This is a genomic window from Dyella sp. 01L423 (genome assembly GCF_056399945.1).
The window spans coordinates 113,978-171,648 of the sequence record NZ_JBFTSI010000008.1 but is presented as its reverse complement, the minus strand read 5'-3'; the positions used below and the strand labels follow the sequence as shown (position 1 = coordinate 171,648).

Annotated in this window: 48 protein-coding genes (2 of these 48 running past the window's edge); 28 read left to right on the top strand and 20 right to left on the bottom strand. The window is 64.9% G+C overall.

Annotated elements, in window-relative coordinates; all coding sequences use genetic code 11:
* Positions 1–36 carry the 5' end (the start) of a zinc-finger domain-containing protein gene (locus AC1DMY_RS19060; protein ID WP_046970205.1) on the bottom strand. The gene continues 171 nt to the left of window position 1, outside the view, so 36 of the gene's 207 nt are visible here — the first part of the coding sequence; its start codon is at positions 34–36; its stop codon lies beyond the left edge, outside the window.
* 222 nt (positions 37–258) lie between these two features.
* Here AC1DMY_RS19060 and AC1DMY_RS19055 point away from each other — a divergent pair, with 222 nt between their 5' ends.
* Complete coding sequence (locus AC1DMY_RS19055; RefSeq protein ID WP_477166435.1) at positions 259–1,398, top strand: Yip1 family protein; 1,140 nt, start codon at positions 259–261, stop codon at positions 1,396–1,398.
* Between the two features lie 59 nt (positions 1,399–1,457).
* On the opposite strand, the gene AC1DMY_RS19050 is transcribed toward AC1DMY_RS19055, so the two are convergent.
* Positions 1,458–2,051, bottom strand: a complete 594-nt coding sequence (locus AC1DMY_RS19050) for a YceI family protein (RefSeq protein WP_477166434.1) — start codon at positions 2,049–2,051, stop codon at positions 1,458–1,460.
* A gap of 52 nt (positions 2,052–2,103) precedes the next feature.
* Positions 2,104–2,697 carry a malonic semialdehyde reductase gene (locus AC1DMY_RS19045; protein WP_477166433.1) on the bottom strand — a complete coding sequence of 198 codons (594 nt, stop codon included), beginning with the start codon at positions 2,695–2,697 and terminating at the stop codon, positions 2,104–2,106.
* Positions 2,698–2,828: 131 nt separating this feature from the next.
* Between AC1DMY_RS19045 and AC1DMY_RS19040 the strand changes: the two genes are divergently transcribed.
* Positions 2,829–3,809 (top strand): mitochondrial fission ELM1 family protein, encoded by a 981-nt coding sequence (locus AC1DMY_RS19040; RefSeq protein ID WP_477166432.1) that lies wholly within the window; start codon positions 2,829–2,831, stop codon positions 3,807–3,809.
* A gap of 6 nt (positions 3,810–3,815) precedes the next feature.
* On the opposite strand, the gene glnE is transcribed toward AC1DMY_RS19040, so the two are convergent.
* A complete protein-coding gene (gene glnE / locus AC1DMY_RS19035; protein WP_477166431.1) occupies positions 3,816–6,668 on the bottom strand; it encodes a bifunctional [glutamate--ammonia ligase]-adenylyl-L-tyrosine phosphorylase/[glutamate--ammonia-ligase] adenylyltransferase in 2,853 nt (950 codons plus the stop codon).
* A gap of 240 nt (positions 6,669–6,908) precedes the next feature.
* Between glnE and AC1DMY_RS19030 the strand changes: the two genes are divergently transcribed.
* Both AC1DMY_RS19030 and AC1DMY_RS19025 read left to right on the top strand, forming a co-directional pair.
* Positions 6,909–8,810, top strand: coding sequence for an LTA synthase family protein (locus AC1DMY_RS19030; RefSeq protein WP_477166430.1), 1,902 nt, complete (start codon positions 6,909–6,911; stop codon positions 8,808–8,810).
* A gap of 243 nt (positions 8,811–9,053) precedes the next feature.
* Positions 9,054–9,347: a hypothetical protein gene (locus tag AC1DMY_RS19025; RefSeq protein WP_477166429.1), complete on the top strand. Its 294-nt coding sequence runs from the start codon at positions 9,054–9,056 to the stop codon at positions 9,345–9,347.
* Positions 9,348–9,412: 65 nt separating this feature from the next.
* Here the strand turns inward: AC1DMY_RS19025 and AC1DMY_RS19020 are convergent, their stop codons facing one another.
* From AC1DMY_RS19020 to groES, 6 genes are all read right to left on the bottom strand, one after another.
* Positions 9,413–11,800 (bottom strand): TonB-dependent siderophore receptor, encoded by a 2,388-nt coding sequence (locus AC1DMY_RS19020; RefSeq protein ID WP_477166428.1) that lies wholly within the window; start codon positions 11,798–11,800, stop codon positions 9,413–9,415.
* Between the two features lie 118 nt (positions 11,801–11,918).
* Entirely contained in the window at positions 11,919–12,911 is a 993-nt protein-coding gene (locus AC1DMY_RS19015; RefSeq protein WP_477166427.1) for a FecR family protein, read from the bottom strand.
* Complete coding sequence (locus AC1DMY_RS19010) at positions 12,908–13,402, bottom strand: RNA polymerase sigma factor (protein WP_477166473.1); 495 nt, start codon at positions 13,400–13,402, stop codon at positions 12,908–12,910. Before AC1DMY_RS19010 ends, AC1DMY_RS19015 begins: the two co-directional genes overlap by 4 nt.
* A gap of 59 nt (positions 13,403–13,461) precedes the next feature.
* On the bottom strand, positions 13,462–14,595 hold the full coding sequence (locus AC1DMY_RS19005; protein WP_477166426.1) for a VirK/YbjX family protein: 1,134 nt from the start codon (positions 14,593–14,595) through the stop codon (positions 13,462–13,464).
* Positions 14,596–14,754: 159 nt separating this feature from the next.
* Entirely contained in the window at positions 14,755–16,398 is a 1,644-nt protein-coding gene (gene groL, locus AC1DMY_RS19000) for a chaperonin GroEL (protein ID WP_477166425.1), read from the bottom strand.
* 54 nt (positions 16,399–16,452) lie between these two features.
* Positions 16,453–16,746: a co-chaperone GroES gene (groES, locus tag AC1DMY_RS18995; RefSeq protein ID WP_199042823.1), complete on the bottom strand. Its 294-nt coding sequence runs from the start codon at positions 16,744–16,746 to the stop codon at positions 16,453–16,455.
* A 280-nt stretch (positions 16,747–17,026) separates the two neighbouring features.
* Between groES and AC1DMY_RS18990 the strand changes: the two genes are divergently transcribed.
* The 5 genes from AC1DMY_RS18990 to AC1DMY_RS18970 all read left to right on the top strand — a co-directional run bounded on the left by AC1DMY_RS18990 (position 17,027) and on the right by AC1DMY_RS18970 (position 21,335).
* Positions 17,027–17,674: a class II aldolase/adducin family protein gene (locus AC1DMY_RS18990; RefSeq protein ID WP_477166424.1), complete on the top strand. Its 648-nt coding sequence runs from the start codon at positions 17,027–17,029 to the stop codon at positions 17,672–17,674.
* The gene (gene cutA / locus AC1DMY_RS18985; RefSeq protein WP_477166423.1) at positions 17,674–17,991 is read left to right on the top strand and encodes a divalent-cation tolerance protein CutA; all 318 of its coding nucleotides are present in this window, start codon (positions 17,674–17,676) and stop codon (positions 17,989–17,991) included. The genes AC1DMY_RS18990 and cutA overlap by 1 nt, the downstream gene beginning before the upstream one ends.
* A 131-nt stretch (positions 17,992–18,122) precedes the next feature.
* A complete protein-coding gene (locus tag AC1DMY_RS18980) occupies positions 18,123–18,821 on the top strand; it encodes an HAD family hydrolase (RefSeq protein WP_477166422.1) in 699 nt (232 codons plus the stop codon).
* A 7-nt stretch (positions 18,822–18,828) separates the two neighbouring features.
* Positions 18,829–20,154, top strand: a complete 1,326-nt coding sequence (locus AC1DMY_RS18975) for a DUF5690 family protein (protein WP_477166421.1) — start codon at positions 18,829–18,831, stop codon at positions 20,152–20,154.
* The gene (locus tag AC1DMY_RS18970; RefSeq protein WP_477166420.1) at positions 20,151–21,335 is read left to right on the top strand and encodes a TIGR03364 family FAD-dependent oxidoreductase; all 1,185 of its coding nucleotides are present in this window, start codon (positions 20,151–20,153) and stop codon (positions 21,333–21,335) included. Before AC1DMY_RS18975 ends, AC1DMY_RS18970 begins: the two co-directional genes overlap by 4 nt.
* 3 nt (positions 21,336–21,338) lie before the next feature.
* On the opposite strand, the gene phnF is transcribed toward AC1DMY_RS18970, so the two are convergent.
* A complete protein-coding gene (gene phnF / locus AC1DMY_RS18965) occupies positions 21,339–22,046 on the bottom strand; it encodes a phosphonate metabolism transcriptional regulator PhnF (RefSeq protein ID WP_477166419.1) in 708 nt (235 codons plus the stop codon).
* Between the two features lie 122 nt (positions 22,047–22,168).
* On the opposite strand from phnF, the gene AC1DMY_RS18960 reads away from it, so the two are divergent.
* The 3 genes from AC1DMY_RS18960 (at position 22,169) to AC1DMY_RS18950 (ending at position 28,291) form a co-directional block, all read left to right on the top strand.
* Complete coding sequence (locus tag AC1DMY_RS18960; protein ID WP_477166418.1) at positions 22,169–23,326, top strand: alpha-D-ribose 1-methylphosphonate 5-triphosphate diphosphatase; 1,158 nt, start codon at positions 22,169–22,171, stop codon at positions 23,324–23,326.
* A 188-nt stretch (positions 23,327–23,514) separates the two neighbouring features.
* Positions 23,515–26,199: a TonB-dependent receptor gene (locus AC1DMY_RS18955; protein ID WP_477166417.1), complete on the top strand. Its 2,685-nt coding sequence runs from the start codon at positions 23,515–23,517 to the stop codon at positions 26,197–26,199.
* Between the two features lie 73 nt (positions 26,200–26,272).
* A complete protein-coding gene (locus AC1DMY_RS18950) occupies positions 26,273–28,291 on the top strand; it encodes a tetratricopeptide repeat-containing sulfotransferase family protein (RefSeq protein ID WP_477166416.1) in 2,019 nt (672 codons plus the stop codon).
* Here the strand turns inward: AC1DMY_RS18950 and AC1DMY_RS18945 are convergent, their stop codons facing one another.
* The 3 genes from AC1DMY_RS18945 to pdxR all read right to left on the bottom strand — a co-directional run bounded on the left by AC1DMY_RS18945 (position 28,292) and on the right by pdxR (position 31,216).
* Positions 28,292–28,666 carry a cupin domain-containing protein gene (locus tag AC1DMY_RS18945; protein ID WP_477166415.1) on the bottom strand — a complete coding sequence of 125 codons (375 nt, stop codon included), beginning with the start codon at positions 28,664–28,666 and terminating at the stop codon, positions 28,292–28,294. It abuts the gene before it with no gap.
* 2 nt (positions 28,667–28,668) lie between these two features.
* A complete protein-coding gene (locus AC1DMY_RS18940; RefSeq protein ID WP_477166414.1) occupies positions 28,669–29,676 on the bottom strand; it encodes a TlpA family protein disulfide reductase in 1,008 nt (335 codons plus the stop codon).
* A gap of 91 nt (positions 29,677–29,767) precedes the next feature.
* Positions 29,768–31,216 (bottom strand): MocR-like pyridoxine biosynthesis transcription factor PdxR, encoded by a 1,449-nt coding sequence (pdxR, locus tag AC1DMY_RS18935; protein ID WP_477166413.1) that lies wholly within the window; start codon positions 31,214–31,216, stop codon positions 29,768–29,770.
* 109 nt (positions 31,217–31,325) lie between these two features.
* On the opposite strand from pdxR, the gene AC1DMY_RS18930 reads away from it, so the two are divergent.
* The 12 genes from AC1DMY_RS18930 (at position 31,326) to purH (ending at position 43,278) form a co-directional block, all read left to right on the top strand.
* The gene (locus AC1DMY_RS18930) at positions 31,326–32,024 is read left to right on the top strand and encodes a glutathione binding-like protein (protein WP_477166412.1); all 699 of its coding nucleotides are present in this window, start codon (positions 31,326–31,328) and stop codon (positions 32,022–32,024) included.
* Between the two features lie 172 nt (positions 32,025–32,196).
* Positions 32,197–33,114 carry a DMT family transporter gene (locus AC1DMY_RS18925; protein ID WP_477166411.1) on the top strand — a complete coding sequence of 306 codons (918 nt, stop codon included), beginning with the start codon at positions 32,197–32,199 and terminating at the stop codon, positions 33,112–33,114.
* A gap of 93 nt (positions 33,115–33,207) precedes the next feature.
* Positions 33,208–35,412 carry a protein-disulfide reductase DsbD family protein gene (locus AC1DMY_RS18920; protein WP_477166410.1) on the top strand — a complete coding sequence of 735 codons (2,205 nt, stop codon included), beginning with the start codon at positions 33,208–33,210 and terminating at the stop codon, positions 35,410–35,412.
* Positions 35,409–35,951 carry a TlpA disulfide reductase family protein gene (locus AC1DMY_RS18915; protein ID WP_477166409.1) on the top strand — a complete coding sequence of 181 codons (543 nt, stop codon included), beginning with the start codon at positions 35,409–35,411 and terminating at the stop codon, positions 35,949–35,951. The genes AC1DMY_RS18920 and AC1DMY_RS18915 overlap by 4 nt, the downstream gene beginning before the upstream one ends.
* Before the next feature lie 150 nt (positions 35,952–36,101).
* Positions 36,102–36,560, top strand: a complete 459-nt coding sequence (gene aroQ / locus AC1DMY_RS18910; protein ID WP_477166408.1) for a type II 3-dehydroquinate dehydratase — start codon at positions 36,102–36,104, stop codon at positions 36,558–36,560.
* 72 nt (positions 36,561–36,632) lie between these two features.
* Positions 36,633–37,085, top strand: a complete 453-nt coding sequence (gene accB / locus AC1DMY_RS18905) for an acetyl-CoA carboxylase biotin carboxyl carrier protein (RefSeq protein ID WP_477166407.1) — start codon at positions 36,633–36,635, stop codon at positions 37,083–37,085.
* Between the two features lie 21 nt (positions 37,086–37,106).
* On the top strand, positions 37,107–38,474 hold the full coding sequence (gene accC, locus AC1DMY_RS18900) for an acetyl-CoA carboxylase biotin carboxylase subunit (protein WP_477166406.1): 1,368 nt from the start codon (positions 37,107–37,109) through the stop codon (positions 38,472–38,474).
* 49 nt (positions 38,475–38,523) lie between these two features.
* Positions 38,524–38,880 carry a DUF7716 domain-containing protein gene (locus AC1DMY_RS18895; RefSeq protein WP_477166405.1) on the top strand — a complete coding sequence of 119 codons (357 nt, stop codon included), beginning with the start codon at positions 38,524–38,526 and terminating at the stop codon, positions 38,878–38,880.
* A 238-nt stretch (positions 38,881–39,118) separates the two neighbouring features.
* Positions 39,119–40,024 carry a 50S ribosomal protein L11 methyltransferase gene (gene prmA, locus AC1DMY_RS18890; protein WP_477166404.1) on the top strand — a complete coding sequence of 302 codons (906 nt, stop codon included), beginning with the start codon at positions 39,119–39,121 and terminating at the stop codon, positions 40,022–40,024.
* Between the two features lie 142 nt (positions 40,025–40,166).
* Complete coding sequence (locus AC1DMY_RS18885; RefSeq protein ID WP_477166403.1) at positions 40,167–40,952, top strand: zinc-ribbon and DUF3426 domain-containing protein; 786 nt, start codon at positions 40,167–40,169, stop codon at positions 40,950–40,952.
* A 292-nt stretch (positions 40,953–41,244) separates the two neighbouring features.
* Entirely contained in the window at positions 41,245–41,532 is a 288-nt protein-coding gene (locus AC1DMY_RS18880) for a helix-turn-helix domain-containing protein (protein ID WP_046970233.1), read from the top strand.
* A 135-nt stretch (positions 41,533–41,667) separates the two neighbouring features.
* Complete coding sequence (gene purH, locus AC1DMY_RS18875; protein WP_477166402.1) at positions 41,668–43,278, top strand: bifunctional phosphoribosylaminoimidazolecarboxamide formyltransferase/IMP cyclohydrolase; 1,611 nt, start codon at positions 41,668–41,670, stop codon at positions 43,276–43,278.
* Between the two features lie 830 nt (positions 43,279–44,108).
* Here the strand turns inward: purH and AC1DMY_RS18870 are convergent.
* The gene (locus tag AC1DMY_RS18870) at positions 44,109–45,116 is read right to left on the bottom strand and encodes a bile acid:sodium symporter family protein (protein ID WP_477166401.1); all 1,008 of its coding nucleotides are present in this window, start codon (positions 45,114–45,116) and stop codon (positions 44,109–44,111) included.
* A 95-nt stretch (positions 45,117–45,211) separates the two neighbouring features.
* Here AC1DMY_RS18870 and AC1DMY_RS18865 point away from each other — a divergent pair, with 95 nt between their 5' ends.
* Both AC1DMY_RS18865 and AC1DMY_RS18860 read left to right on the top strand, forming a co-directional pair.
* Positions 45,212–46,093: a LysR family transcriptional regulator gene (locus AC1DMY_RS18865; RefSeq protein WP_477166400.1), complete on the top strand. Its 882-nt coding sequence runs from the start codon at positions 45,212–45,214 to the stop codon at positions 46,091–46,093.
* 205 nt (positions 46,094–46,298) lie between these two features.
* The gene (locus AC1DMY_RS18860) at positions 46,299–47,009 is read left to right on the top strand and encodes a glutathione S-transferase (RefSeq protein ID WP_477166399.1); all 711 of its coding nucleotides are present in this window, start codon (positions 46,299–46,301) and stop codon (positions 47,007–47,009) included.
* On the opposite strand, the gene AC1DMY_RS18855 is transcribed toward AC1DMY_RS18860, so the two are convergent.
* The gene (locus AC1DMY_RS18855) at positions 47,006–47,437 is read right to left on the bottom strand and encodes an EamA family transporter (protein WP_204636712.1); all 432 of its coding nucleotides are present in this window, start codon (positions 47,435–47,437) and stop codon (positions 47,006–47,008) included. The genes AC1DMY_RS18860 and AC1DMY_RS18855 overlap by 4 nt on opposite strands.
* A gap of 30 nt (positions 47,438–47,467) precedes the next feature.
* Positions 47,468–48,001 (bottom strand): DUF2782 domain-containing protein, encoded by a 534-nt coding sequence (locus tag AC1DMY_RS18850; protein WP_477166398.1) that lies wholly within the window; start codon positions 47,999–48,001, stop codon positions 47,468–47,470.
* A gap of 142 nt (positions 48,002–48,143) precedes the next feature.
* On the opposite strand from AC1DMY_RS18850, the gene polA reads away from it, so the two are divergent.
* Both polA and AC1DMY_RS18840 read left to right on the top strand, forming a co-directional pair.
* Positions 48,144–50,927: a DNA polymerase I gene (gene polA, locus AC1DMY_RS18845; RefSeq protein WP_477166397.1), complete on the top strand. Its 2,784-nt coding sequence runs from the start codon at positions 48,144–48,146 to the stop codon at positions 50,925–50,927.
* 456 nt (positions 50,928–51,383) lie between these two features.
* Entirely contained in the window at positions 51,384–52,409 is a 1,026-nt protein-coding gene (locus tag AC1DMY_RS18840; RefSeq protein ID WP_477166472.1) for a LacI family DNA-binding transcriptional regulator, read from the top strand.
* Positions 52,410–52,500: 91 nt separating this feature from the next.
* Here the strand turns inward: AC1DMY_RS18840 and AC1DMY_RS18835 are convergent, their stop codons facing one another.
* The 3 genes from AC1DMY_RS18835 to AC1DMY_RS18825 all read right to left on the bottom strand — a co-directional run.
* Positions 52,501–53,988, bottom strand: coding sequence for an MFS transporter (locus AC1DMY_RS18835; RefSeq protein WP_477166396.1), 1,488 nt, complete (start codon positions 53,986–53,988; stop codon positions 52,501–52,503).
* A complete protein-coding gene (locus AC1DMY_RS18830) occupies positions 53,985–56,075 on the bottom strand; it encodes an alpha-L-rhamnosidase-related protein (RefSeq protein ID WP_477166471.1) in 2,091 nt (696 codons plus the stop codon). Before AC1DMY_RS18830 ends, AC1DMY_RS18835 begins: the two co-directional genes overlap by 4 nt.
* Positions 56,076–56,185: 110 nt before the next feature.
* Positions 56,186–57,671, bottom strand: the 3' portion of a protein-coding gene (locus AC1DMY_RS18825; protein WP_477166395.1) for a glycoside hydrolase family 31 protein. It continues 872 nt past the right edge of the window; 1,486 of the gene's 2,358 nt are visible here — the last part of the coding sequence; its start codon lies off the right edge, out of view; it ends in the stop codon at positions 56,186–56,188.

The window sequence follows — 57,671 nt, the reverse complement described above, 5'->3', positions numbered from 1 at the left end:
CGGGATCAGCGGGGCAGCCGCAGGGGAACGCGACATGGGGTCAAACTCCATCAGGACACCAGACCCACCATGTTAGCAGGCCAATCCCACATCGCGACGCGGCGGGCGGCGGACTGCGACCTAGGGCATAGTGCGGGCGACCAATGTCGGGGGCTTCCCCGGCGGCCGAGAATGCCCGTCGCGCATGGGGAACGAACGGTCCGCGATCCGACAGCCGGTGGATGGCGGAAACTGGCACATCCTGAAGCAGGAGCCGTCATGGACTTCGGAAAGATCTTCAGTCGCATCAAGGCCATCCTCAGTTCGCCACTGACCGAGTGGCCGGTGATCGCCGCCGAGCCCGCTACCGTCGGCGGCCTGTTCCGCAACTACATCTGCATCGTCGCCGCCCTACCGGTGATCGCCTACTTCATTCGCGGCAGCCTGATCGGCCACGGCGGCTGGGGCATGCACCTGCATACGCCGCTGGGCCTGGGCTTGCTCGGCCTGGTCCTGCACTACCTGCTGACCCTGGTGGTGGTCTATCTGGTCGCACTGATCGTCAATGCGTTTGCGCCGAGTTTTGGCGGCAGCAAGGATTCCGTGCAGGCGCTCAAGACGGTGGCCTATGCCTGGACGGCCGGCTGGGTCGCCGGCATCGCCATCATCATTCCGTGGCTCGGCTGGCTGGTGGCGATCGCCGGCGTGATCTACGGCATCTACCTGCTCTATCTCGGACTGCCGCATACGATGCGCTGCCCACCCGAACGGGCCGGTGGCTACACCGCGGTCATCGTCATCATCGGCATTGTGCTGAGCTGGATCGTGGGCTTGATCATGACCGGCATCATCGGGACCGCGGCGCTCACCGGCGCGTCGATGGCCGGCATACATGCAACCCGTAGCGATGGCAGCACGGCGACCGTCGATGCGGACAACCCGCTCGGCAAAACGGTGGCCGTGTCGCTGTCACCCGAGACTTTGCGCGGCTTCCTGCCCGAAGAGCTCGATGGCATGAAACGGAGCGACTTCAACGCGCAACGCTCCGGCGCGGTGGGCATGCAGATCTCGACCGCGTACGCCAACTACAGCGACGGCAAAGACCGCAACATCAAGATCGAGCTGGCCGACACCGGCAATATGCGCGGCATGATGGCCATGGCCAGCGCGGTGGCTCATTCGACCGAGCAACAGAGCGACCACGGTTACGAGAAGACCTATACCGAGCACGAGCGGCTAGTCCACGAAGCGTGGGACTCGCAGGCCAAGACGGGCGAATTCGGCGTGATCGTCGCCAACCGTTTCTCGGTCAAGGCGAGCGGCAGCGGCGCCAGCATGGACGACTTGAAGCGGGCCGTGAACGATATGGACCTGGACAAGCTGTCGGCGCTGAAAGACGAAGGCGTCAGCAATCGCTGAGCCTAAAAAAGAACAGGCCCGCGCCGTAAGCGCGGGCCTGCTCATGCCCAGCGTTGGGCTTACTTGGCGGCGTCGGCCTTCGGCACCGAAGCCTCGGTCGTGATGCGCACCTTGATCTCGTCGCTGACGTTCGGCACGTAAGCACCCACGCCGAAATCAGAACGCTTCAGCGTGGCAGTGGCGTCGAAGCCCACCGTCGCCGTCTTCATCATCGGATGCTCGCCGCTCTTGTTGAGCGTGGCGTCCAGCGTCACCGGCTTGGTCACGCCGTGCACGGTCAGGTCACCCGTGACCTTGTACTTGTTGCCGCCAGCGGCCTGCACCTTGGTGCTCTTGAAGGTGACGGTCGGGTACTTGTCGGCGTCGAAGAAATCCGGCTTCTTCAGGTGCTCGTCGAGCGCGCTCACATGCGTGTCGAGGTTGGCCAGCGGCAGGGTGACGTTGACGGACGACTTGGAGGCGTCCTTGTCGTCGAACACGATGGTGCCGTCGCCCAGGCCGAGGTTGGCCGTGGGGTTGGAGAAACCGAAGTGGTTCCAGCTGAACAGGACCATGGTGTGGCCCGGATCCATCTTGTAGGTCACCGGGGCGGCCTGGACGGACACGGCAGCGCTGATCAGGCCAGCAAGAACGAGGTAACGAAGTGCACGCATGGGTTGAATCTCCATTGGGTTGGGGGTTGTCGGACCGGTGCCGGTGAAGGCGTCAGGCGATCCGGCAAGCTTCTTCGAACGAGAGGCGCGGGCTGCGCGGGAACAGGTCGCGGCTGGCATCGCCATAGCCGATGTTGACCAGGAAGTTGGACTTCACCGTGGTGCCCGCAAAGAAGGCGCTATCCACGCCGGCATTGTCGAAGCCGGACATGGGGCCGCAATCCAGGCCTACCGCGCGCGCGGCAAGCATCAGGTAGGCGCCCTGCAGCGAACCGTTGCGGAAGGCGGTGATATCGATCAGCGGCTGATTGCCGGCAAACCAGCTGCGCGCATCGGCGTGCGGAAACAGGTGGGGCAGCTTTTCGTAGAACTCGTGGTCGGTGCCGACGATGGCGGTGACCGGCGCGGCCAAAGTCTTGGCGCGATTGCCGTCAGACAGGAACGGCGCGAGCTTGTCCTTGGCCTCTTTGGATTTCACGAAGACCACACGCATCGGCGAGGAATTGGCGCTGGTCGGGCCGAACTTGGCCAGTTCGTAGATCGCGTGCAACTGCTCGTCGGTCACTTCCTTCGGCAGCCACGCGTTATACGTGCGCGCCGTGCGAAACAATTGGTCGAAGGTCGCCTCGGAAAGCTTCTCGCTCATGGGTATCCTGTGTGCATGGCGCGCCGGCAGCGGCGCAACGACCCCCAGTGTAAGCGGGGTCGCAGTCAAACAGGACCCAGGCCAATGGAACGAACTGTACCGTCCAGGGAAACAATCCGGCGGCCAGGACCATGCTGAAGCCGCGCGGCGACTGCTGGGTCATCACGGATGGCGCGGCCGGCAACCAGCGCCAGGCGCTGGCGCTGGCCGAGTTGCTGGAGATGCCCGTGCGGCACCTGCAGCTCGCGCCCGCGGCGCCCTGGTCGTGGCTGGCGCCTCATCTCACCCTTGGCGCCCGGCTGGCGCTCGATCCCATCCAGCGCCAGCAGTTCGCGCCACCGTGGCCAGCCGTGGCTATCGGCTGCGGACGATCCGCCGCGCTTTACACCCGCTTGCTGCGCTCGCTCAGCGGTGGCGCCTGCTACACCGTGCAGATCCTTGATCCGCGGATCGATCCTGCGCACTGGGACACGGTGATCGCGCCCCAGCACGACCAACTGACCGGCCGCAACGTGATCCGCCCACTCGGTTCGCTCAATCCTGTGGACGAGGCCTGGCTGCAAGATGGCCGCGAGGCCGATCCTGCCTTCGCAGCACTGCCGCGGCCGCGGATAGGCGTCCTGTTGGGCGGACCGCGCAAGGGTGTGACGTTCAACGAGGCTTATATCGACCAGTTGATCAGCGGCCTGCACGCGCGACGCCGCCAGGACGGCGGCAGCCTGTTGGTGCTGGCCTCGCGGCGCACGCCAGCAGACTTGGTGGAGCGCATGCGCCAGGGCCTGGGCGATGTGCCCGGGCTTGTATGGGCCGGCAATGACGACGGCGGCAATCCCTATCCTGGCGTGCTGGGCTGGGCCGACCGCCTGGTGGTCACGCCCGACTCGGTCAATATGCTGTCCGAAGCCTGCGCTGTGGGTTGCCCGGTGCATACCTTCGTGATGGGCTCGCTGCCCGACAAACTCGAGCGCTTTCACCGCGCCCTGCGCGACGCCGGGCTGCTGCATTCGCTGGATGCCGGCGATACGCCCCCGGTGCCACCGCTGCGCATCACCGGCACCATTGCCGCCACGCTGCGCGAGCTGATCGTGCTCAGGCAGAACGAGGCGGCCTGAGCTTCATCAGAAGCGGAATCCCAGCTCCGTCGTCACTTCTTGCACGCTGCTGCTGAGGCGATCCAGTTCGCCATCGCGAGGTGCGATGCGCGAGCGCAGGTCGAGCGTACAGGCCAGTGCGCGATGCAATAGCTCTGCATGCGCTTCGGCGAACACGCCGGCCTGTCGGCCATCGAGCAGGCCGGCGTTACGGCAGGCTTCAATCAAGCCGGCGTTGGCGGTGATATTGAGCAAGGCGGGACGTTCCGACGCATGCGCCAGCACCAGGCCCTGCAGCGCGAACTCGATGTCGAGCAGGCCGCCATGACCTTGCTTGAGATCGAATAGCTGCGCATCGGAGCGATCGCGTTCCGCCCGCCAGCGCTGGCGCATGCTGCTGACTTCCTGCAAGACGGAGGCGCGTTCGCGCGGCACCGCCAGCACGTCGCGGCGCACCGTGGCGAGATCGGCGTGCAGTGCGGCGTCGCCCGCGATCGGACGAGCACGCAGCAGCGCCTGGTGTTCCCAGGTCCAGGCGCGGCTCTTCTGGTAGGCCTCGAATGCATCGAGGCTGCTCACCAGCAAGCCTTTGGAGCCGTCGGGCCGCAGGCGCGTATCCACTTCATACAGGCGGCCTGCGCGGGTGAGCACGGTCAGCCAGTTCATCACGCGCTGCGCGAGGCGCTGATACCAGCGCGAACCTTCCAGCGGACGCGCACCATCGCTCATCGCGTGCGCGCGCTTGCTGTCGTAGACGAAGACCAGGTCCAAGTCGGATGCAAAACCAAGCTCCTCGCCGCCCAGGCTGCCGTATCCGAGCACTGCAAAGCCGATGCCGTCGCCGGGCAGGCGACCATGTTGGGCAGCAAGTTCGCGCTCGGCCAACGCGGTGACCGCCAGCACGATGGATTCGGCCAGCACCGCCAGGCGTCGCGCCGTGGCGACGGCATCGGCGCGACCATCACTAAAAGCCAGACCCAGGCGAAACGCCACGCTTGCCTTGAATTCGTTGAGGCGTTCGAGCTCCGCCTCGGCCTCGCGTTCGTCCAGTGTCGCCAGCACGCGGGTGATTTCCGCGCTGATGTCGGCGCGTTTAAGTGGAAGCTGATCGATGCGAGGGTCGAGCACGTCGTCCAGCAGCAAGGGCTGCGCAATCACGCGCTCGGCAAGGAAGGCGTTTTCGGCAAACAAACGCGCCAGGCGCAGACGCGCCGCAGGCTGCTCTTCGAGCAAGGCAAGATAGGACGAACGCCGCGCCACCGCCTGCACCAGCCGACACAGACGAAGCAGGCAGGCCACGGGTGCCACGCTGTTGCGCGCCACGGCCAGCAGCTGCGGCATGAGACGGTCGAGCTGCTCGCGCGAACGCTGTGACATGGCTCGCACAGATGCGGCCTGGCTCAGTTTCAGCAAGGCTTCGGCCGCTTCGCCGCCTGGCGTGAAGCCGGACGATTCCATCACGCCGGCATTCAGCGATTCGGCACACGCCTGCTGCCACAGGGCCACGTCGGCCACCGGCGCTGCTGCCGTCCGTCCGCCCTGCGGCATCAGCACTTCGGCAAATTCCTCGCTGACCTTGGCGCGATGGGCCGCAAGCTGCTCTTCCAGCTCTTCCCAGCTGCCAAGGCCAAGGCCGAGCGCGATGCGTTCACGGCTGAGTGCGTCTGCCGGAATATCGTGCGTCTGCGCGTCGCGCAACATCTGCACGCGATTTTCCACGCGCCGCAGAAACACATAGGCTTCGCGCAACTCGCGCGCACGCGCCGCGCTGATATGGCCGCGTGCCTCGCAGGCGGTAAGCGCGGGTAGCAGGCCGCGCACGCGAAGGCTGGGTTCGCGACCGCCGCGGATCAACTGCACCAGCTGGACGATGAATTCGATCTCGCGGATGCCACCGGGGCCAAGCTTGAGATTGTCGGCCAGATCCTTGCGCGCTACTTCCGCGTCGATCAGCGACTTCATCTCGCGCAAGCCCGCGAAGGCGGTGTAGTCGAGGTATTTGCGATAGACAAAGGGACGCAGCAAATCCTGCAGCTCCTTGCCCGCATGGCGATCGCCGGCCACGGGGCGCGCCTTGATCCATGCATAGCGTTCCCAGTCGCGTCCTTCGCTCTGGTAGTACTGCTCCATCGCCGAAAACGGCAAGGCCAGCCGGCCGGCATTGCCGAACGGACGCAGGCGCAGGTCCACGCGCGCGCAGATGCCGTCGACCGTCGGCTCGTTGAGCAGGCGCACGAGTTGGCGCGCGAGGCGCACGAAGTATTCGCTGTTGTCGAGCGTACGCGTGCCGTCGCTCTGCCCGCTGTGCGGATAGGCGAGCACCAGGTCGATGTCGGACGAGAAGTTCAGCTCGCTGCCGCCGAGCTTGCCAAAACCCACCACCACCATGCGCTGCAGTTCGCCGTCGTGGCTGCGGCTATGCCCATAGCGATCAGCCAGCACGCGTTCGGACCATTGCAGCGACGAGGCCAGCAGCACTTCGTAGAGCACACTGGTGGCGGACAGGGTCTCGGGCAATTCATCGAGACCGTTCACATCGCGGAACACCAGGCGCAATGCCTCGGCGTGACGAAAGCGTCGCAGCTGCGTCAGGCAGGCCGCCTCGTCGTCGGCAAGCTTCAGCGCATCGATTCGTGCGCTGGCATCGCTGCCCGAGCGCAGGCGTTCAAGTCCTTGCGGCGCAAGCAGCTGCGGTTGGCGCAGCCAGGTATCGAAGGCGAAGTCGCTGGCGAGCAAGGTGCGCCGAATGCGTTCGGCCACGCCGGCATCGTCATGCAAAGGCACGCCCATCTGGCGGCATCGCGCGATCAGGTCGCGGTAGCGATCGTCGATCAGCGCACGCAGCGCCGGGGATTCGGTGGGCCTATGGATCACAGTCATCCGATCATTTTGCCGCAGAGTCCTGCGCCTTGCCGCGCGCACACTCAAGCCAAGGTTCCGCAGTATGACCGGCGCATGACCAGATACCGCACTCTTTGCCGACGGCGTGCACGCTGACGACGCATCGGGCGTTGCCATAGAGGCAGTTACGGGACACAGGCCCGTTCCACCAACAAATGGTTCAGATCCAGGACATTACATTCCCGTTTCCGAGCCATGACAGCCAGCCCACAGGGTGCCATGACCACCTCAACGACTCCAGCCGCGCTGCGCGCGCGCTCACTGCCCGCCCGGCTTGCGATGGTGTTCGCGCTGGGCGTCGTTTTTACGCTACTGACCGGGATGGTCGACGGCGGTATCGGCGTAGGCCCGATGCAGGCGCTCAACCAGCCGATCTTCCTCATCGCCAATGCGCTGCCCGGCCTGCTGCTGGCATCGCTGCTGCTGGTATTGAGCCGCCGGGCATGCCTGTCGTTCGGCCTTGCCTTCCTGCTGCAGACGCTGATCTACGCCATCAACTCGCTGAAAGTGAGCAACCTCAACACGCCGCTGATGCCCGCGGACTTTCGCATGCTGGGCCAGCTGCGACGCGGCGGCCTGAAGTTGCTGGGCACCTATCTGCCGGCTAGCCCCTGGCCCTATCTGGCGCTGCTGGCCGCGGTGGCCATCATCGTCGTCGCATGGCGGATCGAACCGCCGATGTTCGCGCGCCGCACGCGTGGCAAGCGCCTGGTTTCCGGCGTGGCCTTGCTGTTGCTGATGGGCACGCTCCTCGCAGGCCTGCCTGGCTGGATGAAGCTCTATGGCGGTCACCATCTGTGGATGGAACCTTGGTCCGCCACGGCCACCGCCGACCATTCGGGCCTGGTCAGTTCGCTGATGATGTTTCATCTGCAACAGGGTCATGCGCGCAAGAAGCCTGACCCTGCGGCAGCACTGCAGCTGATCGAACGCTCCGATCTTGCGCTACGCACGTATCTGCAGGCACCAGTACGCAACAACGGCGAGGAACCGGACATCGTCGTGGTGCAGAGCGAGTCGTTCTTCGATCCGTCGATCATGAAGGGCTACGAGCACGCCGACCTCGCGCCGAATTTTCACCGCCTCGCTGCGCAGGGAGAGAGCGGCCCGTTGCATGTGCCCACCTTTGGCGGCGGCACCATCCGCACCGAGTTCGAAGTGCTGACGGGTTTGTCGCTGCGCTATTTCGACGACATGCAGTTCCCGTATCTGCAGATGAATCACAAGGTAGTACCGAGCATGGTGCGCGTGCTGCGCTCGCATGGCTACGAGACGGTCGCCGTGCATGGCAACGACCCGCGCTTCTGGAATCGCAACACCGCGTTCCAGGCGATGGGTTTCGACCGCTTCGTCTCGCGCTCGTCCTTCCCCACCCATGCGGCGATGGACGGTCAGTACATGGCCGACAGCGCGATGACCGATGAAATCATGACGCAGCTCAAGAATGCGGGGCCGCCTCAATTCGTATTTGCCATCAGCATCGAGGCACACGGCCCCTATGACGTGGCTCCGGTGCACACGGCCGAGCGCGACGCGATCGCCGTACCCGATGGCATCACCGGCCAGAACAAGCTCGAGCTGCAGACTTATCTGTACCACATGCGTCACGCCGACCAGGAGCTGGGCCGCCTGGCGGAACTGCTCGCACAGCGCGAGCGCCCCACACTGCTGCTGTTCTATGGCGATCATCTCCCTGCGCTGACCGATACCTACAACACCGCCGGCTTCGTCGATGGCAAGGACATGCTCAGCCAGGCCGGCGCCTGGCTGCTGGTCAGTCCACGCAATCCCGCGCCGGCAAAGCACGAGGCGCTGGCCTCATGGATGCTGCCCGGTCGCCTGCTGGCGCAGGCCGGTGTGCGTGACGATGCCTATTTCGCGCTGACCCAGGTGATTGCTCCGCAACTGGCCACGCTGACCCATGCACCCGGCGCGCCGCCGGAAGCCGAAGACAACTCCGAGCATCAGGAAGACGACGATATGGCCAACGTCGCCCTGCTGCGCATGAAGGGCAAGCTCGACGCGCTCTGGCCCAAGGCAGAGGCGCAGACGGCAGGCTTGATCGAGGAGGCGCCACTGGACCGATCGGGTGAGGTCGAGTCGGCCGGCGCCAGGCAATAACGGCATTCTAACGCCGCCGTTCGAATGGACGTCCAAACGAAATGAGCGTGGCGGCTGTTTTCCACGCTTTTCAAGCCGTGTGAAAACGCTTTCTGCAACGCTTCATAACGAAGATTCAGCGATCTGTCTGCGCGCTAAAGGGAGCCTGTTCGGTTCAGCTTCGGTATGGCGATGTGCATCTAGCTTCGATTCCAGCCACGAAGCAACGCCTTCGCTGGCATTCCCACACTGGAGGTTTACCTCATGCGCAAGACCATGCTCGCCGCTCTCCTTGTCACTGCCGCTTCCGTCCTGACCGTTCCCGCGTTTGCACAGGACGCCGCTGCAGCGACGAAGACCGAAGCCAGCGCGACCACCGCCGGCGCGGCAGCGAAGGACACGGCCAAGGCTACCGATCAGGCCGCCAGCAAGACCACCGACACTGCGCACAAGACGGCCAAGCACAGCGGCCACAAAACCAAGGCCGCGGCGACGGACGCCACCAAGACCGACGCTGGCAAGACCGAGGCAGCCGCTCCGGCCGCCGCCCAGCAGTAAGTCGCTACGCACGATGTAAACCCAGGCCCCGGGAGGCAACTCCCGGGGTTTTTCGTGGGCAACGATCAGAAGTCGTAGGTGCCCGACAGCATCACGCTGCGATGCGTGCGCAACGGTACATAGGTTTCGTTGAAGTCGGCCGAATACAGGTCGCGCGCGAACAGGTTCTTGACGCCCAGCGTCATGCGCCAGCGATCGGTGCGATAGGACACGTTGGCATCCACTTCCGCCTGACCCGGTGAATCGTAGTAAGTGGAATAGTCGACGCTCTGCCCCAGCGATCGGCCTCGCGCCTGCACGCCACCGGCGATGCCCCAACCCTGCAGCATGCTGCCCTGGAACCAGTAGCTGGCCCACAGGTTGAAGCGCTGCCGCGGCGCACCGGTCGGCTGCGTGCCGTCGTGGTTGCTGATTTGTGCGTTGGTGTAGCTGCTGCTGATATCGAGTCCCGGCGACACGCGACCGGAGAACTCGATCTCCACGCCGCGGTTGGTCTGGCCCGGCCCGAAGCTGGCGACGTTCGGCATGGCTTCGAGAAACAGGTAGCTGTGGTCGAGCATGATGCGGTAGAGCGACACCGTCAGCCACGCCTGTTCATGGAACAGGTTGAATTTGGCGCCTGTTTCCAGCTGGCGTGACAGTGCCGGCACCAGCGGGCGACCATTTTCGCCCAGGTACGACAACGGCTGGAAGCCATTGCTGGTGAAGCCGTAGACCGCGACATCGGGAGTCAGCTTATAGACGATGCCCGCGTTGGGCACCCACTTGATGCGCTTGGGCGTCCAAGGATTGCCTTGCTCGTCGGTGGTCGACACTTCGTAGGCGGAACGGCGCAAGCCCACCAGCATGTCCCAGCGCTCGCCCAGCGCCAGCTGATCCTGCAGGAACAGCCCGTTATCCACCGACCACGGCGTGCCCGTCAGCGGAACGTTGTCCTCTGGCTGCACGACCGCGGAGACGCGCGGCAGCGCGGCGTCACTGAACAGGTTGTAGACACCGTTGTTGTACGAATGCCAGAAGTCGTCGGTGTGCCCTACGCGCGAACGCGAATAGTCCATGCCCAGCGTCACTGTATGCGTCACCGGGCCGGTGCCGAACACGCGGATGAAATCGTTCTGCAGCGAGTAGTAGGTGTCGTTGTAGCGATAGGCTTCGGCGAACGGCGAGACATTGCCGAGCGGCGTGGGGTTGGTCAGCGTCCAGCTCTGCAGGTCGTTCTGCTGTTCGACGTACTGACCGCGGCTGCGCCAGGTCCAGGCGTTGCCCAGTTGCTGGTCGAGCAGGTAGTAGAGGCGGTTGGTCTGGTAATTGGCGTAGTCGTATTCGTTGCCCGTGAGCAAGCCGAACGGCGTGGCGCTGGACAGCGTGTCGCCCAGCAGCACCGCGTGGTCGGGTATCGGCAGGCGATTGACGATGCGCTGCGCGCCCACCACCAGCTGCGTGCCACCGCTGGTCCAGCCGATCGACGGCGCGAGATAGCCGCTGCGGCGGTTGCGGTAACCCTGCGGCGTGCGGTCGGCGTAATCGCCCGACATGACCAGTCGATAGGTGAGGCCCGACACGTGGCTCAGTGGCCCCGTCATATCCAGGCCCGCCTGCACCATGCCTTGCTGGCCCAGCGTGTAGCTGACCTCGTGCACCGGCTCGCTTTGCGGCTGCTTGGTGGTGACATTGACCAGGCCGCCAAAGCTGTTGCCGGTGGAATCGCCCAGGATCGATTGCGGCCCCTTGATCACTTCCACGCGCTCCAGCCCGATCAAGGGCGGAAAGTCGCCGGAACCTGCATTGCTGTTCGGCATGCCGTCGATCAGGCCGTTGCCGGTATAGAAACCGCGGATCTGGAACAATGGCAGGCCGTCGGAGCCTTCGACGAAGGCCACGCCCGCCACGTTGCGCACGGCGTCTTCCACGGTGAGCGATTGCTGCGAATCCATCAACTCACGCGTCACCACGCTTACCGATTGCGGCACGTCGATCAGGTCTGCGTCGTTGCGCGAACCCACGCTGGTGAGCGAGGCCTTGAAGCCCACGTCGCGCCCGAGCAAGGCATTGGCTTCGACGGGCGTCAGCTGCTTGGCTTCCTGCCGTGGTTTCGACGATGCAGTGTTTCCCGGGGACGCGGGCAAGGTCACCACCACGGTGCCCTGATCAGTGAATTCGTATACGAGCCCCGTGCCTTCCAGCAGCTTCGACAGCGCCACCGGTGCGCTGAGGTTGCCGATGGCACCGGGCGAGCGAAAGCGCGCGATGGTGCAGCCTGCCGTGAGCACCTGCACATTGGCCTGCTTGCCGAAGGCGATCAGCGCGGTGGCGAGTGGTTGCGCAGGGATCGAGAAATCCATGGGCGCTGCGTCCGACATGACCGACGCGCGCGCGATGCAAGTGCCCGGCACCGCCAGGCACGCAGACATCCACAGGCCGCCCGACAGCAGCAGCTTCGCACGCTTCCTCATAGTCCCCGCTTCATGGCAAGCGAAAACCGCGAGTTTGACACGCGTAGCGGCTGTTGTGCGCTCACGTCACCGGGGTGAACGCTTTCTTTCGAGAGGCTGTCCGATCAGCACGCAGGCGTCATCGTTGGGCCGGTTCTCGACGCGCATCGGACAAGACGGTTTGCCCGCCGCTGTCATTCACCTGCAGCGGCAATACCTGGGGCAGCGCGTGCAACCAGTCGTCGATGGCGTCGGTCTTGACCGTACCGGTAAACGTTAGCGCTTTCAGATCGGCATCGGCGATCTGCAGCGGCTGCGCGCGATAGCGATTGATATTGGCCACGACGACCGCCAGCGGCTCGTTGTCGAACTCCAGTCGCTCTTGTCGCCAGGCCGCTGCATTGGCCGGGTCGCTGGCGATCAGGTTCATGGCCGCACGCGAGGGGTCATAGATCACCGACTGTCCGGCCACGGCCTCAAGACTGTTGTGGGCGCCGCCGGTAGCATCGGCCACGCGCACGCGCCCCTCGGCCATGGCGACAGTGACGTACTTGCCGGTGCGGCGAACATTGAACGCGGTGCCGATGTCCTCGATGGTCACGTCCCCGGCGCGCACCTCAAACGGTCGCCCCGCGTCGTGCATCACTTCGAAATAGGCTTCGCCCTCGGTCAGCTCCACCAGACGACGCCCCCGGCTGAAGCGCGTGCTCAGCTGGGTCGCGCCGCCCAGCGTCACGCGGGTGCCGTCTTCAAGCGTCACATGACGTTGCGCCGCAAGGGCGCTGGCGTACGTTTGCGAGGTGGCGGCGCCTTGCAGGGCGCTCCAGCCGATGTAGCCGCCAACCGCCAGGACCAGTGCGGCCGCGGCGGCGGCCGGCAACCACCAGCGGCGCGCAGCTACATGCGTTGGTGCAAATTCGGCGATCAGCTGATCGCGCGAGATGTCCCCCAGGGTATTCAGACTTGCCGCCAGCTCGGTCACGCGCTCGAAGGCAGCCAGGTGCGCGAGATCTTCTTCGGCCCAGGCCAGCCACTGCTCGGTCGTCCGGTCCGTGGCAGCGGGATCGCGCAGTCGCACCCACCAGTCGGCGGCGATACGCAGCGTTTGTTCTTTGGAAGTATTGGCCATCATGGCATCTCCGGTTCGTCCACCCGCGCCCGGCAATGAGCCAGGGCGTTGGCGACGTGATAGCGCACCATGCGCTCGCTGATTTTCATGGCCCGCGCGATCGCACTGATCTCGCGGCCATCGATGACGTGCATGACGAAGGCGCGCGCGGTCTTGCTCGGCAGCTCGCGCAGCGCCTTGTACAGTTCCTGCAATTGCCCGGTGGCCTGCACATGGCGCTCGGGAATCGGGGCCAGATGCAAGTCCTCGTCCGGCGCAAGCAGCGGATGGTCGGCGCGCACCTGGCGCGCGCGCAGCCGATCCACGGCCAGGTTCGAGGCGATGCGGAACAGGTAGGCGCGCAGGGAATCCACCTGTTCGGGCCTCTCCATGGTCACAAGCCGCACATACGCCTCCTGCGCAACCTCCTGGGCGTCCGACATCGAATGAAGACGGCATTGCAGGAACGCCACGAGCGCGCGGTTGTGATCGCGAAACAGCTCCGCGATGCGCATCGCGAACGCCGGATCGAGGTTCACACCTGCGTTGGCAGGCGTGTTGGAGCGTCTATCCACTAGGCTGCCCTGGTTATGTCGGGGAGCGGCGGCGATACGGGATCGGCCGCTGCCTCCGTCGCATCGCGCCACCACGGTACCGGTCGCAATGCGTCATTCAAAAGCTTGACCGCTTCCCAGCGCAGCTCAGCGCGGCGTCTGAACATGGCGCGGCGCTTGCTTTCCGTCTCTACTTCCGTGCGGTGATGCAACCTGGCCGGCATCAGGAACCAGCCACCTTGCACGGCAACACCACCCTGCTCCAGCCAATAACCATCGTAATCGGAAAACATCCGCGCGCGCGCCTGCAGCGGATGCGCCGCGTTGCCGACCGCCAGGATCCGGTGCAGGCCGCACTGGCCCGCGAATGCATACGCCAGCACCAGCAGGAGCTGCTTGGGGCGCATGCCGTGCATTTGGCGCGTCAGCTCACGCACGGATTCGCGTGCATCCATGCCGGTGGGTCCCTGGATGCAGCCGATGGCCAGCGTATCGTCGTCGATCAGCGTCATCACGAGGCGATAGAGCGTGCGATCGTGCGCATCAGTCAACTCGATCGTGAGCTCGCCCTCGCAAGACCTGGGCGCAGGCGGGCACAGATGAAGACGCAGCTCGCTGCCGTCCTTGAGGCGCAGGGAACCAAGCGTGGCACGGCCGCCCACGTACACCGACTCGAACAGCTCCGTCGACCAGCGCTGCAGCAACAGCCGGTAGTGCGCCTGCACTGCCAGCACGCGATCCACGCGATGCCACTGACGATTGACGAAGCGATGCAGATGCCGCTCGTGCAGCCGCGGATCGCGGTCCGCGCAGGCCTGCAGCAACGGATCGGATTGCAGGAACGCGAGGAACCAGTGGTGCAACAGCGGCATTGATAGCGCACGCACCACGTATTTCGCCGCCGCCAGCACGCGCTGCCCGGCATGTCCGCTCCAGTCGGCGCGTCCGCGCAACGAACGCCACCATACGGACAGCCCAGGGTGGCCTTCCTTGGCCGCACTCTCCTTGGGTCCAGTCACCTGCGGGTCGGGTGACCCCGCCCACCAGAGTTCGCGCTCCAGGGAGCGTTGCGCCGCGTAGGCGCAGCCGCTAGCAGCGAACACCAGATCGGCGTCCAGGGGTTCCTCCCCGGGCTGAAGATTCCGTTCGTTCAAGGCTGCCGACCCGCATGATGACTGTGACAATGACTAAGACGGCCGGGCGCGGCAAAACGGAAATGGCCGGAGCCACTTTTTTCAGTTTTTTTTTGCGCCCAAAAGAAAACCCCGCACAAGGCGGGGTTCTCCGGTGTTGCGATGCCTGGAGGCGAGGACTTAGAAGTCCATGCCACCCATGCCACCCATACCGCCCGGCGCACCGTGCGAATGGCCTTCGTCCTTCTTCGGCACTTCGGTCACGGCCGCTTCGGTCGTGATGATCGAGCCAGCCACCGAGGCGGCGAACTGCAGGGCCGAACGGGTGACCTTGGTCGGGTCCAGGATGCCGAACGCGATCATGTCGCCGAACTCGCCATTGGCCGCGTTGTAACCGAAGTTACCGTTGCCTTCCTTCACCTTGTTCAGGACGACGGACGGCTCGTCACCGGCGTTGGAGACGATGGCGCGCAGCGGCGCTTCCAGCGCGCGACGGGTGATGGCGATGCCCAGGTCCTGGTCGGTGTTCTGACCCTTCAGGCCTTCCAGCGCCTTCAGCGAGCGGATCAGCGCGACGCCGCCGCCCGGGACCACGCCTTCTTCAACGGCTGCGCGCGTGGCGTGCAGGGCGTCTTCGACGCGGGCCTTCTTTTCCTTCATCTCGACTTCGGTAGCCGCGCCAACCTTGATGACGGCGACGCCGCCAGCCAGCTTGGCCACGCGCTCCTGCAGCTTCTCGCGGTCGTAGTCCGAAGAGGTCTCTTCGATCTGCGCCTTGATCTGGCCGATGCGCGACTGGATGCGCTCGGCTTCGCCGGCGCCGTCGATAATGGTGGTGTTTTCCTTGGTGATCACGACGCGCTTGGCGCGGCCCAGGTCGGTGATCGTGGCCTTCTCGAGGGCCAGACCCACTTCCTCGGAGATCACCACGCCATTGGTGAGGATGGCGATGTCTTCCAGGATGGCCTTGCGACGGTCGCCGAAGCCCGGCGCCTTCACGGCGGCAACCTTGACGATGCCACGGATGGTGTTGACCACGAGGGTGGCCAGCGCTTCGCCTTCCACTTCCTCGGCCACGATCAGCAGCGGCTTGCCGGCCTTGGCGACGGCTTCCAGCACCGGGAGCAGCTCACGGACGTTGGAGACCTTCTTGTCGTGGATGAGGATGAACGGGTCGTCCAGTTCAACCTGCTGCGACTGCTGGTTGTTGATGAAGTACGGCGACAGGTAGCCGCGATCGAACTGCATGCCTTCGACGACGTCGAGCTCGTTCTCCAGACCCGAGCCTTCCTCGACCGTGATCACGCCTTCCTTGCCGACCTTCTTCATCGCGGTGGCGATGATGTCGCCGATGTTGGCGTCGGAGTTGGCCGAGATCGTGCCGACCTGGGCAATCGCCTTGTCGTCGGCGGTCGGGTTGGAGAGCTTCTTCAGCTCGGCAACCGCGGCGTTGACGGCCTGGTCGATACCGCGCTTGAGATCCATCGGGTTCATGCCGGCAGCGACGGCCTTGAGGCCTTCCTGGATGAACGCCTGGGCCAGCACGGTGGCGGTGGTGGTGCCGTCGCCGGCGACGTCGGAGGTCTTGGAAGCGGCTTCCTTGACGATCTGGGCGCCGATGTTCTCGTACTTGTCGGCCAGTTCGATTTCCTTGGCGACGGAGACGCCGTCCTTGGTCACGGTCGGTGCGCCGAAGCTCTTCTCGATCACCACGTTGCGGCCCTTCGGACCCAGGGTGACCTTCACGGCGTTGGCCAGGGTGTTCACACCCTTGAGCATGCGTGCGCGGACGTCTTCGCCGAAGCGGACTTCTTTAGCTGCCATTTCGTAATTCCTTCAAATGCGTTGAGTAGGTGGGAAGAGGTGCGGGAGAGGCGATTAGCCTTCGATCACCGCAACGATGTCGTCTTCCTTGAGGAAGACCAGCTCTTCGCCGTCGATCTTGATTTCCTGGCCGGCGTACTTGCCGAACAGCACGGTGTCGCCTTCGTTGACGGACATCGGGCGGACCTTGCCGTCTTCCAGGATGCGGCCGGTGCCGGCAGCGATGACCTTGCCGCGGGTCGGCTTTTCGGTGGCACTGTCGGGAATGACGATACCGCCAGCGGAGACGCGCTCTTCTTCGAGGCGCTTGACGATGACGCGATCGTGCAGCGGACGCAGTTTGCTCATGGTTGGGCTCCAGCTTCGTTTGGATGGTTGAACAAGATTCGGGACCCCGGAGCGGCGCCTGGGTAGGCGCTTGCTAGCACTCCCCGGAGGTGAGTGCCAATTCTAACGACGCAAATGCCCCCTGCAAAGCAAGAGGCGCCCGTCCGATGGCTGACACTTCCAATGGGGGGGCGGCGGGGGCCTTTCAAGGCGCGCCGGGTCGAAAAATCCTCTTTCCGTGCTATCGACAGAGTCGCCGTGACGGCCGACCATGCCGGCCTGCGCCGAATAGGACCCACCTGTGAGTGATGAGCTGACGCTACGCCGGGAACTGGTGGCCCAAGGGGCCAAGCTGGCCGCGTCCGGCCTCAGCCAGGGCACCTCCGGCAACCTAAGTGCCCGTTGCGGCGAGGGTTTCCTGATTACGCCCAGCGGCACGCCGTATGAGGAGATCACGCCCGAAGGCGTGGTGGCGGTGGATCGCGACGGGCACTGGCCGGCCGGGCAACGGCCCTCCAGTGAGTGGCGCTTCCACCGCGACATCTACCTGGCCCGGCCCGATGCCCAGGCTATCGTCCACGTGCACCCGCCCTATGCGACCGCTCTGGCCATGTGCCGCCAGGACATTCCGCCCGCGCATTACATGATCGCGGTGGGCGGCGGCGACTCGATCCGCTGCGCTGGTTACCACACCTACGGCACCCAGGCGCTGTCCGATGCCGTGGTGGCGGCACTGCAGGACCGGTTGGCCTGCCTGATGGCCAACCACGGCATGATCGCGCTGGGCAGCTCGCTGGCGCAGGCGATGTGGCGGGCCGTGGAAGTGGAGAATCTGGCGCGGCAGTACGCGCTGGCCCTGCAGGTGGGCACGCCGGTGCTGCTCACCGACGACGAAGTGGCCGCCGTGCTGGAAAAATTCGCCAATTACGGACTGATGTCGAGGTCGTGATGTCCGATACCGTGCTGCTTTGCTATTGCACCTGCCCCGATGCCGCCAGCGCGCAGACGCTGGCCGAGGCCCTGGTGGGCGAGCGGCTGGCGGCGTGCGTGAACCGCATTCCCGCCATTGCCTCCACCTATCGCTGGCAGGACAAGGTGGTCACCGACCACGAGGAACTGCTGCTGATCAAGACCACGGCCGCGCAGTTCCCTGCACTCAAGGAGCGCCTGCTCAGCCTCCACCCCTATGAATTGCCGGAGCTGATCGCGGTGCCAGTGACCGAGGGTCATGCGCCTTACCTCGATTGGGTGCGCGATCCGGGCTGACACCTCGCGCCATGCGTGACGGGATTCCCACTGCGCCGCATTGACTAGACAGTCCGCACCCACTGTCGATGCCCGCGTCATGGACGCGCCATCGCCACTCGCCAGCATGCCTCTCCATCACGGGAGGCGATATGACGTTCGAACTGGCGGTTTTCGATATGGCCGGCACCACGGTCTACGATCCGGACCTGGTGGCGCTGGCGCTGGGCGACGCGCTGGCCCAGGCCGGCTGCCATGCGCCGCTGCCCGAACTGCGCGCGCTGATGGGCTACACCAAGCCGGCCGCGATCCGCAGCATGCTGGCCACGCACGACCTGCCAGCGGACGATGCGGCGGTCGCGCAAGTACACGCCGACTTCGTGCAGCGCATGCTCGATTGCTACCGTTCCCACGAGACCGTACGGCCGACGGAGGGTGCGGAGGAGCTGTTCGCGTGGCTGCGCCACCGTGGCATCAAGGTGGCGCTCAATACCGCGTTCTCGCAAGACATTGCCGAATGCCTGATGGAACGCTTCGGCTGGCGCGCGCGTGGCTTGATCGATGCGTCGATCTCCGCGGACCGGGTCGATCACGGCCGTCCCGCGCCGGACATGATTCGCGCCTTGATGGCGGCTTGTGGCGTCGCCGACGCGTCGCACGTGTTCAAGGTGGGCGACACCGAAGTCGACGTGCGCGAAGGCCGCGAAGCCGGTTGCGGACTCGTCGTATCGGTCACCACCGGCGCGTATACCCGCGCCGAGCTGGCGGAGTATCGACCCGACGCCATCGTCGACAGCCTGAACGAGTTGCCCGCCCTGCTCGACCGCCTCGGCCAGCCGAATGTGGCCTGATCGCGCCATGCGCCGCGAGCCACGTTCGAAGGCGCCGTCCTGGCTCTGGTCGTCGTCGATGCTGCCGCTGGTCGCAGGCTTCGCTGCGTTCTGCACGTACTCGTGCATGTATGCGTTCCGCAAACCGTTCAGCGCGGGCAGCTACGAGGGCATGAGCTGGCTGGGTGTCGACTACAAGATCTGGCTGGTGATTGCCCAGGTGATGGGCTACGCACTGAGCAAGGTCTGGGGTATTGGACTGGTGCCCGAGCTGCAGACATCGCGCCGCGCAGTGGCGATTCTCGCCTTGATCGGCCTGTCGTGGCTTGCGCTGCTGGGCTTTGCACTGGCGCCGCCGGTACCGGGCATCGTGTTCCTGTTCCTCAACGGCCTGCCGCTGGGCATGGTGTGGGGCCTGGTGTTCGGATACATCGAGGGTCGGCAGGCGACGGAACTGATGGGGGCCATCCTCGCCTCCAGCTTTATCTTCGCCTCGGGCCTGGTCAAAGGCGTGGGCAAGGCGATGTTGCTGGCCGGTGTGAGCGAGCACTGGATGCCATTCCTCACGGGCCTGGTGTTCGTCCCGCCGTTGCTGCTTTCGCTGCACATCCTTACGCGCCTGCCGCCGCCCAGCGCCGAGGACGTCGCCGCCCGCGCACCGCGCGGACGCATGGATCGCGAGGCCAGGCACGCGATCGTGCGCCGCTTCCTGCCAGGGCTGCTGTTGATCGTGCCGCTGTACGTGCTGCTCACCGTGCTGCGCGATTTCCGCGAGAACTTCGATACCGAGATATTCCGCGATCTCGGCTACGGCCGCAGCGCCATCGTGTTCGGTGAAGTCGATACGCCGATCGGGATCGGCGTGTTGATGCTCACTGCCTCGCTTACGCTGGTACGCGACAACATGCGAGCCTTCATGCTCAACCATGTGCTGATCGGCGGCGGCCTGTGTTGCGCGGGCCTGAGTACGCTGCTGTTCGCGCACGGCGAGCTGCCGCCGCTGTTGTGGATGACCCTGGTGGGCTTTGGTCTTTACCTCGGCTATATCCCGCTCAACGGCATGTTCTTCGAACGCCTGATGGCCACGTTCCGCATCAGCGGCACCGCTTCATTCGTGATGTATATCGCCGATGCCTCCGGTTACCTGGGCAGCGTGGCGGTCTTGCTGGTCCGCCAGTTCCTCGCCCTGCAACTCAACTGGACGCAGTTCTTCGAACGCGCCGTACTGGCAAGCAGCCTGCTGGGACTCGTGCTTACCGCGCTGGCTGCGCGCTGGTTCTGGCGGCATGGCCAGCAGAACGGACACGCAGCGGCATCGTTGTCACCTCTTGAGATGGAAAGCAGCCGTTTATGAGCAAGTCGGAAACACGCACCGCGATCGTGATCGGTGCAGGCATCGTCGGGCTGGCCATGGCGCGCGCGCTGGCGGAAGACGGCTACCGCGTCAGCGTATTTGATCGCCATGAGCGCGCCGTGGGCGCCTCGGTGCGCAACTTCGGCACGATCTGGCCCATCGGCGTGCCAAACGGCCCGCTGTATGCGCGGGCACTACGCTCGCGGGAGATCTGGCGCGAATTCTGCGAGGCCACGGACACCTGGCAGGCACCGAGCGGCAGCCTGATTGCTGCGTTCCACGAGGACGAGTGGGCGGTGATGAACGAATACGCGGCGATCAACCAAGGGCTGCGTCCGTGCCGCATGCTCAGCGCTGCGCAGGTCCGCCAGCAGGCGCCCGGCGTCGTTGCCGCGGACTTGCGTGGCGCACTGCTGAGCACCGATGAGATGGTGGTCGATCCGCGCGAAGCCATCCGCAAACTGCCGGCGTGGCTGGCGGAGCGCTACGGTATCCAGTTCCAATGGCGACAGGCCATCACCCGCATCGAACATCCTTACGTGTGGAGTGGTCGCCGGCGCTACACCGCCGATGTGATTTATGTCGCGAGCGGCACGGATTTCGAAACCCTGTATCCGGAACTGTTCGAACGTCTCGCCATCACCAAGTGCAAGCTGCAGATGCTTCGCCTGGAGTCCCAGCCCGCACCGTTCAAGCTGGGCCCGGTCGTATGTGGCGGCCTCACCATGGCGCACTACAGCGGCTTCCACGCCACACCCAGCATTGACCGTCTGCGCGAGCGCCTGGCCGATCAGTACGCGGACTTGCTGGCGCTGGGCATCCACGTCATGGCGGCGCAAAACGGGCTGGGCGAAATCACGGTTGGCGACTCGCATGAGTACGGCCATACGTACGAACCCTTCGATGAAAGCGCCATCAACCACAAGATCGTCGACTATCTGCGCAGCGTGCTGGACTTGCCGAGCTGGCATGTGAAGCAGAGCTGGCACGGCAGCTACGCCAAGCTCACCGATGGCCAGCGCAGCGAGCTGGTAGTGGAAGCGGAGCCGGGCGTCACCATCGTCAACGGCGTGGGCGGCGGCGGCCTGGGCATGACGCTGTCGTTTGGTCTGGCCGAAGAAGTGATCAGCGGGCGCTTGCGTGCCGAGCGCGTGGAACTGCCAAGCATCGATGCTCGATGAGCCTCAACGCTCGGCAGTGGACATCACCAGCTGCACGCGTTCCGCCGCGAAACAGGTCAGCCCGTATTGCACGGGCTGATTCTTGTCGTCGACGTTGAGCGATTCGACGACCAAGACCGGTAGCTCAGGCGATTGTTCCAGCACACGCGCGGTGGTCGTTCCCGCCAGTCGCGCGGTGACGCGCGTGTAACTGCGGAAATAGTCGGCGACACCGAATTCCGCCAGCGTCATGCTTACCGAGCCGGTGCGCTGAAACACATCGCCGAGCTTGGGAAAACGTGCCGCCGGGAACCATGCCTGGCCATGATCGAGCACGCGGCCCTCCGCGTGCGCCGAGGACTCGATCCACCATGCGCGTTCGCCACGCGCCAAGGCCAGCGATTCGGCCACGCGCTGCGGCGGCATCACCAGCGCCGTGCCCAACACTTTGTTGCCCGAGCTGACGTTGAGGTTGTGCATGTTGCGGCTGAAGCTGGTGCGCCGACCGATCGGATAGTCGTAGCACTCCTCGCGCACACGCAGGCCGCGACTGGGATCGGCAAGAATGGCACCGCGCTGCTCAAGCGAGTCGAGCGCCCGGCGAACCGTATGCCGGTTCACGTTGAGGCGTCGCGCCAGCTCCAGCGCCGAGGGAAGTTTTGCGCCACCGCGAAGTTCGCCGCTGCGGATCTGCTGCAATACCTGCTGTTCGATCTGGCGCCAAACAGGCACATCGCACGACCGATCCAACGGCTCGAAGAGGTTTGCCATCATTCCTGCATGTTCCCGACACAGACTGCATGGGTGGCGATTCAGATCAGACGGGAAGTATGGACGGCCCAGTTTTCGCAGACATGACATCACGGCAGGGCCGTTCATGGCGCATTGCACGCGCGCGCCTGGTGCTGCCCGACCGGGTCATCGTCGGTGGCGCGGCGATCGAGGGCGAACGTATCAAACAGTTCTGGCCTGGCGAGGAGTGTCCGCACGACGCCATCGATTTCGAGGGCGATTTCTTGCTGCCGGGCCTGATCGAACTGCATACCGACAACCTCGAAAAGCATTTGCTGCCGCGCGCCGGTGCCGCGTGGCCCGCCCTGCCGGCCATGCTGGCGCACGATGCCCAACTGCTGGCCGCGGGCATTACGACCGTGTTGGACGCCATGTCCTTGGGCGATCTGGAAGAAGACGGTGGCCGCATCGACACGCTGCATCGCGCGCTTGCCGCGCTCGATGAAACGCGCACTCACGGCCTGTTGCGTTGCGAGCACTACCTGCACCTGCGCTGCGAACTGAGCTGGCCCGGCCTGCTTGAACTGGCCGCCCCCCTGGTGGCGCGCAAGGACTTGCGATTGCTGTCGCTGATGGACCACACGCCTGGCCAACGCCAGTATCACGACGTGCGCCAATACCGCACGTACTACAGCCGCAGCGGCATCACCTGGAGCGACGAGGAATTCACCGCCGTTCTCGAGCAGCGCCGCCAGCAGCAGAGCCGCCATCGCGACCTGCAACTGGATGGCGTGATGACGCTGGCGCGCCGTCATGGCGTGCTGGTCGCCAGCCATGACGACACCGACATCGCGCACGTGCAGGAAGCCGCACTCCTCGGTGCGCGGATCTGCGAATTTCCTACGACACTGGCAGCGGCAAGGGCGGCACGCGAACACGGACTCAGCATCGTCGCGGGCGCCAGCAATCTGGTGCGCGGCGGCTCGCACGCCGGCAACGTCGCCGCCATGGCGCTGGCACGCGACGGATGTCTGGACGTCCTTTCGTCTGACTACATGCCGACGAGCCTGCTTCCCGGCGCCTTCATCTTGCACCAGCAAGCGGGATGGGCCCTGCCGGATGCCATCGCCACGGTCACCACGACGCCAGCTGCTGCACTGGGCTTCGATGACCGGGGTCGACTTGGCGAAGGCTTGCGGGCAGACCTGCTGCGCGTACGCATGCACAAGGACGAGCCCGTGGTGCGATCAGCGTGGGTCGCCGGCAGGCAACGGCTATGACCGGCGTGACGGCCGTCACGTTTCGCCCGCCGCACATCAGCGCCGCGCCCCTTCGAAAGCATAGACAGCGAGCATTCGTTGCCTAGTCCGAGTCACGGGCGTTTCATCGCCCCTCCCTAGCCTGCCGGCCCGAGCAGCCATAAGCCTGCCGACGCTGATCGGCGACATCAAACCTCGGGGAGTGCGTCTTGAAGATCAATGCCATCACTTGCGCGGTGCTTGCCGCGCTTGCGGTCACTCGCGTGTCCTATGCCGACGATGCGGCACCGCCAGCACCCGCGCCGGCGGCGCAGAATTCTTCGGTGTCCACGCTGGGCGCCATCACGGTCACCGCCCAGCATGCCAATGAAGACATGCAGGACGTGCCGATCACCATGCAGGCGTTCACCGGAACGACGCTGCAGCAGCTCAACGTCAGCACGTTCGACGACATCATCAAATACCTGCCCAACGTCACCTTCGCCGAGAACGGCCCGGGCCAGGGCAACATCTACATGCGCGGACTGACGACCGGCTTCCTCGGCAACCAGTCGAGCGCATCGATCGCGCCGTTCCCGAACGTCGCCGTATATCTCGACGACCAGTCGATGCAGTTCCCCGCGCGCAACCTCGACATCTACATGGTCGACATGGAGCGCGTCGAAGTGCTGGAAGGTCCGCAGGGCACGCTGTTCGGCGGCGGTGCGCAGGCGGGCGCGGTGCGTTACATCACCAACAAGCCCAACCTGACTAAGGTCAGCGGCAACGTGGAGGCCAGCACGGGCGTCACGGCCGGCGGCGGTCCGAACAACTCGGCCAGCGCGGTGTTGAACCTGCCGATCATCCCCGGCACCTTCGCGCTGCGCGGCGTGATCTACAACGATCATCGCGGCGGCTACATCGACAACGTGCCAAGCACGTTTACGCGCAACAACAGCGACGGCGGCAACTTCTACGCCAACATCAAGCCCACCGGCGGCCTGTGCCCGAACGGCCTGCCCACCGGCACCGGCTATTGCACGGTGCCGGGCAGCCCGGTCGCCAACAACAACGCGGTTGCCAGGAAGGACTGGAACCCGGTCGATTATCAGGGCGGGCGCGTATCCGGCCTCTACAAGATCAACGACGACTGGGACGTGCTGATCGCGCAGAGCTACCAGGAAATGGATGCGGAAGGCCAGTCATCGACCTATCCGATCAGTTCGGATGGCCAGCAGCTGCAACCTCTGCAGACCAGCGTGTTCGTGCCGGCGTGGGACAAGGACCGCTATTCCAACACCGCATGGACGGTCAACGGCAAGATCGGCGATCTCTCCGTCGTCTACACCGGTGGCTACACCGACCGCCACATCAGCGAACAGCAGGATTACACCAACTACGCGCGCGCCGTGGGCGGCTGGTACTACAGCTGCACCGGTGGCACGGGTCTTGGTGCCGGCACCACGCCGCGTTGCTACTCGCCGATCGGCTACTGGAACGACCAGGTCAAGAGCACGCACCAGAGCCACGAGCTGCGCTTCAGCACGCCGGAAGACAGCCGTCTGCGTGCCATCGGTGGTCTGTACTTCGAGGACTTCAAGATCCTCGACGACATGAACTTCAACTACAAGACCATCCCCTCCTGCACGCCGGTCAATCTTTCCAACGCGCTTGCCGGCGGTGCGCCGTGCGTGGCGAACGTGGTGCCGTATCCCGGCACGGCGCAGATGGATCCGGGCCAGCGCAGCGACAGCACCGCGTTCGGCGAAGACGAGCAGCGCGGTTACCGCCAGGTGGCGGCATTCGGTTCGCTGTCGTACGACATCATTGCCGACGTGCTCACCGCCACCGCAGGTACGCGTTACTACCACTACTCCGAATACCAGCGTGGTTCGCAGTACGGTACCGGTTCCAACTGCGTGAACGTGCCCAATGGGCAATGCACGGGCGGCGATGCCACCAACATGACGGCGGAAGGTCTCAACGGTTCGTATCACGGCTTCAAGAGCCGCGCGAACCTGGTGTGGCATATCTCGCCCGATGCAATGGTCTACTACACCTTCTCGCAGGGCTTCCGTCCCGGCGCCTACAACCGCACCACCAAGGGCGTCGCCGTTGGCCCGGACGGCGCGCAGTACAAGAAGCCGCTCAGCTATGCGCCCGACTCGTTGACCAATAACGAAATCGGCTTCAAGACCGAGTTCTTCGACAATCACCTGCTGCTCAATGGCTCGCTGTACCACATGCAGTGGAACAACGTGCAGATGCAGTTCTTCAACCCGCTGGTGCTCGGCAACACCACGTTCGGCGTCAACGGACCCAACTACAAGGTCGACGGCGCCGAGCTGCAGTTCGACGCCCGTATCACCGAGGGCTTTTCGCTGATGGGTTCGGGTTCGTTCAACCGTTCCAAGCAGACCACGTCGCCGTGCCTGGTGGGCAACATCCCCAATACGCCGTCCTACGGCGCGTGCATCACCGAAGTGATCATCGCCGGCCAGGGCCTGCAGCCGTTCGCCAACCCGTTCGGCCAGGAAGGTAGCGAGCCGGCCTTCTCGCCGCGCTCGCAGTTCAACCTGCGTGCCCGCTACGACTGGTCCTTCAACGGCGGCTACAAGGCGTTCGCGATGGCGGGCGCCAGCCATATGGGTTCGATGTACAACCAGCCGGCGACTTATCCCAGCGGCGAAGGCGTGATCTACCCGACCACGGTCGACCTGCGCTACCTGCAGGAAGGCTATACCACCTACGACGCCTCGCTGGGCATCGCCAAGGACGCCTGGGACCTGTCGCTGTATGGCACTAACCTGAGCAACAGCCACGCCAGCGTGTTCACCTCGTCGGCGCAGTTCATCAAGTCGGAGGTACCGCTGCGCCCGCGCGTGGTGGGCGTCAAGTTCGGCTACAAGTTCTGACATCTGCCCGTCGCGAGTGCGTCGTTAGCATGGGGTGGGCGCAAGCCCACCCCATTCTCTCTGCAGGCCAGGCATGAACGCAGCGCTTTCCGATCCGATCACGATGTCCGTCGAACAGCAGGTGGCGCAGCTGCGGCAACTGCTGAAAGAGGGACAGCATCCGCAGGCCTTGCAACTGGCCCTGGGGCTGGTGCGCGAGCTGCCGGAAAACCGCGATGCGATGCATCTGCTCGCCCGCAGCCAGCGTCACCTGGGACAGGTCGACGAGGCCTTGCAGACCCTGCTCGTGCTAGAGCAGCACCATCCCGCCTTCAGTCGGCTGCATGAAGAGCGCGGCCACTGCCACGTGGTGCGACGCGATGCGATGCAGGCGATCGATGCCTTGCTACACGCGGTCAATATCAATCCTGCGCTGCCCTCGAGCTGGAATTTGCTTGAGGGGCTTTATCGCATGGCCGGCGACCATGCGAACGCCCAACTGGCCGCCGATCACGTGGCGACGCTCAAGCGCCTCGCTCCCGAAGTGGTGCACGCTACCAGTCTGTTTTCCGACGGTGATCTGACGCAGGCCGAGCTGGTCATTCGCGGCCATTTGCAGCGCGTGGGCGACGACATCGAAGGCATGCGCTTGCTCGCACGGGTTGCCGTGGCGCGCGATGTGTTGGACGACGCTGACATCCTGCTGGAAGCCGTGCTGCGGCTTGCCCCCGATCACCACGCCGCACGCTTCGACTACGCCAAGGTGTTGTTCGAACGGCATCGGTACAAGGAAGCCTGCGCGCAGATGGAACGGCTTCTGGCCATCGATCCGCACCATCTCGACTACCGTGCGCTGCATGCCAGCGCCAACGTCGGCCTGGGCGAACACGATCGCGCCATCGGGCTGTATCGCGAGCTCCTGCAAATCGTGCCCGACGCGGCAGACCTGCATCTGTCGCTGGCCCACTCACTGAAGACCCAGGGACGCCAGGCCGAGGCTATCGACGCCTACCGGGCCGCCATCGCCGCACGGCCCGATTTCGGGGATGCCTACTGGAGCATGGCGAATCTCAAGACCTACCGTTTCACCGACGGAGAAATCGACGGCATGCTCGCGCAGGTCGCAATGCCGTCGACGTCGCTGGTGGACGGTTATCACCTGAACTTTGCGCTCGGCAAGGCCTTGGAGGACCGCGGCGACTACGCCGCCTCCTGGCATCACTACGCCAAGGGCAACGCCCTCAAGCGATCGGAAAGCCGCTACCGGCCCGAGATTATCGAAACCAATACGCGCCGGCAGATCGAGGTGTGCACGCGGGAGTTCTTCGCCGAACGTGCCGGTGCGGGAGATGCGAGCGCCGATCCCATCTTCATTGTCGGCCTGCCGCGCTCGGGCTCCACGCTGCTGGAGCAGATCCTCGCATCGCATCCCTTAGTGGACGGCACGCAGGAACTGGCGGACATCCCGCGCATGGTGCTGGAACTGCAAGGCCGCGATCCCGATCTCGACGACCCGCGCTATCCGGGCGTATTGAGGCAGATGTCGCCGGAGCAGTTTCGCAGCCTAGGCGAAGCTTATCTGCGCGACACGCGCATTTATCGCGGCATAGCGCCGTATTTCATCGACAAGATGCCCAACAACTTCCGGCATGTTGGCCTGATTCACCTGATGTTCCCCAACGCAAAGATCATCGATGCGCGGCGCGAGCCGATGGCCTGCTGCTTCAGCAATCTCAAGCAGCTGTTTGCGACGGGTCAGGAGTTCACCTATAGCATCGAGGACATCGCGCGCTATTACCGCACCTACCTCGATGTGATGGAACATTGGGACCGCGTGCTGCCCGGCCGCGTGCTGCGCGTGCAGCACGAAGACGTGGTGGACGATCTGGAAGGCAACGTGCGGCGTGTCCTGGATTTCTGCGGCCTGCCGTTCGACCCGGCGTGCCTGGCGTTCCATGAAACGCGGCGCAGCGTGCGCACGGCAAGCTCCGAGCAGGTGCGCCAGCCGATCTTCCGCGATGGCATCGACCAGTGGACGCATTACGCACCTTACCTAACCTCGCTGCGGGAGCAGCTCGGCGACGCGCTCGAACGCTACCGCACGCATCGCTGACTACTTGCGCGATCCGTGCGGCTTGCCGACGAACACCACCAGGATGGTGGCCGGTGCGGTGCTGCTGGCGTTGGCGCTGACGAGATGGCGCGCTCCGGCAGGCTCGAACCAGTTTTCGCCCGTCGCATAGACGCGCAGCGGCTGCCCTTCCACTTGGCTTCGCACTTGGCCATTCAATACGTACACATAGGCATCGCGATCATGTGAGTGCGGCTTGGACGCTTCGCCGGGCGCATAGCTCACTCGCAACGCTTCCAGCGATCGGCCGGGCGCCTGCGTCAAGGCTGCCGTCAGCAGGGTATCGTCCTGCGTCGCCTTGGCAGGCGCGGCAGCAGCGAGCGTCAACATCGCGGCGAGAATCAGGGTCGTCCGCATGATCAGCGCCTCGTGACCGTCGGTTCTTGCTGCAGCGGCAGCGCGGCATCCACTTCTTCAGTACGACCAATCACCTTGCCCTGCGCATCCAGCACGATCAGCGTCGGCACGTGCATCACGCGGAAGCGGCGGAACAAGGCGCCCGTTTCGTCCAGCGCCAATGGCATGACGATCCGGTGTTCGCGCTGATAAGCGGCCAGTTCGTCGTGGCTGGCCCAAAGACCCGAAGCGATGCCGAGCCAGCGCGCATGCGTGTCGCGCGCCAGCACGTCGGCTCGCTCACGCGCCGTGCGGCAACTCAGCGCGATGACGGGACGGCTCTTGGCCAGATAGGACTCGCACCACGGCGACAGAAACAGCAGCACGGTCGGTCGCGCCGCCTCGAAGGCCGGCAGCGACTTCCCATCGAGCGTGTGCAGATCGAATGCGGGCACACGGTCGCCCACGTCGTAATGCGGTTCGTCCTTCGGCACGGCGGCTGACGCGACGTTGGCGGTCGACGGGCGACGTGCCTGCGCCAGCGCCGCGTCGAGCTTTTCATCGGCCATGTGGCCCACATAGGCAATGCGTCCATCGCGACCGATCACCACGTGCTGCGGTGTCACGCGCAAATGAAAGGCTTCGCCCAGCGAGCCGTCGTCGAACACGATCGGCATGCCCAGTCCCAACTGCTTCTGCACTTTGCGCACCTCGTCGACGCTGTCGTCAAAACCTACGTCGATCGCAATCACCGCCATGTCGGGGCCGGCCTGTTCGTAGGTACGCTCGAAGTGCGGCATTTGCTCGCGGCAGGGCACGCACCAGGTGGCCCAGAACTTCAGATAGACGGCTTTCTTGCCGTACAAGGCGCCCAGGTCGATGGTCTGGCCATCGATGGTTTTGACCACCATGCGCGGCGCCGGCTGGCCCACCAGGCTGCGTCCGGCCGATTCCGCGCGCGATTGGCCGGACTCGGAGGCATGGGTCACCGCGCAGGCCAAAAACAGGCAAAGCAGGATCAGATAGCGCATGGCGACACATTCCCGGAAAGGTGGGGCCATGTTCCGCCGGTCGGTGGACCTTAAACAGATCCAGTTTTCGCTGATTTGAGAGAACCAGTGCTTAGCCCGGGCGATGCGCCTCGAGCAATCGGGCCAGCACGCGCGCAGCCTCGTCCATGCGCGTGGCGGGCATGCCGCCCAGGCCAAACACCAGGCCATTGGGCCTCGCGCTGCCGATGGCGTATTCGCCCAATGCTTCGATGCGCATATTCATCGCCTGAGCATCCTTGACCAGTTGGCTCGCCTGAACTGGCCAGCGCAGTTGCACGGCGATGTGCAGTCCGGCATCCGAGGCCAGCGGCTGCAGGGCGTCGCCGGCATACCGCGACAGCGCTTCAAGCAGCGCCTCGCGCCGCTCCGCATAGATGCGCCGCATCTTGCGCACATGGCGAGCGAGATGACCCTCGTTGATGAACAGTGCCAGCGTGTCCTGTGCCAGCACGTCGCTGTGCCGATCGCCGAGTTGGCGCACGCAGGCCAGCGCCGGCATCGCCCATGCAGGCGCCACCAGATAGCCCAGGCGCAGCGAAGGAAACAGGCTCTTGGAGAACGTGCCGATATAGAAGACCGAGCCGTCGCGATCCAAGGTCTGCAAGGCATCGAGCGGGCGGCCGCCATAGCGGAACTCGCCGTCGTAGTCGTCTTCGACGATCACCGCTTCGTTGCGTCGCGCGAAGTCGAGCAAGGCCGCGCGACGCGCGGGCGACATGGCCATGCCGGAAGGAAACTGATGCGACGGGGTCACGTAGATCACGCGCGCGTTGTTCGGAATCTGCTCGACCACCAGGCCTTCGTCGTCCACCGGCACGGGCACGATCTGGGCGCCAGCCGCTTCGAAGGTCTGGCGCAGCGGTGGGTAACCGGGATCTTCCACGGCCACCACCGTGTGCCCCGGCGTGACAAGAATACGCGCCAGCAGATCGAAGGCGTGCTGCGCACCGCCGACGACCATGATGTCCGCCGCGCTGCAGGTAACGGCACGGGTGAACGACACATGCCCGGCAATGGCCTCGCGCAAAGCCTCTCGTCCGGCGGCCGCGTCATAGAACGACGGCGTACGCGACAGCGAGCGCAGAGCCCGTGCGGATAATTTGCGCCATGCCTCGAACGGAAAACGCGAGCCATCGGGCAAGCCCACGCGCAAGTCGTAGCGCGCAGGCGGCAGCGCATTCATCGGGGTGGGAAAGATCGCCTCGCGCCATTGCGGTTGCAGACGCTTTTCTTCGCCCGCGGTCGAGCGCGACGGGCTGGCTTGCGTGGGTCCCGCATGCGCGACCACATACCCCGCGCCCTGGCGCGAGACGATATAGCCTTCGCTGAGCAGCCGGTCGTAGGCCGCCACGATGGTGTTGCGCGATAGTCCCAGCGAGCTAGCGAGCGACCGTGTGGACGGCAGCGGCCGACCCGTGCGAAGGCGGCCGTCCAGAATCGCCGCCCGCAACTGCCCGTGCAGCGCCTGCAGGCGGCCGCGCAGGGGAATATCCAGCGGAAAGGCCAGCGGTTGTTCCATGGCGGCGTCCGGCTAAGTCGACTGGTACTAAAGATTTCCTCTGTTCTGGATCTTTTTCAAGACCAGTGAACACCGGACACTGTCGCCATCCACTCACCGGAGCCCTGCCATGATCGAGCTGTACTTCGCCGCCACACCCAACGGCCTGAAGCTGAAGCTGTTCCTGGAGGAGGCGGGCCTGCCCTACTTCATCACCCCGGTGAGCCTCAGCAAGGGCGAACAGTTCAAACCCGAATTCCTGGCTATTTCGCCCAACAACAAGATCCCGGCCATCGTGGACCACGCGCCGGCCGGCGGCGGGGCGCCGGTGACGGTGTTCGAGTCGGGGGCGATCCTGCTCTATCTGGCGGAGAAGATCGGCCAGTTTCTGCCCAAGAACGCACTTGCCCGCATCGAGGTGCTGGAGTGGTTGTTCTGGCAGGTGGCAGGGCTGGGCCCCATGGCGGGCCAGGCCGGGCATTTCAAGGTGTATGCACCCGAGCCGGTGCCTTATGCGATCGACCGCTACACCCGCGAAGTCTCGCGGCTTTACGGTGTGCTGGATCGCCGGCTGGCCGGGCGCGAGTTCATCGCGGGCGAGTTTTCCGTCGCGGACATCGCCTGTTATCCGTGGATCGTGCCGCATGAGGCGCATGGCCAGAATCTGGCGGATTTTCCGAACCTGGAGCGCTGGTTTATCGCCATCTCGCAGCGGCCGGCGACGGTTCGCACTTATGAAGGTGTGGAGAATGCGTACACCCCGAAGCAGCCGTTGTCCGACGACGAACGCCGTGTGCTGTTTGGTCAGGGTGCGGCGCCGAAGGCCTGAGGACTGCTGACAGGTTCTGACGTAGTGGGCGGCTAGACTTCCATTCGCGTAGCCCCCTCCCCATTCGTCATCCCTGCGAAAGCAGGGATCCAGTGACTTTCAGGCACCTAAAAGCAAAGGCGCTGGATTCCTGCTTTCGCAGGAATGACGAGCTCAGAAAGCGGAATCCTCCATGAAAACCTCCGACATCACCGCACTCGTCGTACTGGGAGCCCTATGGGGCGCCTCGTTCCTGTTCATGCGCATGGGCGCGAACGAGTTCGGCGGCATGGCGCTGGCCGGCATGCGCGCCATCGGTGCGGCGATCTGCTCGGCGCCGCTGCTGACACGTACGCGGGTGACCGAAATGCGCACGCACTGGCGCGACATCGCCATCGTCGGCATTGCCAATTCGGCGCTGCCGTTCGTGCTGTTTTCGTTCGCGGCGAAGAGCCTGCCGGCCGGCGTTTCGGCTATCTCCGATGCCATTGCACCGTTGCTGGTCGCGCTGTCGGGCTGGATGCTGCTGGGCGAGAAGCTCAGCCCCATGCAGGCAAGCGGCCTGGTGATCGGCTTGACCGGCGTGGTGTGGCTGGTGGCCGGTACGGTGGGCTTTGGTGGTGGCACGCATGGCATGGGCTGGGCGATGGCTGCCTGCCTGGGTGCCAATGTCTGCTACACCTTTGGCGCGCACTACAGCCATCGCCGCCTGCGCAGTGGCGTCACGCCGCTCAGTGTCGCCACCGGCAGCCAACTGGTCGCCGCCTTGTTGCTGCTGCCCTTCACCGTCTGGATGTGGCCTGCCCAGACCCCGGGATGGACGGCATGGCTGGCCGTCTTGGGCCTGGCGGCCCTGTGCACGTCGCTCGCCTATGTCCTGTTCTACGGGTTGATGGCCCGCGTCGGGGCCTCGCGCAGCATGGTGGTGATGTTTCTCATCCCGGTGTTCGGTGTGGTGTGGGGGCTGGTCTTCCTGCATGAACCGGTCACCCTGGCGATGGCCGGCGGATGCATCGTTATCCTGCTCGGCGTGGCACTCACCACCGGTTTGCTGCGTCTGCGCCGTAACCGCGGGCCCGTCTCAAACGAAGTAGTTGTAGAACACTCTTAAGCTCCGGCGGGTTTTCCCCGGCCCGCCGGCAAGCTGAGCCATAATCCCGGTTCACCTGCGCCCCGGCGCGGGTTTCTCCATGCTGGAGCCGCAATGCGCCTGATCCACCCTGGCCGACTGGCCGCCCGCTTCTTCACGCTGCTCTGCCTGTTGTTCGTCGCGCTGCCTGCGCTGGCTCAGGACGATCTCGACGGCCTGCTGCCGGTCACCGAGGCCTATAAGCTCACCGCCGACGCTTCCACGCCCGGCGTGGTGAAGCTGCATTGGACGATTGCGCCCGACTATTACCTCTACCGCGGCCGCATGAAGTTCAAGGCGGCGGACGGGGCCACGCTGGGCGAGGCGCAGCTGCCCGACGGCGAGAAGCACCACGATGAATACCTGGGCGACGTGGAGACCTATCACCACGGCGTCGACGCGACCGTGCCGTACACCGTCGCGGCAGGCACGACCGAGCTGAAGCTCAGCGTGCAGTACCAGGGCTGCCACGAGGTGGATCCCAAGATCTGCTATCCGCCGCATACCGAGCAGCTGAGCCTGCCGGTGCCGGCCGGTGCGGGCGTGGCCGGTGGCGGCGATGCGATGAGCGCGGCGCTGGGCAAGCTCGGTTCCAGCAAGAGCGGCGGCGCCGCCACCCTGCCCGCCGAACAGGCCTTCCACCTGGAAGCGCTCGCCAAGGACCGCCAGCACTTGCTGCTGCGCTGGACCATGGCCAAGGGCTATTACCTCTATCGCGACCAGACCGCGTTCAAGCTCAAGGATGCCAACGGCCTCACCCTGGCCAAGCCGGAGTGGCCGGCCGGCGTGGAACACGAGGACGCGCACTTCGGCAAGACCACGGTGTATTTCGACCAGATCGAAGTGCCGGTGGCCATCGAAGGCGATACGTCGGCGCTCAAGACCGTGAATCTCGAGGCCAGTTTCCAGGGCTGCCAGGACGGCGGCATCTGCTTCCCGCTGATGACTCGCGCGATGTCCATCGATCTCAGTGCGGCGACGCCCACCAGTGGCTCGGTCGCCGAGCCGGCGCCGGAAATGCCTCCGGCCGGCCTTGCCACCACTCCGCTGCAAGTGAGCCTGCTCACCGCACTGCTGCTGGCCCTGGGCGGCGGCCTCGTGCTGAACCTGATGCCGTGCGTGCTGCCGGTGTTGTCGATCAAGGCGGTGGGTCTGCTGGAAAGCGGCGAAAGCCATACCAAGGCGCGTTCGCACGCCCTCTTCTATACGGCGGGTGTGCTGAGCACGTTCGCGCTGATCGGCATCGCCATTGTCGCGCTGCGTTCGGCCGGTCATGCCTTGGGCTGGGGCGCGCAGCTGCAGCAGCCGGTGGTGGTGGGCGTGCTGGCCTGCGTGATGGTCGCCGTCGGCCTGTCGATGTCGGGCGTCGTGCAGTTCGGCACCTCGCTGGGCAATGTGGGCTCGGGCCTGGCCTCGCGCTCGGGCCATGCGGGCGACTTCTTTACCGGCGTGCTCGCGGTAGCCGTGGCCAGCCCTTGCACCGCGCCGTTCATGGGTAGTGCGCTGGCCTACGCGTTTGCCGCGCCGATGATCAATGCGCTGCTGGTGTTCCTGACTCTGGGCATCGGCCTGGCCCTGCCGTTCCTGGCGATCGGCTTCGTTCCCGCGCTGGCGCGGATGCTGCCGCGGCCGGGGGCATGGATGGAAACGCTCAAGCAGGTGCTTGCGTTCCCGATGTACCTCACCGCCGTGTGGCTGATCTGGGTGCTGGCGCACCAGCGCGGCGCCGATGCGGTGGGCCTGGTGCTGGTGGCCGTGGTGCTGTTGTCCGCCACGCTGTGGTGGTTCGAGCGCAGCCGGTCGCGGGGCGCGTTCAGCCGCGTGGCGGTGGCCTTCCTGCTCGCACTCACCATCGTGCCCCTGTTCTATCTCTCCAAGGTGCAGGCGCCGACGCAGGCAGTCGCCGCCCCGGACGGGGTGGTGGCCTATTCGCCGGAGAAGCTCGCCGAACTGCGCAAGGCCGGCACGCCGGTGTTTGTCGACATGACCGCCGACTGGTGCGTCACCTGCAAGGCGAATGAGCACGCGGTGCTCGACACCGATGGCTTCCGCGACCTGCTCAAGAAGACCGGCGCGGTCTATATGAAAGGCGACTGGACCGACGTAAATCCCACCATCGCCGCCTTCCTGCAGCAATACCACTCGCCGGGCGTGCCGCTCTACGTCGTGTTTCCCAAGGACGGCGGCGAGGGCCGCATGCTGCCGACCGTGCTCACTTCATCGCTGGTCGAAGATGCGCTGACCAAGGCCGCCGGCACGCCGGTCGCCGCCAACCCATGATCAGTCGCAGCAACTGGATCATTCTTGGCGCCGCGGTACTGGTCGCCGCCGTGGGCGGCTGGATGCAGCACGCCAGCCAGCACGCCCGTGTGCCGCAAGGCGTGCAGGTGGCCAAAACGGGCGATATCGTCCCCGATCTGGCCCTGGCCGACCTTGGCGGCAAGGAACATCGCCTGTCCGAGTACCGCGGCCGCCGTGTACTGATCAACTTCTGGGCGAGCTGGTGCGGGCCGTGCCTGAAAGAGATACCCGCGCTGGTGCAGGCACAGGCCAACGTCGGCGAAAAAGGCCCGATCATCGTCGGCGTCGCCATGGATGATCCGGCCAACGTGCGAACCTTTCTGGCTGCCCATCCGGTGAACTACCCGATCCTGCTCGGCAGCCTGGCCAGCCCCAGTACCTCGCTACGACTGGGGAACGTCGGCGAAGTGTTGCCGTACAGCGTGCTTCTGGACGAGAACGGCCACGTGCTGTTCAGTCGCCGGGGCATCCTTGACGCTGACGACCTGAAGGCCTGGGCCGCGCCAGCCGCGCCCTGACGCGGTTTCTGCGCCCATACGTCGCCGCACGGTTTAACGCTAACTTCTCCTTCAAACATCGCCGAACTGCGCCGAACTGGACAACATCGACCGGGACGCGCACACTCCGCGCCGGACGCCGGCCCTGCCGGCACAACCCAAGGTAAGGGCGTGGCGAAGATCCTGGTCCTGCACGGACCCAATCTCAATCTGCTGGGCACTCGTGAGCCGGAGGTTTACGGTCGCGACACGCTGGCCGATATCGACGCCTCGCTGGTGCAGCGCGCCCAGAGCGCCGGACACGGCCTGGAAACGTTCCAGTCGAACGCCGAGCACGCCCTGATCGACCGCATCCACCAGGCCCGCCTGGACGGCACGGCGATCATCCTGATCAATCCGGGCGCCTTCACCCACACCAGCATCGCCCTGCGCGACGCGCTGGCGGGCGTGGCGATCCCGTTCATCGAGCTGCATCTGTCCAACGTGCATGCCCGCGAAGCGTTCCGCCGGCATTCCTATCTCTCGGACATCGCCGTGGGCGTGATCTGCGGCTTTGGCGCAGACAGCTACCGGCTGGCATTGGATGCCGCCCTGAACCGGCTGGACCGCGCTGGCGCGTCCGCCTCCTGAATCCCGGGCCTGTCGTCGCCCACATATTCCCATTCCGGCCGCTGCGGCGGCCTCAACGAAAAGGTTTGAACCATGGACCTGCGCAAGATCAAGAAGCTCATCGACCTGCTCGAGGAATCCAACCTCGCGGAACTTGAGATCAAGGAAGGCGAAGAGGTCGTTCGTTTGTCGCGCGTGCCCAAGGGCACCATGACCGCCGCGCCGGTGATGCAGGCCGCCCCGATGATGGCCGCGCCCGTCGCCGTCGCCGCGCCGGTGGAAGCCGCGCCGGCCGAGGCCGCCCTGCCCGCCGGCCACGTGGTGAAGGCGCCGATGGTCGGCACGTTCTACGCCTCGTCCAGCCCGGGCGCCGCGGCCTTCGTGAAGGTCGGTCAGCAGGTCAAGGCTGGCGAGACGCTGGGCATCATCGAAGCGATGAAGATGTTCAACCAGATCGAAGCTGACGTGGCCGGCACCGTGACGGCCATCCTGCTCGAAAACGGCCAGTCGGTGGAATTCGACCAGCCGATGTTCGTGATCGCCTGAGCCGGCTGACCGATCATGCCCATGCTCGAAAAAGTCGTCATCGCCAACCGCGGCGAAATCGCCCTGCGCGTGCTGCGCGCCTGCCACAGTCTGGGCATCAAGACCGTGGCGGTGCACTCCACCGCAGACCGTAACCTCAAGCACGTAGGCCTGGCCGACGAGTCGATCTGCATCGGCCCGGCGCCGTCGGTCGACAGCTATCTCAATATCCCGCGCATCATCGCCGCGGCGGAAATCACCGACGCCCAGGCCATCCACCCGGGTTACGGCTTTCTGTCCGAGCGCGCCGACTTCGCCGAACAGGTGGAACAGTCGGGCTTCATCTTCATCGGCCCCACGGCGGACGTGATCCGTTTGATGGGCGACAAGGTGGAAGCGATCCGCGCCATGAAGGCCGCCGGCGTGCCGTGCGTGCCGGGCTCGGGCGGTCCGCTCGGCGACAACGTGGAAGAGAACATCCGCATTGCGCGCGAGATCGGCTACCCGGTGATCATCAAGGCCGCCGGCGGCGGCGGTGGCCGCGGCATGCGCGTGGTGCGCACCGAGGCACACCTGGGCAACGCCGTCACCATGACCAAGCAGGAAGCGAAGGCCGCTTTCGGCAACGATCAGGTGTACATGGAGAAGTTCCTGGAGAATCCGCGCCACGTGGAAATCCAGGTGCTGGCCGACGGCCAGGGCAACGCCATCCATCTGGGCGAGCGCGACTGCTCCATGCAGCGCCGCCACCAGAAGGTGGTCGAAGAAGCCCCCGCACCGGGCATCACGCCGGAACTGCGCGAGCAGATCGGCAAAGTCTGCGTGGATGCGTGCCTCCGTATCGGCTATCGCGGCGCGGGCACCTTCGAATTCCTGTTCGAAGACGGCCGCTTCTACTTCATCGAGATGAACACCCGTATCCAGGTGGAGCATCCGGTGACCGAGCTGATCACGGGCATCGACCTGGTGCGCGAGCAGCTGTTGATCGCCGGCGGCGAGAAGCTCTCGATCAAGCAGTCGGACATCCAGATCCACGGTCACGCGATCGAGTGCCGCATCAACGCCGAAGATCCCGATTCGTTCCTGCCCTCGCCGGGCACGGTGAAGCGTTTCGAGGCACCGGGCGGCCCGGGCGTGCGCGTGGATACGCATCTGTACGACGGCTACCGCATTCCGCCGAACTACGACTCGATGATCGGCAAGCTGATCGTGCACGGCCCGGATCGCGAAACCGCCATCGCACGCATGCGCCTGGCACTCGCCGAGACGGTGATCGAAGGCGTGAAGTGCAATATCCCGCTGCAGCAGCGCATCATGGCCGACGCCGGTTTCCAGCAGGGTGGACAGAACATCCACTACCTGGAAAAGCGCATGGCCGAACAGAAGGAAAAGGCCGCCCACGGCGGCTGATGTCTGGCCGGCGAGTCGTCCCGACGACTCGCCGGTTTGCCTGACCACGATGTCTGCACTGATCACACTGCGCGAAGCGATCGATGCCATCACCGAGGCCTTCGACGAAGGCGATGGCTGGGATCGCTATGCCTGGGTGTATATCCGCGGCCACATCACCGAGCCTTCGTGCAGGTTGTATCTCTCGCACGTTGGCGATGAGGAAGAAGCGCTGATTGCCGATCACGGCGCTGCGCTGCCTGAGTTTGCTGCGCAACACGAGCTGGGCCATTTTCTTGAAGCGGCGGATTTCGCCGAGGTGCTGTTTGTGCAGCGACGGCAGCAGCCCTCGCCCACGCTCGAGGATTTCGCGCGTGCGCTGGAGTATTACCGCAAGCACGATAGTTTTCTGGGCGTGCCGCCGTAGAGGCCACCGCACTCCATGTGGGAGCGCACCCTGTGCGCGACCGCGGAGCATCGGTGTACCTCTGGGCTGTCCAATCTCGCCTTCCGCTCTCAAGCTGACGAACCACCTGATCCGCATGGCGACGGCCGACCGCCGTCGCGCACAGGGTGCGCTCCCACAAAATGCGCTCCCACAAAGGGAGAGGCACCAGCGCCCCCACTTCGGCGACAATGCACGCCTGATATCGCAGGATCGCCCCATGCCCTGGCTTGAACTCTCCCTCACCGTCCGCGCCGAACAGCAGCCTCGTGTCGAAGAGGCGCTCGATGATCTGGGCGCGCTTTCGATCACGCTGCAGGACGCCGATGCGGAAACGCCGGACGAGCAGGCCATCTTCGAGCCCGGCGTGGGCGAACTGCCGCTGTGGCCCACCATCACGCTCAATGCGTTGTTCGAAGCCGAGACAGATCGGCGCGGCCTGAGCGAAGCGCTCGGCGACCTGCTGCCGTGGCTGGAGCCGGACCAGATGCTGTTCCGCGACGTGGCCGACGAGGACTGGGAACGCGCGTGGATGGACCAGTTCAAGCCCATGCCGTTTGGCCGGCGCCTGTGGATTTATCCGTGGAACATCGAGCCGCCGGCCGACCAGGACATCGTGGTCGTGCGCCTGGATCCGGGCCTCGCGTTCGGCAGCGGCACGCATCCCACCACGGCGCTGTGCCTGGCGTGGCTGGACAGCCTGGATCTCAAGGGCAAGAGCGTGATGGATTTCGGCTGCGGCTCGGGCATCCTGGCCATCGCTGCGGTTAAGCTCGGCGCTGCCAGCGCCGTGGGCGTGGACAATGATCCCCAGGCGCTGATTGCCTCGGCGGATAACGCCGAGCGCAACGAGGTGGCCGATCGGCTCACCGTCTATCTGCCCGAAGATCTGATCGCTGAACCCGCGGACGTCTTCATCGCCAATATCCTCGCCGGCCCGCTGGGCGAACTGGCGCCGACTTTTGCCGCGGCCGCCAAGCCGGGCGCGCCGTTCGCCATCTCCGGCATCCTGCAGGGCCAGGAAGAGGAACTGCTGGCGCGCTATGCGGAATGGTTCGACGAGTTGCGCGTGGACACCCAGGAGGACTGGGTCCGCATCAGTGGCCGACGCGCACGGACGCGGTAGTGCCGCGGGTGCAGGATGCGCAGGCACACGCTGAGGCAGGACGCGCCGCCACTGAGTGACCGTTCACGGTACCGGCATGCCCGCGGGTGATTTGTCCCGCGCGGTGCACTAGGCTTGTTGTAATCCGGTCACCACGGTCCGCATGTACGCCCAATGTCCCGAATGCCTCACCGTGTTCTCGCTGAACACGGAAACGCTTGCGCAGGCGCGCGGCGAGGTCGTGTGCGGACATTGCCAGACCGTGTTCGATGCGCTGGCCAGCCTTAGCGATCAGCTGCCGCCGGAGCCGTTCGAACACCTGACCCCGCGCATGCCCGAGTCGCCGCCGCGGCTGGATCTTGCGGTCTATCGTCCGCCGGCCGAGCCAGTTGCCGTGGCCGAGGCGGCTGTCCCGCACGATGTGTTCGACGAATTCGCCCACCTGGTGGTGGCGCCTCGTTTCGCGCGCAAGCCGGAAAAAAAGCGCCGCTGGCCCTGGATCACCGCCAGCACCGTGCTGCTGCTGGCACTGGGCGCGCAGTTGGCCTGGGCCAAGCGCGATGCACTGATCAGCGACGACACGGTGGGCCCGCTGCTGCAGGAGACTTGCGCCACCATGGGTTGCCAGCTGCCACTGGTGCAGGACCTTGCGCGGCTGAGCCTGGTCGCCCGCGACGTGCAAGCCCATCCCTCCGTCCCGGGCGCGCTGCTGATCACCGCCAACGTCCACAACGACGCGTCCTTCGCACAGCCCTACCCGGTGGTGTCGATCACCCTTTCCGATGCGAACGGCAGCAAGCTCGCCATGCGACGGCTGCGTCCCGCGGAATACCTCGGCGACAATGCCACCTTGCAAAAAGGCATACCGCCGGATGGCAGCGCGGCCTTGATGCTTGAAGTGGAAGACCCAAGCGGCAAGGCCGTGGCATTCGAGTTCGATTTCGAATAGACGTCCATTTGATGGTGCGCCATGGCGCACCCGGCACGGCCCTGAGCCAGTTCGCTGGAGCCACGCAGGCACATCTCGTGCCACCAATGCAAGTGAATGTCCATAGGACATTTTGGTTGCGTGATCTAAATGCGGTCCCGCCAAACGGGTACTTAAAATTCTCGGCACGCGAGGGTACACTCGCTCCTTCGTCTTGTGCTGCACCCGGCGTTCCATGCGAGCCGCCGCCAGCGGTATTTGCCATAAACACTGCAGCGGCCCACGTAGTCGCTGCGTTAGAACGTGAGGGGAAATGCCCGTGAACGCCGTACGACTGCCTGCCAGCGAGTCTCCGAAAGAGACGTCGTCGCAGAGCGCCTTGAGCGAATGCGTCAGCCGCACCGTGCGCCGCTATCTTGCCGATATCGGCGATACGGAATGCGACGAGGGTCTGCACGCACTAGTGATCCGCGAAGTCGAAGGCCCCCTCCTGCGCGAAGTGCTGGCCTGGCACGACGGCAACCAGAGCCGCGCCGCTGCCGTGCTCGGCATCAATCGCGCCACGCTGCGCAAGAAATTGGCCGCACACGGCCTGCTGTAACACTGCTGCGTCAGGCGCACCGCCGCCGGCGCGCATCCCCTTGCATTTAGCCATCCAACTGGGGCGTCGACCGCTTTCGGGCGGCCTGTGCTCCAGATGGCTATAATGTCTGGCTTCCCCGACCTGGAAGCCGTCATGCCTGCCTCTGCCGTATCCCCCATTCGCCGCGCGCTGCTGAGCGTGTCCGATAAGACCGGACTGATCGCGCTGGGCCAGCGCCTGCACCAGGCCGGCGTGGAGCTGCTTTCCACCGGCGGCAGCGCCAAGGCATTGCGCGAGGCAGGCATCCCGGTCAAGGACGTCAGCGACGTCACCGGCTTCCCCGAAATCATGGATGGCCGCGTCAAGACGCTGCACCCCAAGGTGCACGGCGGCCTGCTCGGTCGCCGCGGCACCGACGATGCCGTGATGTCCGAACTGGGCATCGCGCCGATCGATCTGCTGGTGCTCAATCTCTATCCGTTCGAGCAGACCGTGGCGCGCGCGGATTGCACGCTGGAAGATGCCATCGAGAACATCGACATCGGCGGCCCGGCAATGCTGCGTTCGGCCGCCAAGAACTGGAACGACGTGGGCGTGCTCACTTCGCCCGACCAGTACGACGAGGCGCTCGCGGAAATCGAAGCACACGGTGGCCTCACGCGCGCCACGCGCTTCAAGCTGGCCGTCGCCGCGTTCAATCGCGTATCCAACTACGACGGCGCGATCAGCGATTATCTCTCTGCGCTCAAGCTCAACGAAGATTACGACGCCATCGCCGGCCATGAGGCATTCCCCGCGCAGGCCAACGGTCGCTTCGTGAAGATGATGGATCTGCGCTACGGCGAGAATCCGCACCAGCAGGCCGCGTTCTACCGCGATCTGTATCCCGCGCCGGGCACGCTGGCCACATTCCGCCAGCTGCAGGGCAAGGAGTTGTCGTTCAACAACATCGCCGATTCCGATGCCGCCTGGGAATGCGTACGTAGTTTCACCAAGCCGGCCTGCGTAATCGTCAAGCACGCCAATCCCTGCGGCGTGGCGGTGAGCCTGGATGGCATCGGTCGCGCTTATGACCTGGCTTACCAGACCGACCCCACCTCGGCGTTCGGCGGCATCATCGCCTTCAATCGCGTGGTGGATGCAGCCACCGCCAAGGCCATCGTGGACCGTCAGTTCGTGGAAGTGGTGCTGGCGCCCGGCTACGAAGACGCAGCCCTGAAGGCGTTCGCCAAGAAGACCAACGTGCGCGTACTGGAAATCCCGCCGCCGGCCGACGGCGACCTGACCAAAGCGCACCCGGGCAATGATTCCCGCCGCGTGGGTTCAGGCCTGCTGATCCAGACCGCCGACCGCGCCACGGTCAAGGCCGAGGATCTGAAGATCGTCACCAAGCGCGCCCCCACGCCCAGCGAGATCGACGATCTGATCTTCGCGTGGAAGGTGGCCAAGTACGTCAAGAGCAACGCCATCGTCTACGCCAAGAACCGCCAGACCATCGGCGTGGGCGCGGGTCAGATGAGCCGCGTTTACAGCGCCAAGATCGCCGGCATCAAGGCGGCCGACGAGAAGCTGGAGGTGGCGGGTTCGGTGATGGCATCGGACGCTTTCTTCCCGTTCCGCGACGGTATCGATGCGGCGGCGGCGGCGGGCATCCAGGCGGTGATTCAGCCGGGTGGTTCGATGCGCGATGCGGAAGTCATCGCTGCTGCCGACGAGCACGGCATGGCGATGGTGTTCACGGGCATCCGCCACTTCAGGCATTGAGTGGTTGCCTGATTATTGGTTTGAAAAAGGGGCGCCGAAAGGCGCCTCTTTTTTTGCTCCTGCGCTTCCGCGACCTGGCTCGCTTGCCGCGGGCTGGTGCCCTCCAGGTGCGCTGGCGGGTTCCGGGGGCCTGTACATCCCATCGCTGCGGTCGCGCACAAGGTGCGCTCCTACAAGGGGGACGCAGGCCTGTGGATGGTGGATCAACGTGCCGCTCGGCTCTTTGTGGGAGCGCACCCTGTGCGCGACAAACCTACGGAGCGGTACACCGCAGCGTGGCTGTCGCGCACAGGGTGCGCTCCCACAGACAAGCCGGCGCGGCAGGCGGATGGAGCGATGCCTAAAGCCGATGCGCAGCGAGGCAACGCTTTAAGCTCTCTTCGCCGTGGCGCGTTGCGGTGTAGCCCAATCGCCTGTTGGACGATCGCCACGCTTCCAACCCCCTCGAGCGACAGACGATCGTATCCAACACGACGCTACGAGCCCTTAGCTCTTTTAGGCCATACTCTTTGGGTTACTTTTCTCTTACTCCGGGCATCCTGCCCTCCGCCCTTCGGGCCGGCTTCGCCGTTCGCATGCGCTCCTGCGCATGCATGGGCCAGCAAGAGAAAGTGACTCGAGCGGCGGCAGCCGTTCGAAACGCCCGCCGCGTAGGCGGCACCCTGGCGTCAACGCGACGATCGCAGCGCAAAGTCACTGGATGGCGAGCTTCGCTGTTGAAAAGCGCCTCCGGCCTACGCCGGGATGACGATCAAAAGCTGGATGACCAGCCCTTCGGCTGTTAAAAAGCGCCTGGGACCTGCGCCGGGATGACGAGTTGAAAGCAGCCCTCAGCGAGCCGCCTCCACGCCCCCACCAGTCTCAAGCCGACGCCCCTCCACCCTCTCCGCATACTTCTTCGCCAACACCGCACACGTCATCAACTGAATCTGATGAAACAACATGATCGGCAACACGATCGTGCCCAGCGGATGACCGGCAAACAACACCTTCGCCATCGGCACGCCACTGGCGAGACTCTTCTTCGAGCCGCAGAACACGATGGTGATTTCATCCTCGCGCTTGAAGCCCAATGCGCGTGCGCCATAGCGGGTAACGATCAGCGCCACGGCAAGCAGCACCGCATTCACCACCAGCAGGCCACCCAGCACCGGTAACGGGATCTGCTTCCACAGGCCCTGCAACACCGCCGCACTGAAAGCCGTATAGACCACCAGCAGGATCGAACCCTGGTCGACGAAGGAGAGCAGCGCGCGATTTCGTTCCACCCAGCTGCCGATCCAGCGTTGCGCAACCTGTCCGGCCACGAACGGCACCAGCAACTGCAGCACGATGGCGCCGATGGCATCCCAGTTCATGCCGCCCTGCCCGTGCGATTCCAGCATCACGCCCACCAGCAGCGGCGTGATGAAGATGCCGAGCATGCTCGAGGCGGAGGCGGAACAGATGGCTGCCGGCACATTGCCCCGCGCCATCGAGGTGAAGGCAATGGACGACTGCACGGTCGAGGGCAGCGTGCACAGGAACAGCACGCCGAGGTAGAGCGAGGGCGTCACCAGCGGCGACAGCACCGGGCGCAGCAACAGCCCCAATACCGGAAACAGCACGAACGTGCTGGCGAGCACGGTGAGGTGCAAGCGCCAGTGGGTCATGCCGGCCACCACGGCCTCGCGCGAGAGCTTGGCGCCGTGCAGGAAGAACAGCAGGGCGATGGCCAGGTCCGTCAGCACGTTGAACACGCTCGCCGTGGTGCCGCGGCAGGGCAGCAGGCTGGCCAGCGCCACGGTGACGATCAGGGCGCAGGTAAAGCGGTCGGGCAGGAGGCGACGCAGGGACATGGCCGTGGCACGCGCAATCAGGGAATGCCCCTATTGGACCGCCAGCCCATTGATTAATCAAATCGTTTTATCTGATCTACTGATACAGTATTGGTATGAATATCAGCCTGCGCCAGCTTCGAGCCTTCCTTGCCGTGGCCCGGCAGCAGCATTTCCGGCGGGCGGCGGAGAGCCTGCACCTGAGTCAGCCGGCGGTGAGCCGCTATATCGCGGACCTGGAAGCGGAGCTGGGCATCCGCCTGTTTGACCGCACCACCCGCGAAGTGCTGCCCACCGAGGCGGGCCGCTACCTGGAAAGTGCGATCGGGCGCGTGCTGGACGAACTGGAAGGCGTGCTCTCGCACGTACATTCGGAAAGCGAGCGCAAGCGCGGCAAGGTGCATGTGGCCTCGGTACCCACTTTGTCCGCGGGCCTGATGCCACGCTGCATCGCCGACTGTGCCGCGCGCTATCCCCAACTCACCATCCAGCTGCACGACCAGGCGCAAACCATGGTGCTGGATAGCGTGCGCGGCGGCGAGGTGGATTTCGGCGTAGCCATCGATCCTCCACTCACCGGCGAATTCGACAGCGAACGCCTGCTGCGCGATCCGTTTGTGCTGGTGTGCCGGCCCGATCATCCGCTCGCGCAGCTGGAACGCGTGCCCTGGCGCAAGTTGCAGGGACAGCCGCTGATCCTGCTCGACTATTCGTCCGGCAGCCGCCGCCTGATCGACCACGCGCTGGCGAGCCGTGGTATCGAGGCCAACATCGTGCAGCAGACCGGGCACACGTTCACCACCTTTCGCATGGTGGAAGCCGGGCTCGGCATCAGCGTGAGTCCTGCGCTGGCGCCACCGCCGCCCACCCTGGTGACGCGACCGCTGACGCCGCAGGAAAGTCGCGAGGTGGTGTTGATCAAGCGCCGGCAGCGGTCGTTGTCGCCGTTGGCGGCGCTGGTGTGGGAGCAGCTGCGCGAGCTGACGCGGACGATGTAACCACTCTTCCTTGTGGGAGCGCACCCTGTGCGCGACTGGCGCCTCAGGTGAGAACCGATCGTTCCAGCGTCATGCAGGCCTGTCGCGCACAGGGTGCGCTCCCACAGTGAGGGGATGGAACAGTGAGGATCGAAGCGATGCCGTGATCACGCTTCGTTGAATACCTACTGCCTAGCCTCGCCAGCTTCTCACCAGGACTCTCGTCATGCGCTACAAGCTCTACTACTGGAGCGGCATCCAGGGACGCGGCGAATTCGTGCGGCTCGCGCTGGAAGATGCCGGTGCCGGCTACGACGATGTCGCGCGCGAGCAAGGCGACCAGATCATGATGCCGTTTCTGCAAGGCAAACATCCGGGTGTCCTTCCGTTCGCGCCGCCCTTCCTGCGCGCGGGCAAGGAGGTGATTGCGCAGGTCGCCAATGTCCTCGCCTACCTAGGGCCGCGTCATGGGCTGGTGCCTGCGTCCGAACCGGCGCAGCGCTATGCGATGCAACTGCAGCAGACCGTGACCGATATCGTCGCCGAAGTGCACGACACGCATCATCCGATTTCCGGTGACCTGTACTACGAGCAGCAGCGCAGCGAGGCGCGCCAACGTTCCAACGCGTTCTGCGAAGCACGCATCCCGAAATTCCTTGGTTATTTCGAGCAAGTGCTCGACCGTGGCGATGGGCGGCACGCGATTGGGCGCCGCCACTCGTACGTGGATCTGTCGCTGTTCCAGCTGATGTCAGGACTGGACTATGCGTTTCCCAATGCGATGAAGTCGACCCGTCGCCGCACGACCAAGCTGCGCGCACTGCAGGAGCGTGTAGCGGAGCGCCCTAACGTCGCGGTCTATCTCGCCTCGGAGCGGCGCATCGCATTCAACGAAGACGGCATCTTCCGCCACTACCCGGAGCTGGATGAGCGCTAGAACACCGCGATGATGATTGCGCCGAGCACGATCAGCCCGCCGCCGATCGCCAGCGACCAGCTCAGCTGCTCGCCCAGCAATAGCACGCCCAGCACGATGGCGATGGCCACGCTCAATTTGTCGATCGGCGCGACGCGGCTCACCGGGCCTAGCTGCAGCGCGCGGTAATAGCAAAGCCAGGAGAGTCCCGTGGCGATGCCCGACAGCACCAGGAAGACCCAGCTGCTGGCGGGGAGCCCCGTGGGGCGTGCCCATTCATTGCGCAGGCTGAGAATACCGGCCGTGACCAGCAGGATCACGATGGTGCGGATGAAGGTGGCGAGGTTGGAGTTGATGCCCGCCACGCCCAGCTTGCCGAACAGCGCCGTCAGTGCGGCGAAGAACGCCGAACCCAGCGCGAACAGCAACCAGCTCTCGCGCAGGTTCATACAGCCCTCGCTGATGGCCGCCGCACGGACTTACTGGCCGCCGTTGTCCTGGTCTTCCGCGGACTTGCTCTTGCCCCACTCCATGACCTTGTACATCACCGGCTTCACCGGGTCGCCCGCCTGATTGGACCAGGCACCCTTCTGGTCGACCATATAGGTCTGCGGGATGCCGCTCTTGGGCGTCACCACCACCATGTAGACCTGGCCGCTGCGGCTGTATTCCTGGATGGTCTGGTCGCCCTGGGTGACCACCTTGACCTGCGGCGGAGCATTGCCGTTTGCGTCGCGTGGCTGCGCGTCGGAGGTGGCCGGGGAGGAAGTCTCCGGTGCGCTCAGCGTGGCTTCCGTGTCCGCGGAGACATTGCCCGATGCCGGTTTCTTGGTGGCGGCGGACTTGGGCGCGGGGGCTGCCTTGGGCGCCGGCGGCGGAGGCGTAGCCTTCACACCCGGATCGTCCATGCCCGGCGGCGGCGGGGCCGGCGGAAACTGGCTGGCGGACGACTGGGCAAGCGCATTGGACGCGATGGCCACACCAAGAACGGCAAGCAGAGCGACGGGTTTCATGATGATGGCCTCCTGTGGAGCGTGGAGCATATCAGCGCAGAACGTCGCGGCTCGTGAAGTGTCGCGGAAGGACCAGAACGGCGGTGGGTCGCGCCTGAACGCACAGCCGTGCAGTCCGGTGCACGCGTGCGACAATTGCGGCATGGCCAAGCTCATCCTGATCGACGGTTCCTCCTACCTCTACCGCGCCTTCCATGCGCTCCCACCGCTCACCAATTCGCAGGGCGAGCCCACCGGCGCGCTGTTTGGCGTGGTGAACATGCTGCGCGCCACGCTCAAGGCGAAGCCCGACTACGTGGCCTTCGTCAGCGACGCGCCGGGTCCCACCTTCCGCAACCAGCTGTACGACCAGTACAAGGCCAATCGCCCGCCGATGCCGGACGATTTGCGCGCGCAGGTGGACCCGATGCTCGCCATCGTCGGCGCGCTGGGGTTTCCGATTCTGCGCGTGGCCGGCGTGGAAGCGGACGACGTGATCGGCACGCTGACCGAGCAGGCGCATGCGCAAGGCATCGAGGTGGAGATTTCCACCGGTGACAAGGACCTCGCGCAGCTGGTGCGCCCTGGCGTCACCCTGGTCAACACCATGACCAACACCACCACCGACAGCGCGGGCGTGATGGACAAGTTCGGCGTCCAGCCATCGCAGATCGTGGATTTTCTTTCGCTCACCGGCGACACCGTGGACAACGTGCCGGGCGTGCCCAAGTGCGGCCCCAAGACCGCGGCGAAATGGCTGGCCGAATACGGCACCCTGGACAACCTCATTGCCAACGCCGACAAGGTCGGCGGCAAGATCGGTGAGAGCCTGCGCGCCGCGCTGCCGCAGTTGCCGCTGTCGCGCGACCTGGTGACGATCAAGCTCGACGTCCCACTGGATGAGTCGGTGTCGCAGCTGACCTTCCGCGATCGCCATGACGATGCCTTGCGTGAGCTGTACATCCGCTATGAGTTCAAGGCGGCGCTGAAAGACATGGACGCCGAAAGCGCCGCCTCTCCTGTGGGAGCGCACCCTGTGCGCGACACGGGCGGAGCGGTCTCCGGAAATCTTGCCGGCACAGCCGGTCGCGCACAGGGTGCGCTCCCACAAGAGCACGAACACGCGGCGAATCTGGCGATGGCCGGCCAATACGAACTCGTCACCACGCAGGCGCAGTTCGAGAACTGGCTGGCGAAGATCGCCACGGCGCCGCTGGTGTCGTTCGATACCGAAACCACCTCGATCGATTCGATGCAGGCCGATATCGTGGGCCTGAGCCTGTCGGTGGAGCCGGGCCATGCCTGTTATGTGCCGCTGGCGCACGACTATCCCGGCGCGCCTACGCAGCTATCGCGCGAGCAGGTGCTCGCCACGCTCAAGCCGTTCTTCGAGGACGCATCGCGTCCCAAGATGGGCCAGCACGCCAAGTACGACATCAATATCCTGTCGAACTACGGCATCCATCTGCGCGGTCTGAAGCACGATTCCATGCTGGAGTCGTATATCTGGAACGCCACGGCCACGCGTCACGACATGGATTCGCTGGCGCGCAAGTACCTGGGCGTGGAGACGATCAAGTACGAACAGGTCGCCGGCAAGGGCGCCAAGCAGATTTCGTTCTCGCAGGTGGATCTGGACACCGCGTGTCGCTACGCCGCCGAAGATGCCGACATCACGCTGCGCCTGCACCATGCGCTGTGGCCGAAGCTGGAAAGCGAGCCGTCGCTGCGTTCGGTCTATGAGAACATCGAGATACCGCTGATTCCCGTGCTCGCCTCGATGGAACAGCGCGGCGTGTTGATCGACGTCAACGAGCTGCGCATGCAGAGCCAGCAGCTCGGCAAACGCATGCTGGAACTGCAGCAGGAAGCCTGGAAAGGCGCGGGGCACGAGTTCAACCTCGATTCGCCCAAGCAATTGCAGGCCGTGCTGTTCGACGAGCTTGGGCTGTCGGCGAAGGTGAAGACACCGACTGGCCAGCCGTCCACCAACGAGGAGGCGCTGGCGGCCATTGCGGACGATCACGCGCTGCCGCGTTTGATCCTCGACTATCGCGGACTTGCCAAGCTGCGTTCGACGTATACGGACAAGCTAGCGGAGATGGTCAACCCGCGCACCGGGCGCGTGCACACCAGTTATCACCAGGGTTCGGTGGCGACGGGGCGTGTGTCTTCGTCCGATCCCAATCTTCAGAACATCCCGATCCGCACCGAGGAAGGCCGCCGCATCCGCCAGGCCTTCGTGGCGCCGCCGGGCTGGGTGGTGCTGGCGGCCGACTACTCGCAGATCGAGCTGCGCATCATGGCGCACTTGTCCGGCGACGAAGGCCTGGTCAAGGCGTTCAAGGAAGGCGGCGATGTGCATCGCGCCACTGCCGCCGAAGTGTTCGGGCTCAAGCCGGAAGAAGTGAGCGCCAACCAGCGCCGCGCCGCCAAGGCGATCAACTTCGGCCTGATGTACGGCATGAGCGCATTTGGCCTCGCCCGCCAGCTGGGCGTGGATCGCGGCGAAGCCAGCGACTATATGGCGCGCTATTTCGCGCGCTATCCGGGCGTGCATGCCTTCATGGAAGCGACCCGCCAGCAAGCGCATCGCGATGGCTACGTGGAAACGCTGTTCGGCCGCCGCCTGTATCTGGAAAACCTGCAGTCTCGCAATCAGGCGCTGCGTGCCGGCGCCGAACGCGCGGCGGTGAATGCACCCATGCAGGGCACCGCGGCGGATATCATCAAGCGCGCCATGCTCACCGTGCACGACTGGCTGCAACCCCGTGACGACGCGCACATGCTGATGCAGGTGCACGATGAACTGGTCTTCGAGGTGCGCCAGGATGTGGTCGAGGAAGTGCGTGCCGGCGTGGTCGCGCGCATGTCGGGGGCGGCGGAGCTTTCCGTGCCGTTGCTGGTCGAGGCAGGCGTGGGCAAGAACTGGGATGAGGCGCATTGAGGCTGAGATTGGGTGCTCCGGCACCCTCTTCCTCTACCTGTGGGAGCGCACCCTGTGCGCGACAGCGGCGCTGAAGGTCTCCTCTCCGATCGGTCGTCGCGCACAGGGTGCGCTCCCACAGTCTGCGCCGTTGCTTGGCGCTCGAAATGTTCGATTTTCGTCAAATGAACGCCCCCTAACCAAAACCGATTGCCGCAGTGCAACTTTCGCCGTCTGGCGCGTTCTTATATTCCGGGTGCACGCAACGGCATCCGCGGGCTCGCCACCTCCCTGGACGAGCCCAAACGGTAAAGCGAACCTCTCCCCTGGGTTTCGCTTTCCACCCCGGCCCCGAGGATTCCCCCCTAATCCTCGGGGCTTTTTCTTGCCCGTCGCCCGGTCAGACACATGAAAGGACAGCGAGCACACAAGCCGCTAGGATCTGCGCACTGACTCAAGAGTCACCGCTGCGTGCAGATCAAGGGAAAAGTCACCTCATTCGATATCGCCCACCTGGCCGGGGTCTCCCAGTCCACGGTGTCGCGCGCGTTGCGCGGCAGTCCGCTGGTCAACGAGGAGACGCGCCGGCGCATCCAGGCCGCGGTCGATGAGCTGAACTACAAGGTCGACAAGAACGCCTCGGGCCTGCGCGCCAAGCACACCGGCACGCTGGCCCTGCTGCTGTTCGAGGACCCGACCGCCGACGAATCCCACATCAATCCGTTCTTTCTTTCGATGCTGGGCTCGATCACGCGCGCCAGCGCCCAGCGAGGCTACGACCTGCTGATCTCGTTCCAGCAGTTTTCGCGCGACTGGCACGCCGATTACGCGGACAGCATGAAGGCCGACGGCATCATCCTGCTCGGCTACGGCGATTACCTGGCCACCCGCGACAAGCTGCAGAAGCTGGTGGACCAGGGCACCCGCTGCGTGCGATGGGGCGCGGTGCTGCCCGATCAGCCGGATGTCTCGGTGGGCTGCGACAACCTCAGCGGCGGACGCGAGGTCACCGCGCACCTGCTCGAACAAGGCTGCCGCCGCATCGCCTTCCTGGGTGACGCCTCCAGCCACTACCCCGAATTCTTTGACCGCTATCGCGGCTATGCGCGCGCGCTGAGCGACGTGGGACTGCACGTGGAGCCACTGCTGCAGGTGAACGCCGAGAGCACCGAGCGTTCCGGCTACGACGCGCTGGAAACGCTGCTGGCACGGGGCGTGAGCTTCGATGCGGTGTTCGCCGCCAGCGACCTGATTGCCTTCGGCGCCATGCGCGCCCTCGCCGACCACGGCTTGCGCGTGCCGGATGATGTGGCGCTGGCGGGATTCGACGATATTCCGATGGCAAGCTTTGTCAGTCCGCCGCTGACCACGGTACTGCAGGACACCAAGCTCGCCGGTGAGATCCTGGTCGACAATTTGCTCGCGCTGATTCGAGGCGAGCCGGCGCAAAGCGGGATGTTGCCGGCGAAGTTGATCGTGCGCAAATCCAGCCTCAAGCGCTGAAATCAAGCGTGACCTGTGGGAGCGCACCCTGTGCGCGACGCCCCATCGAAGAGGCGACCCTCAGCTCCGCGAACGCGCACAGGGTGCGCTCCTACAACGCCTCTACCGCGTCCAATCGCGTCGACGGCTCGGCCACCCGCAACGTGCACAGCCCCGCGATCAGCAGGCTCGCGCCGCCCATCGCCAGCGCCCAGATCGCCTGCCCATGGAAGAACAGCCGCAGCAGCAGGCCCAAGACGCTGGCCGCCATCAGCTGCGGGATCACGATGAAGAAATTGAAGATGCCCATATAGACGCCCATCTTCGACGCCGGCAGGTTGTCCGACAGCAGCGCGTACGGCAGCGACAGGATCGAGGCCCACGCAAAACCCACGCCCACCATCGACAGCAAAAGCCACTGCGGATCGCGGATCACCAGGATCGACAGCAGGCCTGCACCGCCCAAGGCGCAGTTGACCAGATGACTGATGCGTAGGCCCCAGCGCCGCACCATCCACGGAATCGCCGCAGCAGCCACGGCCGCGAAGGCGTTGTACGCGGCAAACAACACGCCCACCCAGTTGGCGCCTTCGTTATAGGCGGCCGAATGAACATCGGTGGTGCCGTAATGCACCGAGGTCACCGCTGCCGTGGTGTATATCCACAAAGCGAACAGCGCGAACCAGGAGAAGAACTGCACCACGGCGAGACGACGCATGGTTTCGGGCATGCCGTAGAGATCGCCCATCACCTGCTTCAACATGCCGCTGCTGCGCGTGATGGACAGCCATGAAAACAGGGCGCCGAACAGCACCAGGCCGCCCGCCAGCAGATACAGCTCTTTCTCCAGCACGTAGTGGCGGATCGCGACCAGCAGCGCGGCGCCCGCGATGATCAGCAGCACGCCAAATCGCCATGCGCCTGATGCGTTTGTCACGGTGGTCTCTACCTGGCCGTCGGAGAACGCTTCCAACTCACCCGGCGGATATTCGCGCGTGGTGAGCACCGTCCACAGCACCGAGCCCAGCAACACCACGCCGCCCAGATAGAACGCGTATTTCACCGTGTCGGGAATGGCGCCCTCGCCTGCGACATTGCTCACGCCAAGCTTGGCCAGCAACCATGGCAGCAACGAGGCCACCACCGAGCCCACGCCGATGAAGAAGCTCTGCATCGCATAGCCCACGGGGCGTTGGCGCGGCGGCAGCTGGTCGCCTACGAAGGCGCGGAACGGCTCCATCGAAATATTGATCGAGGCGTCCATGATCCACAGCAACCCTGCCGCCACCCACAGCATGGGCGAGTTGGGCATGCACAGCAGCGCCAGCGTGGTGAGCACGGCACCGATCAGGAAGTACGGACGACGCCGACCCAGCTTCGTCCAAGTGCGATCGGACAGATAACCGATGATCGGCTGCACCAGCAAACCCGAGAACGGCGCGGCGATCCACAGCGCCGGGATATCGCCGACATCCGCGCCCAGCGTCTGGAAGATGCGGCTGACGTTCGCGTTCTGCAGGGCAAACCCAAACTGGATGCCCAGGAAACCGAAGCACATGTTCCAGATCTGCCAGAACGACAGCTCGGGCTTGCGCGTCATGGCTTGGCTATGACCGGCGACGGCGACACCAGCATGGCCTCGACCTTGGCATCGTTCACCGGGCCGGTCGCCCCGCCCTGCTCGCCGGTGTAGTGCGCGTTGTGGCGCAAGTCACTCATGTTGAATCCCTGGTCCAGTCGGTAGCGGCAAAGCGCGCCCGCGCGTGCCATGAACGTGGCCGTGGTGGAGCGCTGCGTGCCCACACTATGCGGCATCACCACTGGTACGCGCTGTGGCGCTGCACCATCGCACGATACGTCCAGCAGCTTCACGGCAGCGGTGACGCCGGTGTTGATCGGCCCGTGATCGTTCACATAGTCGAGCGAGACGCTGAACGAGCCGTCCCTGGGTGCCTTCCATTGCCACGGGCCCGGCCCGGCCAGGCGCGATTCCTCGCCCTTGCAGGTCGCCATGCTTGGCAAGGATTCCAGACCATGTTCATCGATGCGCGTGAGTTGGAAGCACTGGCGCGTATCACCCTTGGGCAGCGTGAGGCTGCCGCCGATCGGGCCCGCGCGATGGCCGTCCAGATACAAGATGCCCTTGCCCCGGAAGGCGACCTGCCAGCGATTGCCGTTTTCGGTGACCACGGGCGCGTCCGGCATCTCCGCAGCAAACAGCGGTGCATCGGTGCGCAACGGCTTTGCGCCGGAATGAATCGCCTTCAGCTGCACCGTGGTTTCGTCGCCTTCGCGATGCTGCGATTGCGCCACCAGCAGATCGCCGTCGAGCTTGGCCGGGCGTAGCAGAGTGATGCGCTCACCGGCGAGATCAAGCGTGATTTTCTGGTTGCCGCCAAACAGCGGCGCCACCCACGACGCAGGCAGCTTCGGTTCGACGCGTCCGTCGTCACCAAGACCGAACACGCCGCTGATCACCATGTCGAGATAACCCGCCACGGACCACAGCTGGCGCGGCGAATTGACCACCGGACCGCTGAGCTTGCCTTCGTCGACATGCACGGCCTGGGAGACCAGCTCGTAGTTCTCCATATTGGACGAGGCGAGCGCGGCACCACGCAGGATCGAATCCATCTCGTGCGCGATGCGCGTCGAGTCATTCACCGTGCGGGCGGCACGCAGCGCATAGGCGCTCACGAACGGCCAGATCGCGCGGTTGTGATAGACCGGCTGATCCTTGCGCTCCGGCCAGATCACCGGGCTGCCCGCCTGCCCGGCCGGATAGCTGGCCAGCGATTGCCTGGCCCTGGCCGTATCGGCCACGCCGCTGGTCACTGCCAGTGCGATGCCGAGCAAGTCATAGCTGTCGACCGGCATGGCTTCCGGGCCGATATAGCTCATGTACATGCCACGATCGGCGCGCCAGAAGTGCGCGTTGATGGCCTGCTTCAGTGCAGCTGCCTGGGCCCGATAGTCCTTGGCCGAAGCATCTTGCTGCTGATCCGCGAGCTGCGCTGCGAGCTGCAATGCCTGGTAGTGCAGCACATTGGTGGACAGCGCGAACGACTCGCCGATATAGCGCACGTCCTTCTCTGTCCACGCGGGGTAGGTCTGCTCGCGCCAGTCGAGGAAGGAGGTCTCGCCGCGATAGAGGCCCAGCGTGCTGTCGAATACGTAGAGGCGGTCCTGCGCCAAGGTGTCCTTCAGAGCCTCCCGGGTGTCCTTCGCAAACGCCGGGTCGCCGAGCAAGTGACGCGCGCCCAGGAACCACACCACGCGATCGGTGCTGATCGGCCAGCTGCCGCCCGAACCGGTGTCCTGCATCACGTACAGGCCTTGCGTAGCCGACGGCTCGCGCACATCGGACAACTTGAAGCGCAGCGACTCGCGTGCCCGATCCGCATCGATGCGCCATAGTGCCAGATCGATCGAGTACGAGACGTCGCGTGTCCACACGTACGGCCACTTCTCGCCCGTGGCGTAGCAACGGCAGGGGATTTCCTTGCCGTGGTCGTAAGCGCCATCCTTGATCGCCGATACGGCATCGTGGCTGAGGTCGTCCTGGGCCATCGCGAACAGGCCATCGAACAGGGGGCTTGCCGTGTGCACAGACAGCTTCTGCGCGGTGATCGCGCGGTCGCCCGATGAGGCGTGCAACACAAAGCTGCCATCCGCCTGCGCGCTCATGCCTGCCCTGCGACCGTTCCACTGGATGTCGTCGTTTGCACCGATGACACTGGCCTGTGCGCTGCCCGCCAGCAGCAACGCACACGCGAACGCCAGCTTCCTGCGCGCGATCACCGCGTCACCGCCGCGGTATCGATATGGATGTCACGCGCTGTGGTTTTCTGCAGCAGCTTCACGTACGTCACCTCTCCGAATCGATCATGCCCGCGCGCCCATCCTTCCGACGTAGACGCGCGCAAGGCGTCGATGCTACCCAGATCCGGCAGCGGCTTGCCATGGTCCTTCACCGCGCTGCCCACGTCGCCATGGATCGCCAGCACATAGTCGTGCAAGGCTGGGCGGAAACCTTCGACCGCCGCTGCCGTATTGAACGCCACACCCGTCCCGTCGAGCTGCACCGAGAGCGTCTGCAGGAAATAGGCGCCCTTTTCATAAGCGTAGGTCTCGCCGTCGTCGTCGTAGAGGTCAAACCTGGTCAACTCAGCGGACGGAAACACATCTACGTCCAGCGTCGTCACCGGGTGTTGCCCCACGAAATCCAGCACAGGCTGCCGCGGGATGATGGCGCCTTCGCGCACGAACAAGGGAATGTCACTCCAGTGGTCCGCATCGACGTTGAGCGTGATCTCGCGATCGCCTTCATAGGCCTTGCCGTCAAACCAGTTGATCCAGCGACCGTGTGGCAATTGGAGATGTTTCACCGCCTGGCCTTGATCGACGATGGGCGACACCAGCAGGAACTCGCCGAACATCCACGCATCAATTCGGTCGCGTTGCGCCGTGTCGTTCGGATAGGCGAACTGCAGCGGGCGCACCAGGCCGACACCGTATGCATGTGCAAAATGTTCGTAGCTGTAGATATACGGAATCAACGAATAACGCAGACGGATCGCGTCCGTCGCGGCCTTTTCGGCGATCGGCCCGTATACCCAGGGCTGACGCTTCTGGCCGAAGTCGGCGTGAACGCGGAAAACCGGCGTGAACGCGCCAAACTGGAGCCAGCGCGCGTAGTTCTCTGGCGTGGGCATGGGCGCCTTGAAACCGCCGCCATCCATGCCCCAGTGCATCGCGCCCACGTCGAATGCGGCGAGCATGCGCTGGCGCTGCGCGGCCATGCTGGCGAAACCGCTCTGGATGTCGCCCGACCACACGCCATAGGCGTAGCGCTGCGAGCCGAGATAGAAGTTGCGGTTGATCGACCACACCCGCTGGTCGCTGATGCTGCGCTGGCCGTCGTACAAGGTGCGCTGCATGTTGAGGAACTGGGTGTCGACGCCGCTGTCGTCCGCCTCGTCGTTCCACCAGCCCGCGATGCCGGTGGCGAAGGAATGCTTGAGCGCGTCATTGAAGAACCACGCACGCACTTCGGGCTTGTCGAAATCCACGTCGCGCACCGGCTTGTGCGAGAAGTAGTCGGGTGCCTGCTTCGACTGCGCCAGCCAGTAGCCATGCTCGGTGGCCTCGCGGCCTTCCACGGTATCCACATGCACGCGCGGCTTCATGATGCCGGTCATGTGCATGCCGCGCTGATCCATCTGCTGCTTGAGCGTACCGTCGGGACCGCCGGGGAATTTGTCGGGATTCCAGCGGAATTCG

Coding starts and splice junctions, on each gene's coding strand:
- AC1DMY_RS19030 (WP_477166430.1), top strand. CDS start 6,909: ATGACCACCTCAACGACTCCAGCCGCGCTGCGCGCGCGCTCACTGCCC.
- AC1DMY_RS18835 (WP_477166396.1), bottom strand. CDS start 53,988: ATGACGCGCAAGCCCGAGCTGTCGTTCTGGCAGATCTGGAACATGTGC.
- AC1DMY_RS19045 (WP_477166433.1), bottom strand. CDS start 2,697: ATGAGCGAGAAGCTTTCCGAGGCGACCTTCGACCAATTGTTTCGCACG.
- accB (WP_477166407.1), top strand. CDS start 36,633: ATGGACCTGCGCAAGATCAAGAAGCTCATCGACCTGCTCGAGGAATCC.
- AC1DMY_RS18885 (WP_477166403.1), top strand. CDS start 40,167: ATGTACGCCCAATGTCCCGAATGCCTCACCGTGTTCTCGCTGAACACG.
- AC1DMY_RS19055 (WP_477166435.1), top strand. CDS start 259: ATGGACTTCGGAAAGATCTTCAGTCGCATCAAGGCCATCCTCAGTTCG.
- AC1DMY_RS18920 (WP_477166410.1), top strand. CDS start 33,208: ATGCGCCTGATCCACCCTGGCCGACTGGCCGCCCGCTTCTTCACGCTG.
- AC1DMY_RS18980 (WP_477166422.1), top strand. CDS start 18,123: ATGACGTTCGAACTGGCGGTTTTCGATATGGCCGGCACCACGGTCTAC.
- AC1DMY_RS18850 (WP_477166398.1), bottom strand. CDS start 48,001: ATGAAACCCGTCGCTCTGCTTGCCGTTCTTGGTGTGGCCATCGCGTCC.
- purH (WP_477166402.1), top strand. CDS start 41,668: ATGCCTGCCTCTGCCGTATCCCCCATTCGCCGCGCGCTGCTGAGCGTG.
- AC1DMY_RS18870 (WP_477166401.1), bottom strand. CDS start 45,116: ATGTCCCTGCGTCGCCTCCTGCCCGACCGCTTTACCTGCGCCCTGATC.
- AC1DMY_RS18915 (WP_477166409.1), top strand. CDS start 35,409: ATGATCAGTCGCAGCAACTGGATCATTCTTGGCGCCGCGGTACTGGTC.
- AC1DMY_RS18940 (WP_477166414.1), bottom strand. CDS start 29,676: ATGCGCTATCTGATCCTGCTTTGCCTGTTTTTGGCCTGCGCGGTGACC.
- AC1DMY_RS18880 (WP_046970233.1), top strand. CDS start 41,245: ATGCCCGTGAACGCCGTACGACTGCCTGCCAGCGAGTCTCCGAAAGAG.
- cutA (WP_477166423.1), top strand. CDS start 17,674: ATGTCCGATACCGTGCTGCTTTGCTATTGCACCTGCCCCGATGCCGCC.
- AC1DMY_RS18830 (WP_477166471.1), bottom strand. CDS start 56,075: ATGAGCGCGCAGGCGGATGGCAGCTTTGTGTTGCACGCCTCATCGGGC.
- AC1DMY_RS19015 (WP_477166427.1), bottom strand. CDS start 12,911: ATGATGGCCAATACTTCCAAAGAACAAACGCTGCGTATCGCCGCCGAC.
- glnE (WP_477166431.1), bottom strand. CDS start 6,668: ATGACTGTGATCCATAGGCCCACCGAATCCCCGGCGCTGCGTGCGCTG.
- AC1DMY_RS19050 (WP_477166434.1), bottom strand. CDS start 2,051: ATGCGTGCACTTCGTTACCTCGTTCTTGCTGGCCTGATCAGCGCTGCC.
- AC1DMY_RS19010 (WP_477166473.1), bottom strand. CDS start 13,402: ATGCGCATCGCGGAGCTGTTTCGCGATCACAACCGCGCGCTCGTGGCG.
- AC1DMY_RS18945 (WP_477166415.1), bottom strand. CDS start 28,666: ATGCGGACGACCCTGATTCTCGCCGCGATGTTGACGCTCGCTGCTGCC.
- AC1DMY_RS18970 (WP_477166420.1), top strand. CDS start 20,151: ATGAGCAAGTCGGAAACACGCACCGCGATCGTGATCGGTGCAGGCATC.
- AC1DMY_RS18855 (WP_204636712.1), bottom strand. CDS start 47,437: ATGAACCTGCGCGAGAGCTGGTTGCTGTTCGCGCTGGGTTCGGCGTTC.
- prmA (WP_477166404.1), top strand. CDS start 39,119: ATGCCCTGGCTTGAACTCTCCCTCACCGTCCGCGCCGAACAGCAGCCT.
- pdxR (WP_477166413.1), bottom strand. CDS start 31,216: ATGGAACAACCGCTGGCCTTTCCGCTGGATATTCCCCTGCGCGGCCGC.
- AC1DMY_RS18865 (WP_477166400.1), top strand. CDS start 45,212: ATGAATATCAGCCTGCGCCAGCTTCGAGCCTTCCTTGCCGTGGCCCGG.
- AC1DMY_RS19040 (WP_477166432.1), top strand. CDS start 2,829: ATGCTGAAGCCGCGCGGCGACTGCTGGGTCATCACGGATGGCGCGGCC.
- AC1DMY_RS19025 (WP_477166429.1), top strand. CDS start 9,054: ATGCGCAAGACCATGCTCGCCGCTCTCCTTGTCACTGCCGCTTCCGTC.
- AC1DMY_RS18895 (WP_477166405.1), top strand. CDS start 38,524: ATGTCTGCACTGATCACACTGCGCGAAGCGATCGATGCCATCACCGAG.
- groES (WP_199042823.1), bottom strand. CDS start 16,746: ATGAGCAAACTGCGTCCGCTGCACGATCGCGTCATCGTCAAGCGCCTC.
- groL (WP_477166425.1), bottom strand. CDS start 16,398: ATGGCAGCTAAAGAAGTCCGCTTCGGCGAAGACGTCCGCGCACGCATG.
- AC1DMY_RS18925 (WP_477166411.1), top strand. CDS start 32,197: ATGAAAACCTCCGACATCACCGCACTCGTCGTACTGGGAGCCCTATGG.
- AC1DMY_RS18950 (WP_477166416.1), top strand. CDS start 26,273: ATGAACGCAGCGCTTTCCGATCCGATCACGATGTCCGTCGAACAGCAG.
- AC1DMY_RS18975 (WP_477166421.1), top strand. CDS start 18,829: ATGCGCCGCGAGCCACGTTCGAAGGCGCCGTCCTGGCTCTGGTCGTCG.
- AC1DMY_RS19020 (WP_477166428.1), bottom strand. CDS start 11,800: ATGAGGAAGCGTGCGAAGCTGCTGCTGTCGGGCGGCCTGTGGATGTCT.
- AC1DMY_RS18960 (WP_477166418.1), top strand. CDS start 22,169: ATGACATCACGGCAGGGCCGTTCATGGCGCATTGCACGCGCGCGCCTG.
- polA (WP_477166397.1), top strand. CDS start 48,144: ATGGCCAAGCTCATCCTGATCGACGGTTCCTCCTACCTCTACCGCGCC.
- AC1DMY_RS18930 (WP_477166412.1), top strand. CDS start 31,326: ATGATCGAGCTGTACTTCGCCGCCACACCCAACGGCCTGAAGCTGAAG.
- AC1DMY_RS18860 (WP_477166399.1), top strand. CDS start 46,299: ATGCGCTACAAGCTCTACTACTGGAGCGGCATCCAGGGACGCGGCGAA.
- accC (WP_477166406.1), top strand. CDS start 37,107: ATGCTCGAAAAAGTCGTCATCGCCAACCGCGGCGAAATCGCCCTGCGC.